Source organism: Methylobacterium sp. ME121 (genome assembly GCF_000974725.1).
GTDB classification, from domain to species: domain Bacteria; phylum Pseudomonadota; class Alphaproteobacteria; order Rhizobiales; family Beijerinckiaceae; genus Methylobacterium; species Methylobacterium radiotolerans.
Window position 1 is genome coordinate 1 of sequence record NZ_BBUX01000046.1, and the last position, 46,049, is coordinate 46,049.

Genomic DNA, 46,049 nt, shown 5'->3' on the forward strand with positions numbered 1-46,049 from the left:
GGGTGACGCCGAGGAGGCCACGCTCACCCATCTCGCGGAACAGGCCGGGGTCGGACTTTTCGGTCGCGTAGGCCTCGACGATGCCGGGCAGCAGGCGCTCGCGGGCGAAGTCCTGGGCGGCGTCGCGGATGGCGCGCTCGTCCTCGGTCAGCTGATCGTCAAGCAGGAAGGGATCGTCCCACACGAAACGCGCGGAGGGCGGGGCGTCGGGGGCGGCGGAGCCCGGCGGGCGCATCGGGGCGTTCATGGGCAAGTCTCCCTGGATCGTTCGTTTCACGCTGCGCCGAGAAGGCCGCCCGCGTCGCTCACCCGACGCAGGTGATAGGGCGTATCGCCGAGCAGGTATTCGATCGTAGCGAGGCGGCGGAACAGGTGGGCGCCGAGATACTCGAGCGTCATGCCGATGCCCCCGTGCAGTTGCACGGCTTCCTGTCCGATATAGCGGGCCGCGCGGTTGACCTGCACCTTCGCGGCCGAGACCGCAGGCGCGCGCTCGGCCGCGTCGTCGGACCCCGCCATCATGGTGGCGTAGAGGGCCATGGAGCGGGCCTGTTCCAGCGACATCAGCATGTCGACGGCCCGATGCTGCAACACCTGGAAGCCACCGATTGCGGTGCCGAATTGCTTGCGGGTCTTCAGATAATCGACGGTCAGCGCGTGCAGCGCCTCCATCACGCCGACCGCCTCAGCGCACAGGGCCGCGATGCCCTCGTCCAGAACCCGCTCGATCACGGGGAGCCCCGCATTGGCCTCCCCGAGCAGTGCATTGGCGGGAAGGATTACATCGTCCAGCACGAGATCGGCCGCCCGGCCGCCATCCTGCGTCGGGTAGGGCTTGATCGTGAGGCCAGGGGCGTCGGCGGGCACGAGGAACAGGCTGATGCCCGCCTCGTCCCGCTGGCCGCCCGCCGTGCGCGCGCTGACCACGAGGGTCTGCGCCGCGTCGGCATTGAGCACCACGGCCTTGGCCCCGTCGAGCCGGAAGCCGTCGCCCTCCCGGCGGGCCGTGGTCGCCACGTCCGCGCGGTCGTAGCGGGCCTGACGCTCGCCATGGGCGAAGGCGAGGCGATGGCTTCCCTCGACGAGGCCGGGGACTAGGGCTTCCCGCTGCGCGGCGGTGCCTGCGAGCCGCAGGGCGCCGCCGCCGAGCACGACGCTCGCGAGATAGGGCTCGGGGGCGAGGTGTCGGCCGAGTGCCTCGACGGCGATCATGGTCTCGACCGGCCCGCCGCCGAAGCCGCCATCCTCCTCCGAGAAGGGCAGGCCGAGCAGGCCGAGTTCAGCGAGTTGCGACCACGCACCCCCATCGAAGCCCAGCGGCTTGCGGCGGGCGGCCTCGACTTGCTCGAGGCTGCCGTAACGGTCCGCGGCCCAGCGGGCCACGCTGTCCTTCAGCAGGCTCTGTTCGTCGGTGAAGTCGAAATCCATCGCGAAAACTCCTTCAGAGCCCCAGGATCGCCTTGGCGATCACGTTGCGCTGGATCTCGTTCGAGCCGCCGTAGATCGAGACCTTGCGGGTGTTGAGGTAGGTCGGCGCGGCGAAGGCTTCCCAGCCGAGGGCATCGACGTCGTTCGCCACGGGCGCGGGCAAGCTCAAGGGACCCGCGAGTTCGACCAGCAGCTCGGTCGCCATCTGCTGCAGTTCCGAGCCCTTGATCTTCAGGATCGAGGAGGCCGGGTCGGGCTTCGAGGCGTCGCGGCGTCCCTGGGCCGAGACCACCCGCATCTGGGTGATTTCCAGCGCCTTCAACTCCACTTCCAGGCTCGCCACCCGGCTGCGGAAATCGGGCTCGTCCCACATCGTCCCGGCGCCGGCGGGCGTCTCCTTCGCCAGCCGCTTCACCCGGGCGACACGCTCCTTGGTGAGGCCGATGCGGGCGATGCCGGTGCGCTCGTTGGCGAGCAGGAACTTGGCGTAGTCCCAGCCCTTGTTCTCCTCGCCGACGAGGTTCTCGACCGGCACGCGCACGGAGTCGAAGAACACCTCATTGACCTCGTGCCGCCCGTCGATCGTGATGATCGGGCGCACGGAGATGCCGGGGGTCTTCATGTCGATGAGCAGGAAGGAGATACCGGCCTGCTTCTTCGCCGCCGGATCGGTGCGCACGAGGCAGAAAATCCAGTCGGCATACTGGCCGAGCGTGGTCCAGGTCTTCTGGCCATCGACGATGTAATGGTCGCCGTCGCGCACCGCCTTGGTCTTGAGCGAGGCGAGGTCGGAGCCCGCGCCGGGCTCGGAGAAGCCCTGGCACCACCAATCGTCGAGGTTGGCGATGCGCGGCAGGAAGCGCTTCTTCTGCTCTTCGTTGCCGAAGGCGGCGATGACGGGGCCCACCATGAAGCAGTTGAATTGGAGCGGCAGCGGCACCGCCGCCTGCATCAGTTCCTCCATGAAGATGTAGCGGCGGATCGGATCCCAATCCTGCCCGCCCCACTCCTTCGGCCAATGGGGCACGGCCCAGCCCTTGGCGTTCAGGATCCGCTGCGAGGTGACGTAATCCTCCCGCGCGAGGGAGCGCCCCTCGGAGATCTTGCGGCGGATCTCGGCGGGAATCTCGGTGCGGAAGAAGGTGCGGACCTCCTGGCGGAAATCAGCCTCTTCCTGTGTGAAGCGCAGATCCATGGGTCTTACTCCCCCTCGATCTCGAACAGGCCGGCGCAGCCCTGGCCGCCGGCCACGCACATGGTGACGACCGCGTAGCGCACACGGCGGCGGCGGCCCTCCAGAAGGGCATGGCCCACCAGCCGGGCGCCCGACATGCCGAACGGATGGCCGACGCTGATCGCGCCACCGTTGACGTTGACCTTGTCCGGGTCGATCCCGAGCTTGTCGCGGCAGTAGATCGACTGCGAGGCGAAGGCCTCGTTCAACTCCCAAAGGCCGATATCGTCCACGGAGAGCCCGTTGCGCTCGAGGAGACGCGGCACCGCGAAGACCGGGCCGATGCCCATCTCCTCCGGCCCGCACCCGGCGGCTGCGAAGCCGCGCACGATCCCCAGCGGCTTGAGGTTCCGGCGCGCGGCCTCCTCGGCGGACATCAGCACGGAGGCCGACGCGCCGTCGGAGAGCTGGCTGGCATTGCCCGCTGTGACGAAGGCGGCCTCGCCGCGCACGGGCTTGAGCTTGGCGAGGCCGTCCAAGGTGGTCTCGGGCCGGTTGCCCTCGTCCTTGGCAAGGCGGGTCTCAACCTGCCTCGTCTCGCCGGTCGCCTTGTCGGTCACGGCCATGGTGGCGGTGATCGGCACGATCTCGTCATCGAACAGCCCGGCGGCTTGAGCGGCGGCGGTGCGCTGCTGGCTCATCAGGGCGAATTCGTCCTGCGCCTCGCGCGAGATGCCGTACCGCTCCGCCACGATGTCGGCGGTCTCGATCATCGGCATGTAGATCTCGGGCAGGTTCCGCTCGAGCCACGCGTTGCGGGTGAGTTCGCGCCGCACCTGCGGCTGGACGAGGCTGATCGATTCGACGCCGCCCGCCACCGCCACCGGCACGCCATCGAGGCGGATGCGCTTGGCGGCATCCGCGATGGCCTGGAGGCCCGAGGCGCAGAAGCGCGAGACCGTGGCCCCCGCCGACTGGACCGGGATGCCCGCGACGAGGCTCGCATGCCGGGCGACGTTGCCGCCGGTCGCCGCTTCCGGGTAGCCGCAGCCCATCACGACCTCTTCGACGGCCTCGGGCTCGACACCCGCCTTGCCGAGGGCGTGGCGGATGGCGTGGGCGGCGAGGTCGGCCCCACCGGTCAGGTTCAGCGCCCCGCGATGCGCCTTGCCGATGGGCGTGCGAGCGGTGGCGACGATCACGGCGTCAGTCATCGGGATCTCGTGAGCGAAGTTGCGGTGCGGGCGGAAGCGGGATTCACCGGCCACCCCAATCGGAAAAGCGCTTGCCCTCCTGGGCAAGCCGGGCGAGCAGCGGCGCGGGGCGCAAGGTCTCGTCGCCGCTCTCTTCAGCGAAGCGGTCGAGATCGGCCGCCACCGCAGCGAGGCCGAGGCTGTCGGCCCAATGCATCGGCCCACCGCGCCACGCGGGCCAGTTGTAGCCGTTGAGCCAGATCGTATCGATGTCGCCGGGGCGGGCCGCGATGCCCTCCTCGAGGATGCGCGCGCCCTCGTTGGCCATCGGCAGCATCAGCCGGGCGACGATCTCATCCGGCGAGAAGCTGCGGCGAGTGGTGCCGTGCTCGGCAGAGGTTCGCTCGATCAGCGCCTCGACCTCGGGGTCGCGCGAGCCCGTCCGGGCACCCTCGGGGTAGAGGTAGAAGCCCTTACCCGTCTTCTGGCCGAGGCGACCCGCCTCGCAGAGCGCATCGGCGACCGGGGCCTTGCCGCCGGTGGCCTTCCGGGTGCGCCAGCCGATATCCAGCCCGGCGAGGTCGCTCATGGCGAAAGGCCCCATGCGGAAGCCGAACTCCGTCACCGCCGCATCGACCTCGTGTGGCAGGGCGCCCGCGAGCAGCAGGCGCTCGCCCGCCGCGCTGCGCCGGGCCAGCATGCGGTTGCCGACGAAGCCGAAGCAGACGCCGACCGTCACCGGCAGCTTGCCGAGCCGCCGGGCGAGGTCGTTGCCCGTGGCCAGGGCATCCGGCGCCGTGCGCGCCGCCCGCACCACCTCCACGAGGCGCATGACGTTGGCCGGGCTGAAGAAATGCAGGCCGAGCACGTCGCCCGGCCGGTCCGTGGCGTCGGCGATCCGGTCGATGTCGAGATAGGACGTGTTGGTGGCGAGAATCGCGCCGGGCTTGGCGATCCGCGACAGGGCGGAGAAGATCGTCTCCTTGATGCCCATCTCCTCGAAGGCCGCCTCGACCACGATGTCGGCCTGTGCCGCGTTGTCCAGGCCGACCGCGCCCGTGATACGGCTCAGCCGCTCTTCCATCGCCGCCTCGCTGAGCGAGCCGCGCTTGACGGACGAGGCGTAGGTGGCGCGCATCCGCGCCAAGCCGCGGTCCAGGGCCTCCTGTTCGGTCTCGATCACGATGACGGGAATGCCCGCATTGGCGAAGCAGAGGGCGATGCCGCCGCCCATCGTGCCCGCGCCGATCACGGCCGCCGACGCGATCTCCCGCCGTGGGGTCTCCTTGGACAGGCCCGGCACCCGCGCGGTCTCGCGCTCCGCGAAGAAGGCGTAGCGCAGGGCCTTCGAGCGCGGATCGTCCACGAGCGCGAGGAAGCGGGTGCGCTCCGTCTTCACGGCCTCCTCGAAAGGCAGGTCGAATCCGGCCCGGACCACGTCGGCCAGCGCCGCCACGTTCGGCTGGCCGGGCGCTTTCTTCACTGCTTCATTGGCCTTGGTCTCGAAGCCTGCGCGTGTCGCCGGGTCCAGCCGCTCGCCTCGGTCGCGGACCCGCACCGGCGCGCCGCCTTCGGCAAGCTTGAGCGCATGCGTGCGCGCCGCCTCCACGAGGTCGCCTGTCTCGAGGGCATCCGCGAGGCCCATCGCGACGGCCTTCTTGGCATCGACAGGCTCACCGCTCAGCATCATGGCGAAAGCGGACTCGGGGCCGACGAGGCGCGGCAGGCGCTGCGTGCCACCCGCGCCGGGGATCAGCCCGAGCTTCACTTCCGGCAGGCCGAGCTTGGCCTTTGGTCCGACCACCCGCGCGTGACAGGCGAGGGCGAGTTCGAGGCCGCCGCCGAGGGCCGCCCCATGGATTGCGGCGACGACCGGCTTGCCCGCACCGTCGAGGCGGTCGAGCACGTCCGGCAGCAGCGGCGCGCGTGGGGGCGTGCCGAATTCGGAGATGTCGGCTCCACCGACGAACACCTTGCCCTCCGCCGCCAGCACCACGGCGCGCACTGAGGCATTCGCCAGCGCCGCCTCCAGCGCGCTATCGATGGCCGCGCGCAGGCCATGGCCCAGCGCGTTCACTGGCGGGTTCGACAGCGTGAGCACGGCGACGCCGCCCAGGGTCTCCTGACGAACCACGGTCCCTCCCATCGTTCTGCATTGCAGAATATCGGTTTGCATTTGTGGCCGCATGTCGGGTCGGGGTGCGACGTTTGTCAAGTCTGGCGGCGAAAATCGTGGCGTTTGAAACAGACTTGTTCCGTCATGCAGAACATTGAACCGCTTTCGATTGACAAATTCGGAGCGGGCGTGCGAAGGCGCATCCGCCGAGGCCGCCATGCGGTCTCGCTGTGGACGAGGGTCGTCAGAACCCACGCACGGGATGAAACACGCGCGCTACCGTCATGACGGGCCGCGCCCAGGGAGGAACCCGCATGCTTCGCAGAGCCGCCGCGGCCGCGTCGATCGCCATCGCCACCATGTTGGGGGCGGGGGCCCGTGCCGACGAGATCCTCGTCGGGGCTCACATGCCGCTGACCGGCTCGCTGGCCCGCTCGGGTCAGGCCTTCGACGAAGGCATGCGGGTGGCGATCCAGATGTTCAACGCCCGCTCCGAGAAGCACAAGATCCGCCTCCAGGTGATCGATGACGAGAGCACGCCTGCCAAGGCGGTGTCGGCGGTCGAGAAGCTCGTCTCGGACGGCGCGGTGGCCCTGGTCGGCGGCTACGGCTCGAACATCATCGGCCCGGCCTCGGACGCCTCGAACCGGCTCAACACCACCTACATCACGGCGGGCGCGGTCAGCGACGAGCTGACGGCGCGGGGCCTGAAGACCTTCTTCCGCATCAACAACAACGCGGGCTACCAGCGGGGCATCGGCACCCTGCTCGAGACCCTGAAGCCGACCTCCGTGTCGATCCTGGCCTCGACCAAGGAGGCCCCGGCGCTGCTCGCCAAGGGCTTGCAGAAGGACCTGACCGCCAAGGGCGTGAAGGTCACGGTCCACGAGTTCGACCCGGCGATCACCGACTTCAAGCCGATCATCAACAAGGTGAAGCTGCAGGACCGCTCGGACATCCTGATGATGTCGGCCTACGAAAACGACTATGTCGGCATCATCCGCGCCGCCAAGGTGCTGAAGCCGCCGGTCAAGCTGGTCGTCGGCGCGTGGTCGCTCGCTACCCCGAAGATGTATGCCGAGTTTCCCGACCTGATGAACAACGTGGTCGGCACGTCCTTCCTGCCCTTCCCGGTCGAGATGAAGGACGAAGAGGGCAAGCGCTTCGCGGAGGTCTACAAGAAGACCTACAACAAGGAGATCGAGTACCTCTCGACCCTGAGCTTCGTGGAGACCACGATCCTCGCGGAAGCCATTGCCCGCGCGGCCGATGCCGGCACACTGAAGTCCGGCGGCCTGCCCGATGCCATGCGCAAGACCGACCGCGAGACGTTGCTCGGCCCCGTCCAGTTCGACGCTACCGGCGACAACCCGCGCTTCTCCGTGGCGATGGGCCAGCACCGTGCGGGCAAGGTCGTGCTGGTCTCCCCGGCGGCCGCCGCGACGGGCGAGATCGTCTTCCCCGGCCTGCCCTGGTGAGGCGGGAATGACCGATCTCATCCTCCAGGCCCTGTTCTCCGGGCTCCTCGTCGGCAGCGTCTACGCCCTCGTGGCGCTCGGCCTCGCCCTCTCCTTCGGGGCGATGCGGATCATCAACCTCGCCCATGGCGAGCTCGTCCTGCTCGCCGCCTATTGCGCCTACGTGGTCGAGGCCCGTGCGGGGCTCGATCCCTACTACGCCATTCCCCTGGCGCTCCTCGTGGTCACGGCGGTCTGCGCCGTTCTGTTCCTGATGATCGACCGCATCCGCGAGCACCGGGAGCTGAACTCGCTGATCCTGACCTTCGGGATCGGCATCATCCTGACGAACGCGATCCTCCTGGCCTTCGCCAGCGACGTGCGCACCACCTCCTCGCCGGTGTTGCAGGACGCGACCTCGGTCGGACCGGTCTATGCCATGAACGGTGAGATCGTCGCCTTCGGCGTCAGCCTCGCGCTGATGGTCGCCCTGTGGTGGTGGCTCAAGAAGAGCTGGTACGGGCGGGCCGTGCGCGCCGTCTCGTCGAACCGGGCGGCGGCCAAGCTCATGGGCATCAGCCCGGTGCGGACCGAGCTGGTCTCGTTCCTCGTCGCGGGCGCGCTCGCGAGCTTCGCGGGCGTGGCGCTCTACACGATGAGCGTGGTGCAACCGGCGGTTGGCCATGCGCTGACCGTGAAGGCGTTCATCGTCACGGTGCTCGCGGGCGTCGGCTCGATCCCCGGCGTGTTCCTGGCCGCGATCCTCCTCGGCGTCACCGAGGCACTCACCGTCACGCTGGCGAGCTCCGCGCTTCAGGAGCTCGCCGGGATGGTGCTGTTCCTCCTCGTCCTCTTCCTGCTGCCGAACGGGCTGTTCGGCGCACGCGCCCGGCGCGGCTGAGGAGAACCCCATGGCCTCCCTCGATTCCGCCCCCGCCGTACCGTTGAAGGCGGCTCCCGCGAAAGCACGCGTGCCCGTCGGCGCCCTGATCGGCCTCGGACTCCTCGTCCTGGCGGCTTTGCCGGTGCTGCTCGGCGCCAGCAACTACATGCTCGGCCTGCTGATCTCGGCGCTGATCCTGTCGGGCGTCGCCCTCGCCTGGGCGCTGCTCGGCAATCTCGGCGGCATGGTCTCCTTCGGCCACGCCGCCTTCTTCGGGGTCGGCGCGTACGCCTCGGCCCTGCTCGCGGGCAAGCTCGGCCTGCCGGTGCTGCTCACCGTGCCCCTCGGCGGGGTCGTGGCCGTCGTGTCCTCGCTCGCCATGCTGCCGGCGTTGCGCCTGTCGGGCGCCTATTTCGCGCTTGCCATCCTCGCCTACGCGCAGATCTTCCGCATCCTCGCGACGGAAGCGTCCTGGCTGACCGGCGGCGGCGCGGGCTACCAGCGTTATCCCGGCCTGCCCACCGTATTCGGGTTCGATCTCGCGAGCCGCACCGGCAGCTACCTTCTGCTCGTGGCCTGCGTGGCGCTCTGCGCGCTGGCCTACCACGCGGTGCGGCGCAGCCATGTCGGGCTGGCGCTCCGCGCCATCGCCGACAGCGAGGACGCGACGCGGGTGGTAGGCGTCAACAGCACCTTCCTGAAGTGCCTGATGCTGATGCTCTCGGCCTTCATCACCGGCGTGTTCGGCGCGCTGAACGCCCACATCATCGGCTTCCTCGAGCCGGATTACGCCTTCTCCGGCATCTGGAGCCTGATGCCGATCATCGCTGCGATCTTCGGCGGCTACCGCACCATCGCCGGGCCGATCGGCGGCGCGGTGATCATCTACCTGTTCGACCAGATCGTCGCGAAGGGGCTGATCGCGGTCGGCCACCAGATCATCCTCGGCTTCGTCCTCGTCGGCATGGTGCTGGCCGCGCCGAACGGGCTGCTCGGTCTTGTCAGGAAGAGGGCCCGCCATGCTTGAGCTCGACGCCGTCACCGTCCGCTTCGGCGGGCTGGTGGCGCTCCGCGACGTCACCTTCTCGGTGAAGCCGGGGGAGATCCTGGGGCTGGTCGGCCCCAACGGGGCGGGCAAGACCACCCTGTTCAACGGCATCTCCGGGCTGACCCGGGTGCGCGGGCGCATCCGCTTCGAAGGCCGCGACGTCACGAAGCTGCCGCTTTACCGCCGGGCCCGGCTCGGGATCGGCCGTACCTTCCAGATCCCGCAGCCGATGCAGCACCTCACCGTGCGGGAGAACCTCGCCGTCGCGCAGGTCTTCGGCGCGGGCAAACACAATCCAGAGCGGATCGAGGAGATCCTCTCCGTCATGGAGTTGCAAGCGCAGGGCGACCGCCCGGCCGAGAGCGCACTGGCCCTGCAGGAACTGAAGCGCCTGGAGATTGCCAAGGCGCTCGCCACCGAGCCGCGCCTCCTCCTGCTCGATGAGGTCCTGGCGGGGCTGGAGAGCCAGGCCAAGCGCCAGTTCGCCGCCAAGCTGAAGGAACTGCATCAGCGCTTCGGGCTGACCATCGTCATCGTCGAGCACGACATCGAGACGATCTCGGGCCTCTGCTCGCGGGCGGTGGTGCTGAACTTTGGTGAGATCATCGCCGACGGCACTCCGGCGCAGGTGTTCCGCGATCCCCGCGTCGTCGAGAGCTACACGGGGACCGCCCATGCTTGAGACCCGGAACCTCAAGGCCGGCTATGGCCATATCACCGTCCTGTGGGACCTCTCCCTGACCTTCCGGGAAGGGGCGCTCACCGCCATCGTCGGCCCGAACGGGGCAGGTAAGACCACGCTGCTGCGTGCCCTGACCGGGCTGATCCCCTACGAGGGCGAAATCCGGCTCGGCGGCGAGCGGCTCGCGGGCAAGACCTGGGATCTCGCGTCCCAGGGCCTCGTGATGGTGCCGGAAGGGCGCCTCGTCTTCCGCGACATGAGCGTGGAGGAGAACCTCTGCCTCGGGGCCTACCCGAAGCGGTGCCGGGGCAACCTGTCCGCCGGGCTCGACCGGGTCTACGCGCTGTTTCCCCGTTTGCGCGAGCGGCGCAACCAGGCGGCGGGCTCGCTCTCGGGCGGCGAGGCGCAGATGGTCGCAATGGGTCGGGGGCTGATGTCTCAGCCCAAGATCCTGCTGATTGACGAGCCGAGCCTCGGCCTCGCCCCGGTCATCGTCAACGAGGTGTTCGACATCATCGCCCGCCTGAAGGAAGCCGGGACGACGATCCTGCTGGTCGAGCAGAACACCCGCGTCGCCCTCTCCGTGGCCGACGATGTGCATCTCCTGCGCGGCGGGCAGGTGCGCCTCAGCGCCCCTGCGGGCGAGGTCGATCTCGACCGCCTGCACGATCTCTACTTCGCGCGGGAGGCGCAGAGCGCATGACCGGGACCCTGCGGATCTCCGACCCCGCCGAGGGCGTCCGTCTCCTCACCATCGACCGGCCGACGCGCCGCAACGCCCTCGACCGGGCGACCTACGGAGTCTTGCGGGAGGCGATCCTCCGGGCCGGGGACGAGGGGACCGTGCGCGCCATCGTCCTCACGGGCGCTGGCGGTTGCTTCACCGCCGGCAACGACCTCGCGGATTTCCGCGAGACCGACGAGACCGGGCAGGACAGCCCCGGCCTCGCTCTCCTGAAGGTGCTCGCCGCCTGCCCGAAGCCGCTGGTGGCGGCGGTGGAGGGGCACGCGGTCGGCATCGGCACGACGCTGCTCCTGCATTGCGACCTCGCCTATGCCGGGGAGGGCGCACGCTTCCGCCTGCCCTTCGTCAATCTCGGGCTCAGCCCCGAGGGAGCCTCGAGCTATCTCCTGCCCCTGGTCGCGGGCACGAAGCGCGCCGCCGAACTCCTGATGCTGGGCGAGGTGTTCGGACCCGGGATCGCGGCGGAGGCGGGCCTCGTCAACGCGGTGGTGGCGACGGGCCAAGCCCTCGACACGGCCCTGGCGCGGGCCACGGCGCTGGCGGCGCTGCCTCCGGTCTCGATCGCCGCCACCAAGCGGGCGTTGCGGGCGGGCCATGCGGAGATCGTCGCGCGGACGCTCGCGAGCGAGGCCGAGACCTTCCACGCGCTCCGCCGCGGCCCCGCGGCCCAGGCCGCCTTCGCGGCCTTCTTCGCACGGAATGCGGGACGATGAGCGACATGGCCGAGCTGACGACCGAGGCCGAGCCCGAGGAGGGCGGTCCGAAGGAGGACCGGCACTTCGTCACGGCGCTCGCCCGGGGTTTGGCCGTGCTCGCCTGTTTCGGCCGCGGACGGCGGATGCTCGCCAACCACGACATCGCCGAAGCCTGCGGTCTGCCGCGCTCCACCGTGTCGCGGCTGACCTATACGCTGACCAAGCTCGGCTACCTGCAATTCGTCGAGGAATCCGGGAAATACGCGCTGGGCGCCCAGACCATCGCGCTGGGCTCCATGGCGCTCGGCGGGCTCGATGTCCGCCACATCGCGCGGCCGGCGCTACGAGCCGTGGCCCAGGCCGCGAACGCCTCGGTCGGCCTCGGCGTGCGCGACCGGCTGAGCATGCGCTACGTCGATTGCCAGCGCGGCCCGGCCGCGATTTCGCTCAACCTCGATATCGGCTCGCGCATTTCGCTGGCCCGCTCCGCCATGGGCCGGGCCTATATCGCCGTCTGCTCGGACCGGGAGCGCGCCGCGCTCTACGAGGAACTGAAGGCCTACGATCCGCTCGCGTGGCCTGCCCTGCGCACCGGGCTGGACCGGGCGGTGGAGGAGCACCGGGAGATCGGCTGCTGCACCTCCTTCGGCGAGTGGCAGACCACCGTATCGGCCATCGCGGTCGGCTTCCATCCGGGCGGTGGGCTTCCGCCGATGTCGATTAATTGCGGCGCCCCCACCGTCATCACCGACGGCCGCTTCCTGATGGAGGTGGCCCGGCCCAAGCTCATCGAGGCCGTGCGCGGTCTCGAGGGCGTGATGGGCACCTGAGACAACGAGGATCCCGATGCTGTTCGATCCCGACGACCTGCCGCTCGCCGGCATCCGCGTGCTGGACCTTTCGCGCGTGCTCGCAGGCCCCTGGTGCGCCCAGGTGCTGGGCGATCTCGGCGCCGACGTGATCAAGGTCGAGCATCCCGAGCGCGGCGACGACACCCGCGATTGGGGGCTGCGGACGGGGCCGAGCAACACCTCGTATTTCGACAGCGTGAACCGCAACAAGCGGTCCATCGGGATCGACCTCACTGATCCGGAAGGGTTGGCGCGGGTCCGGGAACTCGCTCGCCAGAGCGACGTGGTGGTGCAGAACTTCAAGACCGGGGGCGCCGACCGGCTCGGCCTCGGCTACGCGGCGCTCTCCGCCGAGAACCCGCGCCTGATCTACTGCTCGGTCTCAGGTTACGCCTCGGACGGGCCCGAGGCGACGCGGCCGGGCTACGACCTCGTGATCCAGGGCGAAGCGGGGCTGATGGCTCTGAACGGCGAGGTCGGGCAACCGCCCCTCAAGTTAGGCCTCGCGGCGGTCGATCTGTTTACCGGCCAATACGCGGCGCAGGCCGTGCTGGCCGCCCTCTTCCAGCGCGAGCGCACCGGACGTGGGCGCCTCGTCGAGTTGGCCCTATTCGATTGCGGCGTAGCCCTGACGTCCTACTACGGGCTGGAGGCGATGGCGCAGGGCTACGATCCCGTCCGCTACGGCAACGCGCACCCCTCCATCGTCCCCTACGGCGTCTTCCAAGCCGGAGACGGGCCGATCATCCTGACGGTGGGGAACAACGGTCAGTATCGACGCCTCTGCGAGCAGGTGTTGGAGCGTCCCGACCTCTCCACCGATCCCCGCTTTGTCACCAACCTTGACCGCTCGCGGAATCGCGCCGACTTCGTCCCGGTGCTTCAGGCGGAACTGGCCAAGTGGACGCGCGTCGAACTGCTCGTGCGCCTCTCGGCCGTCGGCATTCCCTGCGGCGAGGTGCTGGGGCTCCGTGAAGCGCTGATCTCGGATCGCGCTAGGACGGCGGGCCTAATGATCCCCCCGGGCGACGAGAGGCAGGCTGGCGGCCGCGCCCACGTCTTCGCCCCGCCCTACCGCTTTGACGGCGCCCGTTTGCCCGTTCGCAGACCACCGCCGCCCCTCGATGACGGGCGTGCCGAGATCCTGACCTTACTCTCGACCAATCCGGCATGAAGCACCGCCCATTCCGTAGCTCGTGGGTGATCGCCATCCGGGTTGACGCCGTAGCGCTTGGCCACCGCTCTCACGCGCTCTCGACTGGGCTGTAAGGCGCGACGGACGGCCTGTATCTCTGAGGTGCCCGTCGGCGCGAAGTCAGCGAGGTCATGTCCGCTTTGCAGATGGGAAGAGCCAGCTGCGCACGGCAGCAACGGGCGCATTGCAGAACGGCCGCTTCCGGGCGACGGTCCATCACCGCAGTTGACCCTTAGCGGTCGTTGGCAGGGTCCGCTGTTAGGCGTGTTGGTTTACAGATGACCCAGACGACGTGACACAACGTCCCGACGTCGGAGCGCTGCTGTGCGGCGGGCAAATTGATCGGATAGCGAAGCTGCGACTCTAATCTAATCTGAATCACGGCATGTGCAATTCCTGGCACTTCGCCTTAAAAATAACGGTTTAGACCGATCTATACTTGCAATAATAAACAAAAGTAAAATTATCTGTGATTAACTAAGCGTAGCGGCTTCCAGATAATATTCTATTCGCTTTCAGATTTAACATGATAATCAATTTCTGCTAGTTCACTACTGATCATAAATTTGCAGTCATCAGTAAGTTTTGCGGTTTCATGCGTGAGTCGTTTGAGATATTTCTTCCCGTTTTTCTGTTGGCCGATCCGCCGTAGGATTTTTGATACCTCTCCCGTGCGACACGCAGTTAATGCAAGGTCAGAGGGGGGCCAGGAGGACGACATGAATGCGTCCACCAGTTCGTGACGGGCCGCCTTGCATCGGTCCCAATCGAAGAACGGGATAAACTTGAAGAGGTCAGGGACGTCGTCGTACCTCGCGAGCTCGCGGTGGACCGATGGAAATGCCGCGACGATCATCGGGGAGATCGGTCGATCACGGGACCTGAGCAGGACCGGCAAGAGATGTCCCGAGGCCGAAAGGAGCGCCCTGGGCGCGACCTTTTCTGCGTCGAGCATGAGTGCGGCACAGGCTTCCACCGCGGCAGCGTCAAGGTCGAGGCTCGGGCGTTGGACCAGCGTCCGGGCGATGTCTTCCATGGCCCAGGCCGCCCGGAGGCGGGCCGGCTGCGTCGCTCTCCCCAGGGCGACCATGTTGCGGCTCGCGGTCACGCCGTCCAGGTCCCTGCCCAGGCCCATTCGCGCGAACCATGCGCCGTCCAGGCCGTCTCCCACGGCGCTGAGCAACGACGCGATGAGATCGATCTCGTCGCCGTCGAAGCGATCCCTTAGGAAACGATGCAGGGCATGCCCCGCTAGCTTGAGCCTGGCCTCGCCCCGAAGGTCCTTCAGCACGCGCGGCAGGACCCTGGCGAACGTCTTCACCGTCAGCGCGTCGCCGGACATGGCGCGAAGCAGTAGCTTCGGTGCCTTGCTCTCCATGACGCTGAGGGCATGCGCGCCGACGCGCTTGTCTCGAAGCATGGCGGCGAACTGCCAGTCGTCCGCGCGACCAAGGAGGTCGAGCAGCATCGCCGTCGCCGATTCCCGATCCAGAAGCTTGGCGTCGAGCTCGTAAAGCCAGCGTGCGTCCTCAGCGCCGGGAACAAGCGTCCGGGCGATCATCTCGTCGCGCCGTGGCGTCTGTGGCAGCGTCACCAGCGTCGATTGAACATCCTCTTTGGTGCCTGCGGACAGCGCCCTGTCCAGGACGAGGCCGGAAAGTTGCGCCCCCGCGAAGTCGTTCGCTTGTCCGAGGTGGCGCAACTCTGAGGCGAGCCGAGAAACATCGAGGCGTCGGATCAATGGTTCGGCAGCCGGAAGATGCCAATCATCGATCAACCGCGGGAGAAGGCTCGGACCGACGGCATCTAGGGTCTCGTCGTCCAGCGCAGGGAGGATTTGGCCGAGCCGCTCGACGAGAGGGCGGTCGTCTGCGACGTGTCCGGCCAGCGCATCACCTTGAGCCAAGAGCCTCCCCAGCACGGCCGGGGCGGCCTCGCGCAAGGCGCGCTCCGCACGGTCCGTAAAGTTGCTGCCCAGACCTGCGGCGATGCGGGGCACGAGCTCGGTGAGGACTTTGCGGGGGTCGTCCTGCGACAGGAGCGAGACCGCCCCCTCCGGCGCGCGTTCGGCGAGCCTCTCGACCGCGTCCGCGACGGCCGCACGCCCCGCCGGCATGGACCGTCCCTGCAATTTCCGGGAGATGGCGCCCAGAAAGCCCCAAGCGTCGTCGTCCGCGAAGGTCGTGGACGCGCGGTTCGTTGCCTCCACCAGCGACGGTTCGATAGCCTTAATCGCGAGGGAGTCGCGGACCTTGCCGGAATTGACGATGTCCAGCAGGCCGAGGGCGGCCGTCGGCGTGTAATGGATCTTGGTGACCAGTTCGTCCCACAGCAACGCGATCCGCAGGGCCGCCGCGTCGTCCTGGCCGGCGTCGTTCCCGCCCACCAACCCGCTCTCGGGGATGGTCAGGAGGCGCGGGTGGGGCTGGTCGAAGACCCGGGCTACGATCGCGCCCGTCCAACGGTGCCGGCCGTCCTGCACTAAGCGGCCATCCACCCGGCGCCCGTTCCAGTCGGCGAACCTCGACCGTGCGTCCTTCGGGGCGAAGACGAGGTCGAAGTCGCGGCCTCCAACCTTGCGCGGGGACCGCGCGAATGTCGACACGGCGAACCGTCGCCTCAGGGAGGGCCAGAGCGCAGTGAGCAGGCGCGTCGCGACGAGCTCGGGTTCCAGCGCGTCCAGCATGACGACGGGCCGTGCGTCCTCCAGGAACAGCGCTTCCAAGAGCTCGCTGCCGTTGAACGGCGGCGCCGGCGGCAGCGGCTTAATTTCCGTGTCCCAAACGACGACTTGTGTGGCGTCCCGGGCGTCGGGAAGCCTGTCCAGCCGCAACTGGTCGAAATAGGCGGACAGACCTTCGGCCCGGACCCATTCGTCCATAGGAATTACGAGGCTCAAGGTTCGGACACATCCCGCCCGCGCGACCGTCAGGTCCTGCCAGGTCCGCGCAAGCACGAAGCGCTTGCCCCCCGGCAGCGGATACGCCGTCAGGTATGGATCGAACCGCTCCCGCGGCCGCAAGGGTCCCGCGACGTCGGACAGTTGGTTGACCACCGACTGTTCCGCCTTCGGAAGGGGCATGGACGTCGCGAGGAGCTGGTGCCCCTGCTGATACCCATGGACTTGGCGCTCGACGGCTGACACGATCAGACGCCGACGGCCCACGCGATGGGCCACGTCAGGTCGAGATCCCGACGCCAGGTCCCTCCGTCGTCCTCGGCCGCCACCCACCCACGGCCGTCGAGGCCGTTCTCCTGGACGTCGTCGCGGCAGGACTCGTCCGCCTTGAGGTCGCCGCCCACCACGCTGAGGCCGAAGACTCGGATGTCTAGGCCCTCAATGTCGTCGAGCCGTCCCGCGAACAGGGGGTACTCGCGCCCGAGCCATGCCTTCGGCCCAAGCTTGAATGTCTCGGGGTCCACCAAGTCCCACGCGCTCACCACGACCGAGACGCGCGGGCGCTGCCCGCCATGACGCGGGGCGAGCGTCGCCTCAAGGAAGCGCACCAGCTCGCACAGCATGACCTGGGTGGGCAGTCCGCGGTCGTCGTCGTTGCCGAGCTTGCCGAGCATCCTCTTCGACGTGACCCAATCCAGCGGGCGGACGGCCAACTCCGACTGCACCCGGACGAACAGCAGGGCACCGCTGGCCGACCGCATCTCCTCCATGAGCTCGGCCGACACCTCGCCCTGTGCGGCAGCACTGAGCCAGAGCTCCCCCGAGATGTCCGGGATGACGATGTTCGTCTCCTCTCCGCCCTTCACGGTCGCGACGGCGACCTCGAAGTCGCGCCGGTCGTCCGCGTGTTCCGAGCGCGGCGCGAAGCTGCCGGAGTTCAGGTGGTCGGTGACGTCAAGGACGAAGCGGATGTCCTCGGGCTGTCGGGCGGCGTGGAGGCGTCCGCCTCCGGCGTCCAGGGCCGGCCAGACGCGCCCGACGTAGTTGGTCTTCCCGGAGTCGGGCCCCCCGAGCAGGACGATCGAGTTGCTCATCGCCGCCCCCTGTACCCGATGTAGGAGCGCACGCCCACGACCGGCTCGGAGGTCGGCCAGACGTCGACAGGCGGCAGGTCGCTGGCCGTGGTGGCCGCAATCAGCCGATCCAGCCCGAAGCCCGGCCTCGCCCTTTCGTCGTCTTCGGAGAACGGAGCGACCGGCACGATCGTCGCCGTCATGTGGCGCTTCGCGAGCTCCGCCTCCAGTCGGGTGATCACCGAGGGGGATGGTTCGCCGGCGTCGCGATGCGTGACGACGAGCACCAGTCTCGGTATCGGTCCGTCGAACAGCGCACCGAGCCGACCCGCGAGTTGGCCGACCCGCGAGATGATCCCCTGTCGACGCTCCTTGTTCTCCAGGGCGCGTCCGTCCAGCACTACCCAGATCGCCTCCGCTGCCTTCATGAACTCGAAGCGGTCGGTGCGGGAGGTGGCGACGAGGTCCGTCGTCCATTCGCCCGGGAGGTCCGGCAACGCGAGATCGACACGCCGGCCGTCGGAATCGCGGACCAGTCGCAGGTGGAGGAAACCGGGCCGCCTATCGTCCGCCATCTCGGTATGGACGGTCATCTGCTCGGGCGGGTTGCCCTCGTCCCAGTCGCGCGCTCCCCGTGCGATCTCTTCAAAGGCCATGAGGCTCTTGCTGTCGGTAAAACTCCAACCGGCGAGCTGGGCGTTCGCGACGAGGAGGTACAGGCTTACCAGGCACGCGGTCTTGCCCGATTCCGGGTCGCCCAGAATCCCGACCACCGTCACATAGCGCGAGCCCATGATCGCGGACACCGCGTCCGGCCCGAGCGTCCGGCTCGACGGGAACGACGCCGTCCCCTCCGGCCGTTCGAGCACGGGAGCCCCGATGTTCGACAGGCTTTCCGATGCGGACGGGTCGGTGGCTACGCCCGCTTCGACGGCTCCAGGTGCTGGACGTCGGCCGAGGCGATGCTCACAGGTCGCCGGATCCTTCTCCAGCGCGCAGGCACCGGTCTCCCCGACCGTGCAGCCCTCGAAAGTGCACGCATCGCTCACAGCTTAACGAGCCCACGGCACATGTGACAAAGGCCGGCCTCAAGCAGGGCCTGCGCCGCCCACTCAGACGCCTTCCGCTTCCGCTCCGCCCCCGCTACCTCGGTTTGCCCGGTGGCGAGGGCGTTGAGCAGCGGGAACACTGAAGGATGGTGAGCGGCAGGGCCGGCGTCAAACGACGCGACGAGCTTGGTCCGGTCATCGCCAATGATCTTCGTCAAGTCCTTGAGGTCGAGCTCCGGGTCCTTGTCGACGGAGCGGAGCACCAGCTCGTAGTGCAGGTCAGCCGGCAGCCGGCGGAGATGCACCGCTGCCTCGATCGCCAGCGCGACGAGGCGCAAGGGTTCGTCCATCGCGCTCGCCGCGCGATTGAGGAGCCGGCTTCGGTTCAATTGCACCCACCAGAGGAAGTCGATCTCCTCTCGGTCGAGCGCGGCGTTGCGCCGGAGAGCCTCGATCGTCGCGGCGGCCGCCTTCTTGAAGTTCGTGGTGGGCTTGGCGCCTTCCGCGATTGTCACGTTGAGTTCGCCTAAGTCAGGGACGTTAATGCGTTCCCGAGCTTTCTCGGCGGACGCCTGGCTGCGTTCCCGCGCCTCAGTGAGTACCTCGCGGCGCAGCTTCTCACGCTTCTCTTCCGCGAGCTGCGGCTGGAACGAAAGGGCCGCCCAAAGGGCGTTCGAGAAGACGTCAGCGGTGGTCCAGCCGTGAATGCCCGGGGTGCCGCGAAGGATCGAAAGGACCGCCATGCCCGCGCAGATGCCTACGTCGAGCGGCTTCTCCTCGTACAGGTACGCGGAAGCGTGCTTTTGTAGCGTCCCCTGCACCTCTGTGCCGAGATCCTGGTGTGGCCTGCCGTCCCCACCCAGCGCGTCCGCAACCATCCCGGCCTTGGCCAGGATTGCGCCCGAGTCGTTGACCTTGATCCAGGCAGCGGACAGCTCGCCGATGGTTGCCCGACGTGCGTCGACGTCCTCGTTCGACGGCGTGAGCGTCGAGATCCTCATGTGCACCGGAAGGTTGTCCATCACGCGTCCTTCTTCTCTCGTTCACCTATGAGCCTGTCGATCATCGCGACCGTTTCGGGAAGCTTGCCCTGGCGGACGAGCCAGTCGAACAGCCTGCGTTCCAGGCCCTGGGTCATCCGCTCGTCCGATTCCCTCGGCAGGGCTTCGAGGTCGACGAGTATGCGTAGCCGCTCGCTCTCGTAGAGATCGCGGAAGAACCGCAACAGGGCGAGTTCGTAGCCTTCGGCGTCCGGCGGCATCGGCACTGTCTCCCCCGAGCCGGTCTCCGCCTGTTTGGTGGGTACCAGCTCGACAACCGGCTCGCCCTCGACGCCGTCGCCGTCGGGTTGCGCGGGAGCCGCCGGGACCGGGCCTTGCTTCCTGAAGTTCGGAGAGCCTAGCGTGAAGCGCGGGTCGCTGCCCCCGAGCCGCTTGTTGTCGGCCTCGAAACACGTCCGTTCGGGGCTCCAGGCACGGGGATGCATCGTGACGACTAGGCTGTCCGTGCCCTCGTCCCAATCGAACTCGATGACGTTGTAGGTGTGAGTGTAGGTCTCGTCCGACCGGAAGGGGACCGCGGCACCGGACGCGAGCATCATGACGTCGCAGCCGTCCTCAACGCTGTCGATGCCCACCTTCGGGTCGTGTTCGTGACCGGTGATGAAGACGCGCGCGCGGCTGCGCACGTAGCGCCGGAAGTCCTCGGCGTCCTTGTACCAATGCAGCGGATGGTGCGCGAGGACCACATTCTCCTCGCCGTCGTTCCGCGGGATCGAGAACTGGCGTTGGCCGATAACCAGCTCCGGGGGGTCGTCGCGCTCCTTGCCATGGCAGAGAAGCGACGAGTTCAGCCGCACGATCCTGATCCAGCGGTCCGGCCCCACCTCGAAGCGAAGGTCCGTCGCGTACTTCGCCTCCTCGTCGAGTCCGCAATCGTATCCGATGCTAAACCGGCTGTAGTTCTCGAAGCGGGCGAAAAGCGTTGCGCGGTCGTTCGCGTTAGACATGACCTCCTCGTATTCCGCCGCGCCTCCCGCTCTGATGAAGTCCAGGAGCTGACGCCCGCCTCTGGAGAGCTTGTCGCGGTCGACGTCGTGGTTCCCCGGGATCATCCGGACTCGATGGCTCGGGCAACCAATCGCTCCGGCAAGGCTATCGAGCCACTTGCCTGCCTGGGCATATTCCTCTGCCTTGCCGGCGTATGCGATGTCGCCCGTGACGAGGATGCCGTGTGCGGACCGTGACGGCAGGGCCGTCACGACCGCCGCCGCGTCGGCGACGAGCTCCCTCTTCACGTCGTCGTGGATGTGGACGATGTGGTCGCGCTCCTGTCCAAAGTGGATGTCGGAGACGTGGACGAAGACTACCGGCATCAATCCCTCGATCCGCACTCGGCCTGGTTGCAACGGCCTTAGCGCACCGAGTGAGTAATTTCACTCGCGAGCGGGTATAACTAGACCGTCATAGCGTGAGCGAAGACCGCGTCGAGCGCCGATGTCGGCTCGCCGGCACGCTCTTCTGACCTCGTGCCTGTACCGCTTGCCTGCTCACGCCCGCTGTCGGGTAGGCACCTGGCGTCCGCTCCTGGCGCAAAGGAGAAGATCTACTTTGTCTAAACCTGCCAACTGAGGGCTGGTTAAGCGGTTTACTCCTACGTCTCGGCTTTGAAGCGCTGTGCCATGCGCTTGCGCACCGGCTAGGAACTCGACGATCAGACGAAGGTCTCGCGCCTCATTTTGGCCATCGCGTTCCTGACGATTCGCCGCGAAGCTGAGTAATCTAGCGTCCGGACCCATAACGGTGGCGCGGACGGCTCGGGTGTGATTCACGGCTCCGGCGGGAGGGGCCGATGGACCATTTCTGGCTGACGGACGAGCAGTTCGCGAAGATCGCACCGCTTCTTCCAAACGACACACGGGGCAAGGAGCGCGTGGACGACAGGCGCGTGATCAGCGGCATCGTCCACGTGCTGAAATCTGGAGGGCGCTGGACGGACGCGCCACGCGATCTCTACGGGCCGAAGAAGACCCTCTACAATCGCTTCGTGCGCTGGGCGGCCAAGGGGGTCTGGGTCGAGCTGTTCGAGACGCTGGCCCGAGCTGGCGGGCCGCCCTCTCAGGTGCTGATCGACTCCACCGCCGTGAAGGCCCACCGCTGCGCCGCAGGGGGCAAGGGGGGGAGCAGAGCCAAGCCATCGGTCGCTCGCGGGGCGGGCGCACGACCAAGATCCACGCCCTCACCGACCGCTTCTGCCGTCCGCTCGCGTTCCTGCTGACCGGTGGACAGGCCGCCGACTGCAAGGCAGGCGCGCTGCTGCTCGAACGCTTGCCCGCCTGCCGCATCGTGCTGGCGGACAAGGGCTACGACAGCGACGCCATTCGGCGGCAGATCGAGGCGGCTGGGGCCGCACCCAACATCCCGCCCAAGATCAACCGCCGCTGGAAGCCGTGCTTCTCCCCCGTGCTCTATCGCGGGCGCAACGCCATCGAGCGCATGTTCGGCCGCCTCAAGGACTTCCGCCGCATCGCCACCCGCTACGACCGTTTGGCGACCAACTATCTCGCCGCCGTCTGCCTCGCCGCCACCGTCAGCTACTGGTTATGAGTCCGGACGGTAGGACGTTGATCGATAACCGGTGCGGCGGTCACGGCGTTCTAGCGATCATGGATTATTATGACGCGTCCTCGATGCCGGTCGTGAAGCCCGCCTGACCCCGTGTAACGCAAATCCTGAAATATGCCGGATGCTATAACCGGGTGCTAAAGCGCGTCCAGATAGCAGTAATCCGGGAAGTATAGCCTAGGGTATGCGCAGGGCGCACAGGTGGCGCACACCGTACGCACACGGGCGCACGTCAGCCCGCGGGGCACATGCCGGGCCGGGGAACGCGCCGGAACAGGACGCCGAAGCGCGCCATGTCGCCGTTCGAAAGGACCTCCAGGTCGAGCGGGTACGCCCCCCCGTGGTCGGTCACGGAGTTCGTGAAGCAGGTCGCCCTGAGCTTGCCCTGGACGAGCCGCGCGTCGTGGCAATCCATGCCGTCGATGCCGATGTCGCGCGGGCCAGGGCCGACGAAGATCGGCCCGTAGCCCTCCCCTCCGACCGGGCAGAACATTCCGGGTGCGGGGAGCGGGCCAGAGGAGGCGATGGCGGCGGCGAGGGCGAGGATACGCATGATAGTCACTCCACTTGAGGGGCTAGGCACCAGGCGGTGCCGTCCGGTTCGAGCCAGACGGCGGCCGCGCTGCTGATGGGGGTGCCATCTGCGAGCCGGAATCCCGGCTGGCTGAGGCGGTAGCAGAAGCGGACGGCGCCGCCCGGCCGGGGAACGCCGACGAGGGGGAGGCCCCGAGCCACCGCGTGGACGTCCCGGGCGCCGGTCCGCAGGCAGCGCAGGCGGGCCGCCTCGGAGGCCCGGAGCGTCACGCCGACCAGGGCGACGGACTGGGCGTGCCCGACGACTCGGCCGGCGACGCGGATGCTCCAGAGCCGACGGGTCAGGTTGCGGTAGGCCTCAACGCCGCTTGCGATCGGCGTGGGCATCGCACAGCGTCCGGATCCACCCACCGGTCCGGATGGACCCAGGCGCGCCGCAGACCTCGCAGACCGCCCCGGACACCCATTCCGCGGTCGCGATCGTCTCCAGCATGCTCTGGGGCGTGCTACCCCGGACGTACCAGCGCAGGGTCCCGAACTTCTCCTTGACCTGGCATGTCCGGTGGCCTTCCGGAACGCCGCCCTCCAAGATCGACTCTGCCGCGGCGGCGAGCAGCCAGTGCCATCCCGAGCCCGTTTCCAGGGTCTCGGTGAACACCGCGGGGTAGTCCGCGTGCAGCTGAAGGTAGCTCTCGGCCGGGACCTCGCGCGGCTGCTGGCTGCCCTGCCAGCGCAGGGCCATCATGCGGCTGACGAGCTCGGCGACATGGGCCCTGTCCGGGGCCCCTGCGTGGCCAGTGCGGGGCCGCGACAGCCGGGGGATGTCCCACCGGACGCGGGGGCCGGCCCCGGTCGTGTCGATCGCGGCGACGGTGATTCCGGCGGCGCCTTCGCCCAGGGCCTGCGTAAGGTATCCCATCGCCTCGGCGTGGATCGCGGTGTTCATGACGGTCTCCATCGCTGAGGGGGTCACTGCCGGGGGCCGGCTTCGCGGGCATCGAGGACGGCCTCGACGAGGCGGCGCAGGGCGCGCAGGCTGCCGCCATTGGCCCAGTTCGCTTCGAGGGCCTCCCATTCCCACCACTCGAACGGCGGCACCCATTGCTCGTCGAGGCCGCGGTCGAGGCGGACATCCGTGAGGATCGAGGCCGCCAGCGGGCGCAGGTGCTCAGGCTCCGGGTCTGGCATCCGCAGGATGAGGCAGCGATCGAGAAGCGGGCGCGGGACAGTATCTAACGTATTCGCCGTGAGGATCCATTGGATGTGTGAGATATTCACGTCAGCCTGTAGGTAGATGTCCTTGTATCGGGCGGCGGTCTCTACGCCGATTTGATTGATCAGGGCATCGGCCGCGTTGCCGTTCTGTCGAGACGTAGCCATCTTGTCGACTTCGTCCATTACAATGAGAGGGTTCGCGATCCCGGTCCGGATCAGCTCGCGCACGGGGGCGCTGAACCCTCCGCTCGACCAGCCCCGCGCCACCCCCGAGACGGTCATGGCGTCCATGGATCCGCCCATCGAGTAGAGCGACGGATCGAGGCGCAGGACCTGGCCGTAGCGGCGGGCGAGGCGCGTCTTCCCGGACCCGGGCTCCCCGACGAGGAGCACGGGCGGATTCTTGACGGCATCCTGGCCAGCCAGGGGCCGGAGCAGCCGGTCGATGATTGCGTGCCCGTGGGGACAGTCCGCCACGAGCTCGGCCCTGGCAGCCGCCAGGTCCTCCGGCGGCATGGCCAAGATGAGCTCCCGGTTAATGATCGACACGGCTTGCTTGATGGGATCGTTCTCGTTCTTGCCGACCTTCTGGACATGGCTGACATCGCCGACCAGGATCACCTTCCGAGGGTTGCGCGCGTCCCCATCGCCCGCGTACGTCTGCCCATCCTCGGGCGCCTTGGGCTCGGGCTCGGCGTTCCGGGCGACCTCGGCGCGGTCCTCCTGGACCAGCTGCGCGAGCACCGACAGGTCGTCGACCGGAGCTTCCGGCGGGGCCGGGGGCTCGTCGAGCACGTCCTGGACGAGGCCGAGGACGTGGACGAATCCACGGACGAGAGGGCCGCTCGACTCGATCTGCACGTGGCGGGATTCGGGAAGGTAGACGCCCGTGTCCACGTCGTCCTCGTCGAACCGGTCGAGCGCCGCGGCGGTGGCCAGGTAGTCGATCGCGGACCGGGCGAGCCCCCATGTGATGACGTCGACGTAGCCGCTGATGGGTCTGTGGCCGAAATGCTCGACGCACAGCATCGCGCAGCGGCGGTTCGCCTCCGCGCTGCCGATCGCCGCGAGCCAGATCGCGCACCGGTCGTGCAGGTCCTCCAGCAGGCGCATCGTCTCCGACAGCACTCTGGGGCCGCTCTTGTCGCTGTCCCACATGGACATCACGGCGCCGATCTCGTCCTGGAGCCACCGGATCGCCCCGGTCGTAGGCTTGCCCAGCACGCCCTGGATCCCCAGCGCGACCTTCGGCGGCATCTTGTGGGGGCTGTCGTCCTCGTTGAGCGGCCCGAGGACGGCTCGGGCGTCGGCGTAGACGTCGCCGCCGACCATTTCGGCCCCGGACAGGACCTCCAGCGTCGAGGGGATCGTTCCCTCGGACGGCCAGCGCCCCTTCTCGAACAGCTCGCGGTGCTTGCGCACGGCTTCTCGCGCGCGGGGATGGGACTCGGACATGGGGGATGCTCACTGAAACGGGGACGCGCGGTCGCCGAGCGGAAAGCTCAGGCGGCGGAGGGGGCGCGTTTCGGTTTCAGGAGCGTGCTCATGGGGAGGATTCTGCCCGAGGAGGAATCCGCCCGCAACGGGCGGCTGTAGTCTTGGTTGAGAAATCCCTGGGCGATGGGTGGCTGTTACTTTTGGGTGATCAGACCCGGGGTTCGTCACCCAAAAGTAACAGGCGTCCCAATACAAAGGAGGACCCGGTTTCCCGAGGCTTCCCTTGGTATAGCCGCCTGTTCGGCGGGACTGGTGTAGGCCTTGCCGCCGCATACGCGGTGGAGGGCGTGTAATCCTCGCGACGATGCGAGGCCGGACGTTTCCCGCATGGGCCGGGATAATCCGGGTGTCATCCCCTCCGGAGAGAGGAACGGGTCTCAGGGTCGCCCCGAGCAAGAGGGGGGCAGCCAGGTTAATCCTCGACGGGCGAGGGGTTGTGCACGACCCGAACATGGACCGCCCTGGCGGGCTTGGCGAGCAGGCCAGCGTCCGGGCGTGTCGGAACAGCATGTTCTGTGGCCGTTCTGCCTCTGTGCGAATCCGCGGGGAGTGGGAACCTGTGTGCGGCCCGCGGCGACGAGCCGGGATCACTCAGGTCCCGGACGGTCAGAGGGGCACGTCACTCCTTCTCTAGCCGTGTGGGAGGGGCATCAGCACCGGGGGATGCCGGTGAGGGTTTTGACGGTCCCCGCAGTGTCGTCCGGCAGCGACCGCCGCATTGAAGGCCATGACCGGGGCGCTCCGGTCATGGCCGACCATTCGAGGCAAGCCCCATGAAAATCGAGCAGGTCGCTGAGCTAGCGCACAAGGTCGCCGCTCTGTCCCAGGCCGAGCGGGATTTCTTCGACGGGATGCTTGCCGACGAGCTGGCGGCCGCTGCCGACGCGGAGCGGGTCGCCAAGCTGCGGGGGATGCCCGACGTCGACGCCGTCCAGTCCGCCATCGCCTGGGCGTCGGAGACCGTCGATCTCGACGCCATCCCGGGGCGGATGCTCCAGGGGCTGAAGGACGCCGGATTCGAGAGGCGCGAGCGATGACCATCGAGCCCACTGAGTTCGACCTGGTCGCCCTGGCGCGCCGGGGCCTGCAGGCGCTGCTCGACCAAGCGTTCTCGGAGATCCAGTACGCCCGCAAGTACGCGACTGTCGACGTCGCCACGCGGGCGCCAACGCCCGAGTCGGCCGAGGCGATGAAGGCGGCCTTCGAGGCGCACCGGGTCGCCAAGGAGCGGCTGGATCGCTTCGAGCTGCTGCACCCGGATCCGAAGTGGCTGTGGGAGGCCGCGATCGTCTACCGCGACGACCGTCCCGACGTTGTGCTGACCCGGCCCGGCGGGGTCACGCAGGACGAGGCGATCGCCGTCTATCAGGCGAACGCCGGCGTGATCGATCGGTCCGAGGGCGTGGTCGGCACGTTCCGGGTCCGGGCGCCCAAGACATGAGCCGCCCAGCCGCCACGGCGCCGGCCGCGATCCGCGAGGCTGTCTCCCGCTACCTGCCGGGCGAGCCCGTCGAGCCGGCGTTCGCCCGCATGTTGGCCGCCTACGCGCGCTGCGAGCGGGGCTGCCTCGATCGGATCGAGGGCAACCCCGAGTGCCGGGATCTCTGCAGGCGGGCGGCCCGGGCGATGAGGAGGCAGGGATGACGATCCTCGAAGCGATGAAGGCCATGCGGAATGGCGCGACCACGCGGTGCCCGGAGTGCTGCACGGGGACGCTCTACCAGATCGTCGCCGGCAGCCTCATCGAGATCGTGCCGGGGTCGGACGCCTGGCACCGCGCCGGAGACATCATCGACGACCCGACGCTCGGGCAGGCCTGGGTCGAGAGCGACAGCTGGGAGATCGTGCAGTGACCCGCCCCGCCCCCTCGGCCGCCCTACTCGCGCGGCTCGCCAAGCGCTTCACTGGATCCCCCGGGCACGCCGCCTGGGTCGCTCGGCAGGCTGGCCCGGATCGCGGCCTCGACGGCGGCCGCGGCGACGTCGGCCCCCCGGCCGTGATGGACGAGCTCGCGGACCAGAGCGCGCCCGGTCAGCGGGTCGGCTACGATGACCGTGGACCGCTCCGTCCCGACGAGCACGCTCACGCTGAGCTCGACGCGGGTGCCGCTGCCGGGGCCGTCCTCGAAGGGGTAGCAGTCCTCGATGCCGATCAGGACGCCCGGCTTTCGGGGCTCCAGGCCGGCGAGGACGCGGATCGACTCGGGGGGGTACTCGTCGTCGGGCATGCCGGTCTCCGTGGCGAGGGCCTCCGCCCTGGCGCGGGCCCACAGATTCGGGTCGGTGAGGTGGTGCCCCCGCTCGCGCAGGAGGCGGATCAGCGTGTGCTCGCGGTTAGGCATTCAGGGCTCTTCCCCGCGGGCGGCCCGGGCCAGGGCATCTCCGCCGAGGAGGTAGCCAGCGAGCCAGCGATATACGTCCGCCTCCGTCTCAGCCTCGGAGCAGAGCGCTATCGCGAAATCGCCGCCCTGGCCGGTCCGTCTGAGGATCCGCACGGCGAGCGCGGCGGCCGCGTCGAGGCGGTCCGCCTGTTGCTCGAACTCCGCCTCGGCGGCGAGGGCGGCCCCGGCGTATCGCAGCGCCGCGACGCAGCGGTCCCGGCTGACCTCCGGGTACTCGTCGAGGAATCCGTCCAGGGAGACGTGCCACTTACTCCCCAGCAGGCCGAACAGCAGCTGCGCCTCCTCGCGCGTCAGCAGTCCAGCCTCAGCGACGAGGACGGCCCCCCGCTCCAGGGCGGCGATGCAGTCGTCCCGGTCCAGCGTGGGGAAGCTCTCGTCCACGATGGTGTCCAGGTCGTCCGCGACCAGGTTCACGAACAGGGTCTCGACGTTGACGCGGGTGCCCCGGAAGCAGGCGGCGCCTCCCATAACGCCGGGGCGGCGCACGATGACCGCATCGCGCGGGGAGGCGCGCTCGACAGTCGAGGACCGCCCCCGGAGCGCGTCCAGGCGCTTGGCGGCGGATCGCAAATCGTCTGTCCAATCGTCTGGCATGCCCCGGATTCTGAGTCCGTTCCGCCGCCCAGACAAGCACGCATGAATACGGGGGTCCCGGCCGTGTGGTCGGCCTACAACTGAGGGAGTGGACCATGCCGCACTGGAACCGCCGCGAGCGTCCGGACTACCGGCACCTGAAGGACGCCACGCCCGAGTCCGCCCTGGTGACCGCCATCCGGTCCCCGACGTACGGGGAGGCCCGCGACTACCGGCTGCTCGCCGGGTTCCAGGCCCGCCTGACGGCCATGTGGGGCGACCGGGAGGTCCTGGCGATCGACGAGCTCGTGCCCGCCCACGAAGAGGTGCGGGCCCGGGATGCGGGGTTCTTCGGCCACGGCCGCGACTGGCGGGGGGCGTTCCTCCACGATGCCATCGGAAACCTGGTGGGGTGGGGCCTGCGCCTGGCGATCCTGGTCGAGGAGGGCACGCCCGAGGCCCAGGCCTTCAGGATGGCCCGCCGGGATCCCCTTTTCGAGCGCATGGGCAACGGCCAGTACCGCCGGCTCGACGCCGAGGGCATCCGCGAGAAGAGCGCCCGGGGCGCCGGGCGGCGCGAGGCAGCCCGGATCCGGCACGCCGAGCGGGTCGCGCACCTCATCGCCTCCCACGTCGGCCGCCTATGCGAGAAGGGGGCCGCGATCCCGGACGTCTGGTTCACCCGGTTCCCCGACGAGTTCGGTCGCCTCAAGGGCTTGGCCGAGCTCGTCTCCGACTCCCGGGGCACGTTCGTCGAGGCCCACCGCGGGATGCACCTCGCTGACCAGAAGGCCTGGCTGAAGGCGGTCGAGGACTACAACCAGCGGCACCCGATGAAAGCGCCCCCGCGGGATCCGGCCCCGGTGCCGGCCGAGGATCTCGACGCGCTCGACGGGCTCTGAAACGTTTTTAAGGCAAAGTCCGGAATTGCCTTAAAAAGGTTCCTAGGCAACATGCGCCGAAAGAGCCCCTACCTCACTTCGGCCGCTTGCAATCCCTGAGAACGAGAGGAACGGTATTAACAGAGTTCGCAGCGGAGATTTGGAAGGAGAACTGCTGAACGTCGCCTACCCAGTTCATCAGGGCGATCATCTCTGGCGTCGCGCCTACCTTCCCTTTTGCCCTACGGTCTATCGCCGGGTTGGCTATGTCATCGAGCTTCAGGCCTTCGCCGGCGAAGGACTGCTTGGTCAGGTCCGGGATCGAGAAGATCAAAAATCCAAGCTTCGGGTTCTTGAAGTAGCTGACTAGACCGTTGAGGGTCCGCCCTGCGCCGTCGATGAACCTCGCGGGAAAATTGCTGGCCTGCCGCAAAGACTGCGGAATGACATCGTCCACGTCCATTATGGTAAGGAACTTCGATCCTTCGTCGCACATGAGCGAACCGGCATAGCGCCGCTCTCGCTTGTTGAATTCGAACCGGATGACGGTCCGGCCGTCCACGTCTTCGACGTTAAACGTGGTCTCGCCGCTCTGCCCGCTGATGACCCGCATGCGTTTGGCCAGGGCGACCGGCAGCCGGTAGACCCCGTTCTCGAAGGGGGCTGACGCGGCCGCCCGCAGTACGGCTTGGTCGATCCCCATTCGCTGGATGTACGCGGAGATGATGCTGCTGATGACCTGAGCGTCGTCACCCGAGATGGCCTTCCCGTCCACCCCGAAGCGGTGGAGGCCGAAAAAGTCGCGATCGCCGTAATCGCGCGTGACCCCTCCCAGGAACGCGTATGCGCAGGCAGAGGCGCAGGTCGCGCTATCATACGAGAAGATGTTCGTGATGCCCTCCAGCGGAATGGATCGCCCGACCATCGTGTTCATGCCAGCCTTGCGGATCATCTCACCGAGCCGCAGGCCCGCCATAAGGTTCCCCCCTAGCGAATGGAGGTGGAGATCCTTGGAGTAGCTGGCTTCGTCGCTCTTGAGGAACCGCTCAAACTCGGCCGGCGTGTCCTCTGTGATCGTCCCTGTCGCTTGGACATGGATCATCATCATGCTGACCTGCACGGCCTCGAACCGCATCGGCTTCGTCTCATCCAGTGGCAGCTTGGTGCGCTCGGACAGCTTGGTGCAGGTCTCGTTCAAGCCCTTGAGCTGACCCGCCGGGCATCCTTCCTCGGCGAGCGCCGATCCCGGTGCCAGCACCAACAGGATGAGGAGGAGGTAGCGGGTTAGAGCCGACATGGGACTGTCCACGGTGAGTTCCATTTGGGATCGACCCCACCGCCCTGTCCGAATCGCCGCGCCGGTGGGACACTCGCCCCGAGCGCCGGCAGCTGACTCGGTGATAGCGCCGCGCTGAAAACGCGGAGAGGGACGTTCAACTCGTTCCCGGGGCACCACCACCGCCCGAAACGTATCGCATGTGAGGCGCTAAGCGCCTTACGGTCTAACCTGCGATACGTTTGCGTCCAGGCTTTCAACCGGCGCCGGCAAGGACAGGGTGCCCGATCCTGTGGATTCGCGCGGCGGCCGTGGTACGCGGTGCCCAGGAATCTGTGGTACTTTTGCGGTACTTCGTGGATCGTAGATGCCGCCGGGCCGTTGTAATCGCTGCGCTTTTCGCGGCGATGCATAGGTGGCGGAGACGGAGGGATTCGAACCCTCGATACCCATTTCTGGGTATGCTCATTTAGCAAACGAGTGCCTTCAGCCGCTCGGCCACGTCTCCGGCGCTCTGGCTCTAGAAGGTCGGATCCGGCGGGTCAACCCGATCCTGGCGGGCAGCGGCCACGCGGCGGCGCTCGACGTGCTTGGCGACGCGCAGATGCCGCGAGATCGCGTAGTTCATCGCCGTCAGGAAGCCGTAGGTGCCGCGCACGAAATGGCGGCGGCCGAGATAGGCCTTCAGGAAATTGCCCGGCAGCTCGACGAACACCCGCCAGGTCGGAATCACCACGCCCCGCGCTTCCAAGTCGTCCGCCTGCTGGTCGGAGTAACGGTTCAGCTTGTCGAGCTGGTCGCCGAGCGAGCGCACCGAGAAATGGTGGATCACGCCCCTGAGCCGCCCTGGACTCACACCCGGTTCCAGCGCCACCCGGTCGTGGACCGGCGAGGCGGCGTAGCGGCCCCGGTCCTTCCGGTAGAGCCGGACCGGCGTCAGCGTGTAGGCGAGCGGGTGCGGCCGGCCCTCGCCGGGGAAGATCTCCGCGATGCCGATCCGCCACGCCGGCCGGCGCGGCTCGCCTGCGGCCCAGAGGCCCCGGATCTCCCGGACCAGTTCCGGCGGGACCACCTCGTCGGCGTCGAGGTTCAGGAGCCAGACGTGCCGGCACTGCTCCTCGGCGAAGCGCTTCTGCGGGCCGTAGCCCGGCCAGGGATTGTGCAGCACCCGCGCGCCCAGCGACGCCGCCAGCGCCTGCGTGCCGTCCGTGGAGCCCGAATCGACCACCACGAGGTCGTCGGTCAGGCCGCGCACCGCCCGGATCGTCGCGCCGATCCGGTCGACCTCGTTGTGGGCGATGATGAAGACCGACAGCGGCAGCGGCCCGTCGGGTCCCGGGGCCGGCGCGGAGGCGGCGCCCGCCGGAGCGCGGCTCACGCCAGCCAGTCCGGCACCCGGTCGAGGGCGATCAGCGCGTCGACGTCGAGGCGCGGACGGACCACCGCCGCCCGGTCGCCCCGCACCAGAACCTCCGGCACCAGCGGCCGGGTGTTGTAGGTGCAGGACTGCACCGCCCCGTAGGCGCCGGCGCTCATCACGGCGATCAGGTCGCCGGGCCTCACCTCCGGCATCTCGCGGTTGAGCGCGAGATAGTCGCCGCTCTCGCAGACCGGGCCGACCACGTCGGCGACGAGGCGCGGCGTCTCGGGGCCCGGCTCGATGACCGGTCGCAGGCCGTGATAGGCCTCGTACAGGGTCGGGCGGATCAGGTCGTTCATCGCCGCGTCGACGATCACGAAGGTCCGCCCCTCGCTGTGCTTCACGTAGAGCACCCGCGTCAGCAGGATCCCGGCATTGCCGACGATCATCCGGCCGATCTCGAAGACCGGCCGCAGGCCGAGGGGAGCGAAATGCGGCCGCAGGGTCGCGGCCAGCGCCGCCGGGTCCGGCGGCGGCGCGTTGTCGTCGCGGTAGGGGATCCCGAGCCCGCCGCCGAAGTCGATGTGGCGCAGGGGATGGCCGGCCGCCAGCAGCTCCCGGGCGAGGCCGGCCAGCAGCCGGGCCGCGTCGGCGAAGGGCGCCAGATCGGTGATCTGGCTGCCGATATGCATGTCGACGCCGTGCACCGCGATCCCCGGCAGGGCGGCCGCGGCGGCGTAGACCGCCGGAGCCCGGGTGATCGGGACGCCGAACTTGTTCTCGTACTTGCCGGTGGAGATCTTGGCGTGCGTGCCGGCATCCACGTCGGGGTTCACCCGGACCGAGACGGGCGCACGGAGGCCGAGACCCACGGCCACCTCGGACAGGACCGCGAGCTCCGGCTCGCTCTCGACGTTGAAGCAGAAGATGCCGGCCGTCAGCGCGGCCTCCATCTCGGCGCGGCTCTTGCCCACTCCCGAGAACACGATCTTCCCGGGATCCACGCCGGCGGCCAGCGCCCGCTGCAGCTCGCCGCCGGAGACGATATCCATCCCGGCGCCCCGGGCCGCGAGGGTCCGCAGGACGGCCTGGTTCGAGTTCGCCTTCATGGCGAAGCAGACCAGCGCGTCGTCGGCCGCGAACGCCTCCGCGAACACGCGGTAGTGCCGCTCCAGCGTGGCGGTGCTGTAGCAGTAGAACGGTGTGCCGACCTCCGCGGCGAGGCCGGTCAGGTCGACCTCCTCGGCGTGCAGGCGGCCGTCGCGATAGTGGAAGTGGTGCATCTCGGCCGTGTCTCGTCGCCGTGTCTCGTCCGCGCCGGAGCGCGGGCTGTTTCCCGTGAAACACCCCGCCGCGGGCCGCGGCGGGCGCGCCGCCGACCGGGTCCGACCAGGCCACCGGGCGCGCGGCACCGCGACGAGGTGCCGGCCTCCGCCCTCTACAGCAGCGGATCCAGAATGAAAGGCTCCTTGGGCACGCGGTAGCCGCGGCGCGCCCCGCGGCTGGTCTCCACCGGCGCATCGGTGCCGCCCGGCGGCACCGCCGCCGCGGAGAGCTCGTCGCCGGCGCGCACCGAGGCCGGATCCGGCTCGGGGGCGCCGCCGCCGAGCCCGACCGAGACCGGCAGCGTCCGCCGTCCGGTCGGCGCGTCCGCACTCGGCTGTGCGCCGGCCGCTGCTGCCGCGGGGGCCGCCGTCTGCGGCGGCTCCAGCGCGCCCCGTCGCCCGCAGGCGGAAGCCGCCAGGGCCACGAGGCCGGACACGGCCAGAAGTTTCAGGGCGGGTTTCGACAACATCGCGCGAGGGTCCGGCGGGCTCGGCACCGGCACGCGAGGGCCGGCGGGAGCGCTACCTTAGCCGTTGCCGCGTCCCGGCGCGAGCGCCCGCCCGCCACAGCCCGGTCGCGGCGTGCGGCCGGGCGCCGGTTCCCGGGCCGCGACGGTCGGGAGGCGTCAGCCCCGCCGCTCCTTGCCGCCCTGCGAGCCCTGCCGGTTCTTGGCGGGGGCGTTCTGCTGCTGCTCGGCCTCGTAGGCGTCGATCGCCCGGCGGCAGTTCTCGCTGAGCTTCTTCCAGTTCTTCTGGAAGCAGGCATCGGTGGCCGGATCGTCGGGGGCCAGGTTGCCGCAGTAGGTCAGGTAGTCGCCGGTGCAGTATTTCTTCAGGGTCTCATTGCCGCGCTTCGTCTGCTGCGCCGCTGCCGGCAGCGTCAGGGCAAGGGCCGCCGCGACGGCGAGGGCGATCGGCTTCAGGCGCATGGGTATCCGTACCATCTGTCGAAGTTGTGAATGCAGGACGCGTCGGCGATGCGATGATGCCTTTGCGTGGTCGAAACAAGGCAGTCATCGCAGGTTTTCGGTTGCGTTCCGGTAGCCAAACCCCCGTTCCGGGGGCGGATCCGCTCAGACCCGCTCGGGTTGCGGCATCGCCGACGCGGTCCGGGGCATCCGGCCCGGGGCCGTGAGGGCGTCGGCGACCTCGACGATTCGCCGCCGGAGATCGGCGTTCTCGCGCTCGATGCCGGCCTGCCGGTCCGGCGGCGGGCTTCCGGCCCGGTCGCTCTGCCGGTCGGCCAGGGTCAGGGCCAGGGCCTCCTCGGCCGCCTTCAGGCTCGCGCGCAGGTCGTCGCGCTCGGCCGCCAGCGCGGCGGCGTCGGGCGCCGGGGCCGGGCCCTGCCGGAGTGCCAGGAGGCTGTCGAGCAGGTCGGCATGGGCGTCCTCGAGGGCCTGGAGGGTGGCGAGGCTCGCGCTCCCGTCGTCGCGGGCGAGCGCCAGCTCGGTCTCGAGTTCCCGGGTCTTGGCCTGGGCCTGGGCGATCTCGGCGTCGCGGGCGGCGACGTCGCGCGCGAGGGCGGCGACCCGCATCGTCCCGGCCCCGATCGCCGCCATGTCGGCCTGCCGCCGCGCCTCGACGGTCTCGACCCGGCGCTCCAGGCGGCGCTGCTGCACGGCGAACTGCGCGCGCAGGAAGTCGCGCTCCGCGGCGATCTCGGCCGGGGACAGGGGCAGGCGCGCCTCGGCCCGGCGCCGCTCCAGGCGCGCGGCGCGCGTGTTGAGGGCCGGCAGCAGCAGCAGGCCGCACAGGCTCGCCGCCAGGAAGCCCAGCGCGAAGATCATCACCGTTTCGATCACGAGGGTGCAGCCCGCGCATCCGGCCGGAAAACCCGACCCGCCTTCACTCTAGCCCAGGTTGGCCGCGAGGGTGAAATCCCGCGGCGCCGGTCAATCAGAACGCGTTCCGATCCCGTGCCCGATCAGGCCGGATCAGAAAGGGTTCCAAGTGGGCTCACGGGTGAACTTCAGATAGCCGACATTGATCCCGAGGCGGGCGCCGACGCCGCTGCGGATCGGCACGACGATGACCCGGTCGTTGACCACCGCGGTCATCCCGAAGCCGCCCACCAGGTAGGCCGAGCCGTCGACGCCGGCGAAGCGGCGGTACAGGTCGCGCACGTTGGGCAGGTTGTAGACCAGCATCATGGTGCGGGCGCCGTCGCCGCCGACATCGAAGCCGACGGACGGGCCCTGCCAGTAGATGCGCCGCTGGCCGGCGTTGCGGGTGTAGAGGGTGCCCTCGCCGTAGCGGACGCCCGCCACCACGGCGCCGCCGCCCTCCTGGCCGAGGATGTAGCCGTTGGGCTCGCCCCAGCGCCGGCCCGCCTCCTCGACGGTGAGCGCGAGGCCGCGCGACACCGTGCCGAAGAACCGGTGGCCGGATTCCACGATCTCGCCGGGGCGGAAGGTCTCGGGCGTGTCGAGATCCTCGCCGGCCGCCCGGGCCGCTCCCGCCGTGCCGAGCCCAGCGAGGGACGCGCCGAGGGGCGCACCCAGCGCCAGGCCGAGGCCCGCGCGCAGGAGGGTGCGGCGATCGGTGCCGCGATCGGTGCCGCGATCGTCTCGTGCCGTCATCGTTGCCTCCTCGCCCGGTTCGATTAACCGTTCGTGCGACGGACCTGTGCCGCTCTGTCCCGCCGGGCCGGCAGAGGCCGCGCCGGGCGGATGAGTCGGACCAGCTTCTGAGGGAATCCGCAAGATGTGGTTAACGCGTCCTGACCCCGCAGCCCGCGCGCTCCCCGCGTTCGGACGGTCGGGCGCGATCATCCCGAAGGCGGCGCTCACGCTCGCGCGGGCGGCCGGGCTGTCCGCCGCGCTGGCGGCCCTGCCGGGGCTCGCCCCCGGCCGCGCCGCGGCGGAGGAGGGCCTGCCGGCCCGGACCCGGATCGAGCTGCTGACGCTCAACGGCTTCGATCCGGTCAGCTACTTCCTGGAGGGCGGGCCGCAGGCCGGTCTGGCCCGGTTCGAGCTGTCCTGGGGCGGCCAGGTCTGGCGCTTCTCCAGCGGCGCCAACCGCGCGGCCTTCCGGGACGATCCGCCCGCCTACGCCCCGCGCCTCGGGGGCTACGACGCCGCCGGGATCCTGGAGGGCCGGCTGGTGGACGCCGATCCCCTGGTCTTCGCGGTGATCGGCGAGCGCCTGTACCTGTTCCGGGATGCCGGGCGCCGCGCCCGGTTCCTGGCGGAGCCCGACCTGGCCCGCCAGGCGGAGGCGGCCTGGCCGGCCGTGAGCCGTCTGCAGGATGTCCCGCCCGACGCCCCGCCTACGGACGCGCCGCGCTGAGCGGCGCCGCCGGCCGGCCGGCCGCGCGGGCCGGCAGGGCGAGCCGCGGGGCCAGGGTCGGGTCCCCGAGGGCCGCGAAGGGACCGTTGCGGTGATCGGGCCCGTGCTGGCCGTAGCGGATCGGGCCGCCGCCCGGCACCACCACCCGGCCCCCCGCCGCCGCGACGATGTGGTCGCCCGCGGCCGTATCCCATTCCATGGTCGGGCCGCAGCGGACGTAGATGTCCGCCTCGCCGGCGGCGATCAGCGCGAACTTCAGGGCGGACCCGACCTGGCGCGTCTCCGCGACCGGCAGCGCGGCGAGGCAGGTGGCGGTCTCGGGATCGCCGTGCCGCCGGCTGCCCAGGGCGACGAGGCCCGCCACCGGCACCGGCCGCGCGCGGACCGGCCGCCCGGCCCCCGGCCGGCCCGCGACCACGGGACCCTCCAGGGTCGCGGGGCCGGCCCACCAGACCCGGCCGAGGCCGGGGGCCGCGAGCGCGGCCGCCACCGGGCGGGCGCCGGACACGAGCGCGATGTTGACCGAGTAGTCCGGCGTCCCGGCGAGGAAGTCGCGGGTGCCGTCCAGGGGGTCGACGAGGAAGAAGAGGTCAGCCGGGCGGGTCGCGTCGCCCTGGGCGCGCTCCTCGGCCACGACCGCGATTCCCGGGAAGCGCCCGGCGAGGGCCTCGACGATCAGGTCCTCGGCCTCGACGTCGGCGGCGCTGGAGGGGGAGCCGTCCGGCTTCAGGGCGTGAGGGCAGGGGCCCCGGTGGTAGCGGCGCAGGATCTCCCCCGCCGCGCAGGCGATCTCGGCGAGCGCCGCGGCGATCCGCTCACGCTCCGGCCCCGAGATCGTCGCCGCGCCCGTCATGGTGCCTCCCAAGACCGCCCTGAATGCCCGACCGGCGGGGGATTGTCGACGGCCTCCGGCCGGAGCGCCACCTCATGGGCGCTCCGGGGGCTCCCGCGCGGCGGCCGGCATCCGCGACGGCAGCCGCACCGTCCGCCGGATCCGCGCCAGCAGGGCCTGGCTCCGGCGGCGGTGGCGGCGCAGCTCCGCCGCGAGGCCGCGCGCGTCGGGGAGGCCCACGGCCTTAGCGATCTGCCGGGACGCGGTCTCGGACGGCGCGGCGGCGGGATCGGCCATCACGAGCCGCTGCCACTGGTAGACGGCGTCGAGGAACCCGTAGGTCTCGGCGAGGGCCTCGCCCGCCGCCGCGGGCAGGAGGCCGCGCGCCGCCGCCGCCCGGAACAGCGCCTCCGCGCCGAGGCCGATGCAGCCGGGCCAGTCATGGGCCTGGCTCAGCACGAGGGCCTGGGCGAGGAAGTCGAGGTCGAACAGCGCGCCGGGGGCGAGCTTCAGGTCGTAGGGGCCGGCATGGCCCCGCTCCCGCGCGACCAGGGCCCGCATCGCGCCCGCCTCGGCGCAGACGGCGGCGGTCTCGCGCGGCTGCCGGAGGATCCCGGCGATCGCGGCCGTGACGTCGGCCGCCAGGGTGGCGTCGCCGGCGACGACCCGGGCGCGGGCGAGCGCCATGTGCTCCCAGAGCTCCGCCTCGCCGCCGTGATAGGCCGCGAAGCCGCTGAGCTGCACGGCCGGCGGGCTGTGGCTGCCGTAGGGCCGCAGCCGCAGGTCGACGGCGTAGAGCCGGCCGCGCCGCGTGGCCGTGGTGAGCGCCGCGAACACGCGCTGCGCCAGCCGGTTGTAGGCGACCACGGCGTCGAGGGGGCGCCGTCCGTCGCTGGTGCGGTTCTCCGGGTCGAAATCGTACAGGAACACGAGGTCGAGGTCGGATTCGGCGCTGAGCTGCCGGGATCCGAGGCGGCCCAGCGCCAGGACGCAGCAGCGCCCCGCCGGCACCGCGCCGTGGTCCAGGGCGAACCGGCGCTCCTCCGCCTCCAGGCTCAGCGCCACCGTGGCCTCGGCGATCGCCGCGTAGGCTTCCCCGGCCTGGCGCGGGGTGAGGATGCCCGACAGCAGGCGGGCGCCCGTGACGAAGGCCATCTGCCGGGTGGCGTCCCGGCAGCGGTCGAGGCTCTCCTCGTGGCTCGCGGGCTGGCCCAGGAGCGCCCGGTACTGCGCGCGGACCTCCCCGGGATCCGTGGTCGGCGTCACGAAATCGGCGTCGAGCACGGTGTCGAGGACGTGCGGGCTCAGGCCGACCGTGTCGGCGAGGCGCGGCGCCGTCCCCAGGATGTCGGCGAACAGCAGGCGCAGGCGCTCGTGCGAGCGCAGGATGGCGAGGAGTTCGGCCACCGCGGGCATGCGCGCGAAGGCCCGGTCGAGGGCGAGGAGCGCCGCGTCGGGGTCGGCGGTCCCGCCGAGCGCGCGCAGCAGCGCCGGGAGCATCTCGGCGAGGATCTCCCGGGCCCGGCCGGTCCGCAGGGCCGGGCGGCGGCCGAGATGCCAGCCCTGCACGGTCTCCCAGGCCAGGCGCGGGTCCCGGAACCCGAAGGCGCCGAGCCGCGCCAGGGTCTCGGGATCCGGCTCGCTCTCGCCGAAGACCAGGGCGGCCCCGTCCGCGCCGGCCTCCGGCTCCGCCTCGAACAGCAGGGCGTAGTGCGCCTGGACCCGCCCGGCATGGTGGAGCAGGGCCGCCTCGAAGGCCGGCAGGTCGGGGAAGCCCGCGAACAGGGCGAGCGCGGTCAGCGCCTCGGTCCCGGTGGGCAGGCGCTGGGTCTGCTCGTCCCGGATCATCTGGATCCGGTGCTCGAGGGTGCGCAGGAAGGCGTAGGCCGCGGCGAGCTCGTCCCGGGCCCGCCCGTCGATCCAGCCCTCGGCGACGAGCTCGCCGAGCATCGCGACGGTCCGGCGGCCCCGCAGGGCGGGCTTGCGGCCGCCGAAGACGAGCTGCTGCGTCTGGACGAAGAACTCGATCTCCCGGATGCCGCCGCGGCCGATCTTGATGTCGTGGCCGCCGACCGCGACGGTCTCGTGGCCGCGGACCATGTGGATCTGCCGCTTCAGGGCGTGGATCTCGGCGATGGCCGGGAAGTCGAAGTGCCGGCGCCAGATGAACGGCGCGAGCTCCGCCAGGAAGGCCTCGCCGGCCGGGATGTCGCCGGCGATCGGCCGGGCCTTGATGAAGGCCGCGCGCTCCCAGTTCTGGCCGAGCGTCTGGTAGTAGTCGAAGGCGAAGCCGGTGGAGAGCGCCACCGCGGTCGAGCCCGGATCCGGCCGCAGCCGGTAGTCGATGCGGTGGACGTAGCCGTCGGCGGTCCGGTCGGCCAGGAGCTTCACCAGCCCCTGCGCCAGCTTCACCAGGAAGGGCTTCGGGTCGCCGCCGGTCGCCGCGGCGGCGGGCTCCGCCTCGTAGAAGACGACGAGGTCGATGTCGCTCGAGTAGTTCAGCTCGCAGCCGCCGAGCTTGCCCAGGCCCAGGACGATCAGGCCCGACCCGTCCTGCGGCGCCTCAGGATCCCTGGGCCGGTACCGCCCGGCCGCCATCCCCTGCCGGAGGAGCGCCTCCACCGCCGCGCTCACCGAGGCGTCGGCGAAGGCCGACAGGGCGCCGGTCACCGCGTCGAGGTCCCAGCAGCCGCCGAGATCCGCCAGGGCGACCAGGAGGGCGTGCGCCTCCCGGTTGGCGCGCAGCCGCCGGCCGACCTCGGCGAGGTCGGGATTCGCCCCGCAGGCGGCGCCGACCCCGCGCTGCCGCGCGATGATGTCCCGGCTCGCCGCGTCCGGCGACTGCTCCAGCAGGGCGACGAGGCGCTCGGGCGACCGGGTGGCCGCCCGCCAGAGGAAGGGGGAGTGGTCCGCGAGGCCCAGGAGCAGGTCCCGGCAGGCCGGCGTCAGGAAGCCGGCCGGCAGCGCCGGCGCGAGCTCGGCGAGCCGGGCCTGCGCGGCGTCCGGGTCGGCGAGCCCGAGCCGGGGGCGCAGGCCCGCGCGCAGCGTCGTGGCCGATCCGCTCGCCGATCCGTTCCGGGGATCGGTCTCGTCTCTCATGCCGCATCCTCCCTGGCGCGACGGGGCCGGCATCGTAGCTGACCGGGCCGCCCGTGTCCGGCCCCGCGCGCGGCGCCGGGCGGGCGCCGGGCGTTCACGATGCGGCCAGGGATGCGGGCAAGGATGTGGCCAGGGATGGGTCCGCCGCCGCGGCCGTTCCAGAGCCGCGGCGGCGGCTTCGCGGCCGCGCGGGCCCGGAATCGGGGCGCGGCCCGGCCTTCCGTCCGATCCGGTAACGCTTTTCAAAGCCGACCGTGGCGTCTATCCGTGCGGACCGGTCGTCGCCCCCGGTCCGGCCCGCGGGCCGCGCGGGATCCCTTCGGGCGACTCGATCGCCGCAGGGGCGGCCGAGGACCGGGCGGCCGAGAACCGGGCGGCCGGGAACCGGCAGCCCCACTCGGGGCCCCGGCCCGCAGACGTCCGCACCTCAGATCCGCCCGCCCGGAGCGCACCATGTCCTCCCCGACCTCGCCGACCCTGAATCTCGACGGCCTCGACCTCGCCGCCCTGCTCTGCTCCCGCGTCTGCCACGACGTGATCAGCCCCGTCGGCGCGATCGTGAACGGGCTGGAGGTCCTGGAGGACGATCAGGACGAATCGATGCGCACCTTCGCGCTGGAGCTGATCGGCAAGAGCGCCCGGCAGGCCTCGGCGCGGCTGAAATTCGCCCGGATCGCCTTCGGGGCGGCCGGGTCCGCCGGCGCCTCGATCGACCTCGCCGACGCCGAGAGCGTGGCCAAGGGCATGTTCGCCGACGACAAGACCAAGCTGACCTGGAGCGCCCCGCAGGCGCTGTTCCCGAAGAACAAGGTCAAGCTCCTGCTCAATCTCGTGATGATCGCCACCTCGGCGATTCCCCGGGGCGGCGTGATCGACGTCGTCGTCTCCGGCGACGGCGAGGCGCCCACGCTGGTGCTCAAGGCCAAGGGCTCCCACGCCCGCATCCCGCCCCACGTCGAGGAGCTGATGGCCGGCCGGCCCGAGAGCGGCACCGTCGACGCCCACGGCATCCTGCCGTTCTACGCCGGCCTCGTGGCGCGGGCCGCCGCCATGGACGTGCGCTTCGCCATCGAGGGCGATGAAGTGACTATCACCGCCACGCCCGCAGTGATCGACGCGTCCGAAGACCCCGATGGAGAGGCTTCGGACACGGCGCTGGCGTGAAACTCTGAAAAAGGCGCCGCGCGGGGCCGGGATGGAAACGCTTCCCTAACCCCGCGCGAGTAAGTAGGTTGCGCGAGACCTTCTCCGCGTAACGAGTAGCGCCTATGGACGACCTGCTTCGCGAGTTTTTGACCGAGAGCGGGGAGCATCTCGACACGGTCGATGCAGAATTGGTTCGATTCGAGCAGGATCCGAACAACGAGACTATTCTGCGGAATATTTTCAGACTCGTCCACACGATCAAGGGAACCTGCGGGTTTCTCGGCCTCCCGCGGCTCGAAGCCCTGGCGCACGCCGCCGAGACCTTGATGGGTCGATTCCGCGACGGGCTGCCCGCCACGTCCGATTCCGTGACCCTGATCCTGCTGACGCTGGACCGGCTGAAGGCCATCCTGGCCGATCTGGAGGCCACCGGCACCGAGCCCGCGGGCTCGGACGACGACCTCATCTCGGCCCTCGAGCGCATGGCCGAGGGCTCGCCCGAGCCGGCGGCCGCCGCCCCGCCGCCGCCGCCCGAGCCGGTCCTGCCCGATCCGGTGGTCCGCGAGCTGAAGCCCGGTGAGGTCTCCCTGGACGATCTGGAGGCCGCCTTCCTGGCCGCCCCCGGTCCGGACGAATCGGATTTCCTCCCGCCGCCGCCGGCCGCCCCGGCTCCGGTGCCCGCGCCTGCGGCCGCCGTCGCCCCCGCTCCGGCGCCCGCCGCCAGCGCGGCGCCCAAGGCCGAGAAGAGGCCCGAACCGGCCCGGGCCGAGCCCGTCGAGGCCGAGAAGGCCGAGCCGGCGCGCGCCGAGAAGGCCGAGGCCGTCGAGGGCGAGGCGACCGCCGCCGCCAAGAACCAGACGATCCGGGTGAACGTCGACACGCTCGAGCACCTGATGACGATGGTCTCGGAGCTGGTGCTGACCCGCAACCAGCTCCTCGAGATCGCCCGCCGGCACGAGGATTCGAGCTACAAGGTCCCGCTGCAGCGCCTGTCGCACGTCACCGCCGAGCTGCAGGAAGGCGTCATGAAGACGCGCATGCAGCCGATCGGCAACGCGTGGCAGAAGCTGCCGCGCGTGGTGCGCGACCTCTCGGCCGAGCTCGGCAAGCAGATCGACCTCGTGATGGTCGGCAACGAGACCGAGCTCGACCGGCAGGTCCTCGAGGTCATCAAGGACCCGCTGACCCACATGGTCCGCAACTCGGCGGATCACGGCCTCGAATCGACCGCCGAGCGCGTGGCGGCGGGCAAGCCCGCCCGCGGCACGATCCGGCTCGCCGCCTACCACGAGGGCGGCACGATCACGATCGAGATCGCCGACGACGGCAAGGGCCTGAACCTCGCGGCCATCCGCAAGAAGGCGGTGGAGCGCGGCCTCGCCTCCCAGGCCGATGTCGAGCGGATGACCGACGCCCAGGTCGCCAAGTTCATCTTCCACGCCGGCTTCTCGACGGCGGCGGCGGTGACCTCGGTCTCGGGCCGCGGCGTCGGTATGGACGTGGTCAAGACCAACATCGAGACCATCGGCGGCCTGATCGACATCGCCACCACGGCGGGCCGCGGCACCACCTTCACCATCAAGATCCCGCTGACCCTGGCCATCGTGGCCGCCCTGATCGTGCGGGCCGGCGAGCACCGCTTCGCCCTGCCGCAGGTGGCGGTTCTGGAGCTGGTCCGGGTCGATGCCGGGGCGCAGCGGGTCGAGCACATCAACGGCGCGCCGGTGCTGCGCCTGCGCGAGCGACTCCTGCCGATCGTCTCGCTCACCGGCCTGCTCGGGCAGTCGAGCCCGGGCGGCGAGGCGGAGCAGGCCGGCTTCGTGGTGGTCGCCCAGGTCGGGCGCGAGCGCTTCGGCATCCTCGTCGACGAGGTCTTCCACACGGAGGAGATCGTCGTGAAGCCAATGTCGGTGAAGCTGCGGCACATCCCGATGTTTGCCGGCAACACGATCCTCGGCGACGGTGCCGTGGTGCTGATCGTCGATCCGAACGGCGTGGCCCGCCAGGTGGCGCAGGGCGTCCAGGGCAGCGGCGGCCACATCGACGCCGACGCCGACGAGGCGGTCGAGATGGCCGACACCAAGACCACGCTCCTGGTGTTCAAGGGCGGCCAGGGCAGCTTCAAGGCGGTGCCGCTGTCGCTGGTCACCCGCCTCGAGGAGATCGAGTGCGCCAAGGTCGAGTGGCTGGGCGGCCGCGCGCTGATCCAGTACCGCGGGCGCCTGATGCCCCTGGTCCCGGCCGACGCGGCGATCACCATCAAGTCGGAGGGCACGCAGGCCCTGGTGGTGTTCTCCGACGGCGAGCGCGCCATGGGCCTCGTGGTCGACGAGATCGTCGACATCGTCGAGGAGCGCCTCGACATCGAGATCGCCGCGGACCGGTCGGACCTGATCGGCTCGGCGGTGCTGCGGGGCCGGGCGACCGACATCATCAACATCGCCCACTTCCTGCCGCTGGCCTACGACGACTGGGCGCGCGGCCTGAAGCGGCCCGAGCAGATCTCCACGATCCTGCTGGTCGACGACTCGGCCTTCTTCCGCGACATGCTGAGCCCGGTGCTGAAGGCCGCGGGCTACCAGGTGGTCACGGCGTCGAGCGCCGAGACGGCCCTGTCGACCCTCCAGTCCGATCCGCAGATCGAGGTGGTGGTCACCGACCTGGAGATGCCGGGCCGCAGCGGCTTCGACCTCGTCGCCGCCATGCGGCGGGCCGAGCCGCGCCTCGCCGGGCTCCCGGTGATCGGGCTCACCGGCGCGATCGGCGCCGACGCGGTGGAGAAGGCGCGGGCGCTCGCGATCAGCGACCTCGTGGCGAAGTTCGACCGCAGCGGCCTGATCTCGGCGCTGGCCGAGATCGGCGCCGCCACGGTGTCGAAAGCCGCCTGAGCCTCCGCGCCGACCGCCCCAGGGCGATCGACCCGCGCCGATCGACCCAGGCCGATCGCCCCATGCCGATCGCGACGATCGCGACGAACGAATCCGGAGAGTTCCGATGCAGGCTGCCAACGCCAACACCAGCGGCGCCACCACCAACGGGGTCGAGACCGGCGCCACCGACGACTTCGTCACGGTCTATGTCGGCGAGACGCTGTTCGGCCTGGCGATCGAGCGGGTCCACGACGTCTTCGTCCCGTCGGGCGTCACGCCGGTGCCCCTGGCGCCGGCCGAGATCGTCGGCCTCCTGAACCTGCGCGGCCGGGTCGTGACGGCCATGAGCCTGCGCCGGCGCCTGGGCCTGCCCGACGCGGAGGCCGAGGCGGACGGCACCAAGGCCAGCCCCAAGATGGCGATCGGCCTGGAGCAGGCCGGCGAGACCTTCGCGCTGGTGGTCGACGGCGTCGGCGAGGTGCTCAAGCTCGGCGCCGACAGCCGCGAGGCGGTGCCGATCAACCTGGATCCGCGCTTCCGCGACCTCGCCACCTGCGTCCACCGCCTCGACGGGCGGCTCCTGGTGATCCTCGACGTGGACGCGCTCCTCGGCTTCACGCCCGCCGGCGCCAAGGCGGCTTGAGGGAGAGGTCGATGAAGGCGCCCCACGAGACCACCTGCCTGGTGGTGGACGATTCCGCGGTGATCCGGAAGGTCGCCCGGCGGATCATCGAGGATCTCGGCATGAACGTCAGCGAGGCCGAGGACGGCAGCGCCGCCCTCGAAGCCTGCGCGGCCAGCATGCCCGACGCCATCCTGCTCGACTGGAACATGCCGAACATGGACGGCTACGCGTTCCTCCAGGCCCTGCGCCAGAGCGAGGGCGGGGGCGCGCCGAAGGTCCTGTTCTGCACGACCGAGAACGACGTCGGGGCGATCGCCCGCGCCCTCCGGGCGGGGGCCGACGAGTACATCATGAAGCCCTTCGACCGCGACATCCTGACGGCCAAGCTCGAACAGGTCGGTCTCGTCGCCGACGCGGCCTGATCGCCCGCTCCCTGACCCGCGGCCCGAGCCCCGCGACCCTGCACCCGAGGCAATCATCATGGCCCTGAGTCCCGCGGTCGCCCCGCTGCGCACGCCGCCAACCCAGAGCACGACCTCATCGGCCACGGCGATCCGTGTCCTGGTGGCCGACGATTCGGCCGTGGTGCGCGGCCTCGTCGCCCGCTGGATCGGCGAGGCCGGATTTGAGCTCGTCGGCACGGCCTCGAACGGCCGGATCGCCCTCGAGCTGATGGCCAAGCACGACCCGGACGTGGTCCTGCTCGACATCGAGATGCCGGAACTCGACGGCACGACCGCGCTGCCGCGCATGCTCGCCATGAGCCCGAGCGTGCAGGTCGTGATGATGTCGACGCTGACGACGCGCAACGCCGACATCTCGCTGAAATGCCTCGCCCTCGGCGCGGTGGACTACATCGCCAAGCCGGAGAGCAGCCGCGGCGTCACCACCTCGGACACGTTCCGGGTCGAGCTGATCGAGCGCGTCCGCGTGTTCGGCTCCGCCCGCGCGCGGAACCGGCGCCCGGCCGCCGCGCCCGCCGGCCACGCCCCGGGGCACCACGCCGCGCCCGCACC

45 protein-coding genes and 2 tRNA genes are annotated in these 46,049 nt (G+C 70.0%); 21 read left to right on the top strand and 26 right to left on the bottom strand.

Annotated elements, in window-relative coordinates:
* From ME121_RS22615 to ME121_RS22635, 5 genes are all read right to left on the bottom strand, one after another.
* On the bottom strand, nucleotides 1-247 hold a 247-nt coding region (locus ME121_RS22615), incomplete at its 3' end, for an acyl-CoA dehydrogenase family protein (protein WP_491892861.1).
* Nucleotides 248-273: 26 nt separating this feature from the next.
* On the bottom strand, nucleotides 274-1,428 hold the full coding sequence (locus ME121_RS22620) for an acyl-CoA dehydrogenase family protein (RefSeq protein ID WP_043074386.1): 1,155 nt from the start codon (nucleotides 1,426-1,428) through the stop codon (nucleotides 274-276).
* 13 nt (nucleotides 1,429-1,441) lie between these two features.
* On the bottom strand, nucleotides 1,442-2,623 hold the full coding sequence (locus ME121_RS22625) for an acyl-CoA dehydrogenase family protein (protein ID WP_043074385.1): 1,182 nt from the start codon (nucleotides 2,621-2,623) through the stop codon (nucleotides 1,442-1,444).
* A gap of 5 nt (nucleotides 2,624-2,628) precedes the next feature.
* Nucleotides 2,629-3,816 (bottom strand): acetyl-CoA C-acyltransferase, encoded by a 1,188-nt coding sequence (locus tag ME121_RS22630; RefSeq protein WP_043074425.1) that lies wholly within the window; start codon nucleotides 3,814-3,816, stop codon nucleotides 2,629-2,631.
* A 43-nt stretch (nucleotides 3,817-3,859) separates the two neighbouring features.
* Nucleotides 3,860-5,941 carry a 3-hydroxyacyl-CoA dehydrogenase NAD-binding domain-containing protein gene (locus ME121_RS22635; protein ID WP_059409616.1) on the bottom strand — a complete coding sequence of 694 codons (2,082 nt, stop codon included), beginning with the start codon at nucleotides 5,939-5,941 and terminating at the stop codon, nucleotides 3,860-3,862.
* A 284-nt stretch (nucleotides 5,942-6,225) separates the two neighbouring features.
* Here ME121_RS22635 and ME121_RS22640 point away from each other — a divergent pair, with 284 nt between their 5' ends.
* From ME121_RS22640 to ME121_RS22675, 8 genes are read left to right on the top strand one after another with little or no spacing between them, the layout of a single operon-like run.
* Entirely contained in the window at nucleotides 6,226-7,389 is a 1,164-nt protein-coding gene (locus ME121_RS22640; RefSeq protein ID WP_043074384.1) for an ABC transporter substrate-binding protein, read from the top strand.
* A 7-nt stretch (nucleotides 7,390-7,396) separates the two neighbouring features.
* A complete protein-coding gene (locus ME121_RS22645) occupies nucleotides 7,397-8,269 on the top strand; it encodes a branched-chain amino acid ABC transporter permease (protein ID WP_043074383.1) in 873 nt (290 codons plus the stop codon).
* Between the two features lie 10 nt (nucleotides 8,270-8,279).
* Nucleotides 8,280-9,278, top strand: a complete 999-nt coding sequence (locus ME121_RS22650; RefSeq protein ID WP_089231103.1) for a branched-chain amino acid ABC transporter permease — start codon at nucleotides 8,280-8,282, stop codon at nucleotides 9,276-9,278.
* On the top strand, nucleotides 9,271-9,981 hold the full coding sequence (locus ME121_RS22655; protein WP_043074382.1) for an ABC transporter ATP-binding protein: 711 nt from the start codon (nucleotides 9,271-9,273) through the stop codon (nucleotides 9,979-9,981). Before ME121_RS22650 ends, ME121_RS22655 begins: the two co-directional genes overlap by 8 nt.
* Entirely contained in the window at nucleotides 9,974-10,684 is a 711-nt protein-coding gene (locus ME121_RS22660; RefSeq protein WP_043074381.1) for an ABC transporter ATP-binding protein, read from the top strand. Before ME121_RS22655 ends, ME121_RS22660 begins: the two co-directional genes overlap by 8 nt.
* Nucleotides 10,681-11,439: an enoyl-CoA hydratase-related protein gene (locus ME121_RS22665; RefSeq protein ID WP_043074380.1), complete on the top strand. Its 759-nt coding sequence runs from the start codon at nucleotides 10,681-10,683 to the stop codon at nucleotides 11,437-11,439. The genes ME121_RS22660 and ME121_RS22665 overlap by 4 nt, the downstream gene beginning before the upstream one ends.
* A 5-nt stretch (nucleotides 11,440-11,444) precedes the next feature.
* Complete coding sequence (locus ME121_RS22670) at nucleotides 11,445-12,251, top strand: IclR family transcriptional regulator (protein ID WP_245337775.1); 807 nt, start codon at nucleotides 11,445-11,447, stop codon at nucleotides 12,249-12,251.
* Nucleotides 12,252-12,267: 16 nt separating this feature from the next.
* Nucleotides 12,268-13,446 carry a CaiB/BaiF CoA transferase family protein gene (locus ME121_RS22675; protein ID WP_043074378.1) on the top strand — a complete coding sequence of 393 codons (1,179 nt, stop codon included), beginning with the start codon at nucleotides 12,268-12,270 and terminating at the stop codon, nucleotides 13,444-13,446.
* A 526-nt stretch (nucleotides 13,447-13,972) separates the two neighbouring features.
* Here ME121_RS22675 and ME121_RS22680 read toward each other — a convergent pair.
* The 5 genes from ME121_RS22680 to ME121_RS22700 are packed head-to-tail and all read right to left on the bottom strand — an operon-like array spanning nucleotide 13,973 to nucleotide 20,862.
* Nucleotides 13,973-16,645 carry a GAP1-N1 domain-containing protein gene (locus ME121_RS22680; RefSeq protein WP_052516912.1) on the bottom strand — a complete coding sequence of 891 codons (2,673 nt, stop codon included), beginning with the start codon at nucleotides 16,643-16,645 and terminating at the stop codon, nucleotides 13,973-13,975.
* A complete protein-coding gene (locus tag ME121_RS22685) occupies nucleotides 16,615-17,460 on the bottom strand; it encodes a TRAFAC clade GTPase domain-containing protein (protein ID WP_043074377.1) in 846 nt (281 codons plus the stop codon). The genes ME121_RS22680 and ME121_RS22685 overlap by 31 nt, the downstream gene beginning before the upstream one ends.
* Complete coding sequence (locus ME121_RS22690; RefSeq protein ID WP_043074376.1) at nucleotides 17,457-18,488, bottom strand: TRAFAC clade GTPase domain-containing protein; 1,032 nt, start codon at nucleotides 18,486-18,488, stop codon at nucleotides 17,457-17,459. The genes ME121_RS22685 and ME121_RS22690 overlap by 4 nt, the downstream gene beginning before the upstream one ends.
* Nucleotides 18,485-19,510, bottom strand: coding sequence for a GTPase-associated system all-helical protein GASH (locus ME121_RS22695; protein ID WP_043074375.1), 1,026 nt, complete (start codon nucleotides 19,508-19,510; stop codon nucleotides 18,485-18,487). Before ME121_RS22695 ends, ME121_RS22690 begins: the two co-directional genes overlap by 4 nt.
* Nucleotides 19,510-20,862 carry a metallophosphoesterase gene (locus tag ME121_RS22700; protein ID WP_043074374.1) on the bottom strand — a complete coding sequence of 451 codons (1,353 nt, stop codon included), beginning with the start codon at nucleotides 20,860-20,862 and terminating at the stop codon, nucleotides 19,510-19,512. The genes ME121_RS22695 and ME121_RS22700 overlap by 1 nt, the downstream gene beginning before the upstream one ends.
* 476 nt (nucleotides 20,863-21,338) lie before the next feature.
* On the opposite strand from ME121_RS22700, the gene ME121_RS34065 reads away from it, so the two are divergent.
* A protein-coding gene (locus tag ME121_RS34065; RefSeq protein WP_089231105.1) for an IS5-like element ISMra5 family transposase occupies nucleotides 21,339-22,093 on the top strand; the annotation gives its coding sequence in 2 pieces (ribosomal slippage) (nucleotides 21,339-21,660 and nucleotides 21,660-22,093; 756 coding nt in all).
* A gap of 250 nt (nucleotides 22,094-22,343) precedes the next feature.
* Here the strand turns inward: ME121_RS34065 and ME121_RS22710 are convergent.
* The 4 genes from ME121_RS22710 to ME121_RS22725 are packed head-to-tail and all read right to left on the bottom strand — an operon-like array spanning nucleotide 22,344 to nucleotide 25,315.
* A complete protein-coding gene (locus tag ME121_RS22710) occupies nucleotides 22,344-22,664 on the bottom strand; it encodes a hypothetical protein (protein WP_143739239.1) in 321 nt (106 codons plus the stop codon).
* 5 nt (nucleotides 22,665-22,669) lie between these two features.
* Nucleotides 22,670-23,032, bottom strand: a complete 363-nt coding sequence (locus ME121_RS22715; protein ID WP_059409618.1) for a hypothetical protein — start codon at nucleotides 23,030-23,032, stop codon at nucleotides 22,670-22,672.
* Nucleotides 23,004-23,591, bottom strand: a complete 588-nt coding sequence (locus tag ME121_RS22720; RefSeq protein ID WP_245337776.1) for a hypothetical protein — start codon at nucleotides 23,589-23,591, stop codon at nucleotides 23,004-23,006. The genes ME121_RS22715 and ME121_RS22720 overlap by 29 nt, the downstream gene beginning before the upstream one ends.
* A gap of 23 nt (nucleotides 23,592-23,614) precedes the next feature.
* Nucleotides 23,615-25,315: an AAA family ATPase gene (locus tag ME121_RS22725; protein ID WP_059409620.1), complete on the bottom strand. Its 1,701-nt coding sequence runs from the start codon at nucleotides 25,313-25,315 to the stop codon at nucleotides 23,615-23,617.
* A gap of 815 nt (nucleotides 25,316-26,130) precedes the next feature.
* Between ME121_RS22725 and ME121_RS22730 the strand changes: the two genes are divergently transcribed.
* Genes ME121_RS22730 through ME121_RS22745 form a run of 4 tightly spaced genes read left to right on the top strand, consistent with a single transcriptional unit; the run spans nucleotide 26,131 to nucleotide 27,210 of the window.
* Nucleotides 26,131-26,394, top strand: a complete 264-nt coding sequence (locus tag ME121_RS22730; protein ID WP_043074371.1) for a hypothetical protein — start codon at nucleotides 26,131-26,133, stop codon at nucleotides 26,392-26,394.
* A complete protein-coding gene (locus tag ME121_RS22735) occupies nucleotides 26,391-26,798 on the top strand; it encodes a hypothetical protein (protein ID WP_043074370.1) in 408 nt (135 codons plus the stop codon). The genes ME121_RS22730 and ME121_RS22735 overlap by 4 nt, the downstream gene beginning before the upstream one ends.
* Entirely contained in the window at nucleotides 26,795-27,001 is a 207-nt protein-coding gene (locus ME121_RS22740; protein ID WP_043074369.1) for a hypothetical protein, read from the top strand. Before ME121_RS22735 ends, ME121_RS22740 begins: the two co-directional genes overlap by 4 nt.
* The gene (locus ME121_RS22745; RefSeq protein WP_043074368.1) at nucleotides 26,998-27,210 is read left to right on the top strand and encodes a hypothetical protein; all 213 of its coding nucleotides are present in this window, start codon (nucleotides 26,998-27,000) and stop codon (nucleotides 27,208-27,210) included. Before ME121_RS22740 ends, ME121_RS22745 begins: the two co-directional genes overlap by 4 nt.
* A gap of 23 nt (nucleotides 27,211-27,233) precedes the next feature.
* Here the strand turns inward: ME121_RS22745 and ME121_RS22750 are convergent, their stop codons facing one another.
* Together ME121_RS22750 and ME121_RS22755 are read right to left on the bottom strand one after the other, a co-directional pair.
* Nucleotides 27,234-27,698 carry a hypothetical protein gene (locus tag ME121_RS22750; RefSeq protein WP_043074367.1) on the bottom strand — a complete coding sequence of 155 codons (465 nt, stop codon included), beginning with the start codon at nucleotides 27,696-27,698 and terminating at the stop codon, nucleotides 27,234-27,236.
* A complete protein-coding gene (locus tag ME121_RS22755; protein WP_179239947.1) occupies nucleotides 27,699-28,244 on the bottom strand; it encodes a DUF433 domain-containing protein in 546 nt (181 codons plus the stop codon).
* 203 nt (nucleotides 28,245-28,447) lie between these two features.
* Between ME121_RS22755 and ME121_RS22760 the strand changes: the two genes are divergently transcribed.
* Nucleotides 28,448-29,233, top strand: coding sequence for a hypothetical protein (locus tag ME121_RS22760; RefSeq protein WP_059409621.1), 786 nt, complete (start codon nucleotides 28,448-28,450; stop codon nucleotides 29,231-29,233).
* Nucleotides 29,234-29,306: 73 nt separating this feature from the next.
* Here ME121_RS22760 and ME121_RS22765 read toward each other — a convergent pair whose 3' ends face one another.
* The gene (locus ME121_RS22765) at nucleotides 29,307-30,533 is read right to left on the bottom strand and encodes a COG3904 family protein (RefSeq protein WP_043074364.1); all 1,227 of its coding nucleotides are present in this window, start codon (nucleotides 30,531-30,533) and stop codon (nucleotides 29,307-29,309) included.
* Nucleotides 30,534-30,591: 58 nt separating this feature from the next.
* Between ME121_RS22765 and ME121_RS22770 the strand changes: the two genes are divergently transcribed.
* Nucleotides 30,592-30,667, top strand: a tRNA-Phe gene (locus ME121_RS22770).
* A 237-nt stretch (nucleotides 30,668-30,904) separates the two neighbouring features.
* Here the strand turns inward: ME121_RS22770 and ME121_RS22775 are convergent.
* The 7 genes from ME121_RS22775 to ME121_RS22805 form a co-directional block, all read right to left on the bottom strand.
* Nucleotides 30,905-30,996: transfer RNA gene (locus tag ME121_RS22775), tRNA-Ser, on the bottom strand.
* Nucleotides 30,997-31,008: 12 nt separating this feature from the next.
* Nucleotides 31,009-31,866, bottom strand: a complete 858-nt coding sequence (locus ME121_RS22780) for a glycosyltransferase family 2 protein (RefSeq protein WP_175654151.1) — start codon at nucleotides 31,864-31,866, stop codon at nucleotides 31,009-31,011.
* Nucleotides 31,863-33,131, bottom strand: a complete 1,269-nt coding sequence (lysA, locus tag ME121_RS22785; RefSeq protein WP_024829005.1) for a diaminopimelate decarboxylase — start codon at nucleotides 33,129-33,131, stop codon at nucleotides 31,863-31,865. The genes ME121_RS22780 and lysA overlap by 4 nt, the downstream gene beginning before the upstream one ends.
* Nucleotides 33,132-33,286: 155 nt before the next feature.
* Nucleotides 33,287-33,643 (bottom strand): hypothetical protein, encoded by a 357-nt coding sequence (locus ME121_RS22790; protein ID WP_012320971.1) that lies wholly within the window; start codon nucleotides 33,641-33,643, stop codon nucleotides 33,287-33,289.
* A gap of 156 nt (nucleotides 33,644-33,799) precedes the next feature.
* Nucleotides 33,800-34,102, bottom strand: coding sequence for a hypothetical protein (locus ME121_RS22795; RefSeq protein ID WP_012320970.1), 303 nt, complete (start codon nucleotides 34,100-34,102; stop codon nucleotides 33,800-33,802).
* A 144-nt stretch (nucleotides 34,103-34,246) separates the two neighbouring features.
* The gene (locus ME121_RS22800) at nucleotides 34,247-34,960 is read right to left on the bottom strand and encodes a hypothetical protein (RefSeq protein ID WP_043343910.1); all 714 of its coding nucleotides are present in this window, start codon (nucleotides 34,958-34,960) and stop codon (nucleotides 34,247-34,249) included.
* A 147-nt stretch (nucleotides 34,961-35,107) separates the two neighbouring features.
* Nucleotides 35,108-35,752 (bottom strand): DUF1134 domain-containing protein, encoded by a 645-nt coding sequence (locus ME121_RS22805; protein WP_012320968.1) that lies wholly within the window; start codon nucleotides 35,750-35,752, stop codon nucleotides 35,108-35,110.
* Nucleotides 35,753-35,876: 124 nt separating this feature from the next.
* Between ME121_RS22805 and ME121_RS22810 the strand changes: the two genes are divergently transcribed.
* The gene (locus tag ME121_RS22810) at nucleotides 35,877-36,461 is read left to right on the top strand and encodes a YHS domain-containing (seleno)protein (RefSeq protein WP_012320967.1); all 585 of its coding nucleotides are present in this window, start codon (nucleotides 35,877-35,879) and stop codon (nucleotides 36,459-36,461) included.
* On the opposite strand, the gene ME121_RS22815 is transcribed toward ME121_RS22810, so the two are convergent.
* Both ME121_RS22815 and ME121_RS22820 read right to left on the bottom strand, forming a co-directional pair.
* Nucleotides 36,442-37,314 carry a 3'(2'),5'-bisphosphate nucleotidase CysQ family protein gene (locus tag ME121_RS22815; RefSeq protein ID WP_012320966.1) on the bottom strand — a complete coding sequence of 291 codons (873 nt, stop codon included), beginning with the start codon at nucleotides 37,312-37,314 and terminating at the stop codon, nucleotides 36,442-36,444. The two genes, ME121_RS22810 and ME121_RS22815, sit on opposite strands and share 20 nt — an antisense overlap.
* Nucleotides 37,315-37,386: 72 nt before the next feature.
* On the bottom strand, nucleotides 37,387-40,392 hold the full coding sequence (locus ME121_RS22820) for a bifunctional [glutamine synthetase] adenylyltransferase/[glutamine synthetase]-adenylyl-L-tyrosine phosphorylase (protein ID WP_059409622.1): 3,006 nt from the start codon (nucleotides 40,390-40,392) through the stop codon (nucleotides 37,387-37,389).
* Nucleotides 40,393-40,845: 453 nt separating this feature from the next.
* On the opposite strand from ME121_RS22820, the gene chpT reads away from it, so the two are divergent.
* From chpT to ME121_RS22845, 5 genes are all read left to right on the top strand, one after another.
* On the top strand, nucleotides 40,846-41,556 hold the full coding sequence (gene chpT / locus ME121_RS22825; protein ID WP_012320964.1) for a histidine phosphotransferase ChpT: 711 nt from the start codon (nucleotides 40,846-40,848) through the stop codon (nucleotides 41,554-41,556).
* Between the two features lie 104 nt (nucleotides 41,557-41,660).
* Nucleotides 41,661-44,426 carry a hybrid sensor histidine kinase/response regulator gene (locus ME121_RS22830; RefSeq protein ID WP_012320963.1) on the top strand — a complete coding sequence of 922 codons (2,766 nt, stop codon included), beginning with the start codon at nucleotides 41,661-41,663 and terminating at the stop codon, nucleotides 44,424-44,426.
* Between the two features lie 106 nt (nucleotides 44,427-44,532).
* Nucleotides 44,533-45,051: a chemotaxis protein CheW gene (locus ME121_RS22835; protein ID WP_012320962.1), complete on the top strand. Its 519-nt coding sequence runs from the start codon at nucleotides 44,533-44,535 to the stop codon at nucleotides 45,049-45,051.
* 11 nt (nucleotides 45,052-45,062) lie between these two features.
* Complete coding sequence (locus tag ME121_RS22840; RefSeq protein ID WP_012320961.1) at nucleotides 45,063-45,455, top strand: response regulator; 393 nt, start codon at nucleotides 45,063-45,065, stop codon at nucleotides 45,453-45,455.
* A 58-nt stretch (nucleotides 45,456-45,513) separates the two neighbouring features.
* Nucleotides 45,514-46,049 (top strand): response regulator (locus ME121_RS22845; RefSeq protein ID WP_491892862.1); only part of this gene is annotated, 536 nt, incomplete at its 3' end.

Bases quoted from the DNA above. Each gene is read 5' to 3' on its own strand.
- ME121_RS22695 (WP_043074375.1), bottom strand. From the start codon at position 19,510: ATGGACAACCTTCCGGTGCACATGAGGATCTCGACGCTCACGCCGTCG.
- ME121_RS22650 (WP_089231103.1), top strand. From the start codon at position 8,280: ATGGCCTCCCTCGATTCCGCCCCCGCCGTACCGTTGAAGGCGGCTCCC.
- lysA (WP_024829005.1), bottom strand. From the start codon at position 33,131: ATGCACCACTTCCACTATCGCGACGGCCGCCTGCACGCCGAGGAGGTC.
- ME121_RS22720 (WP_245337776.1), bottom strand. From the start codon at position 23,591: ATGAACACCGCGATCCACGCCGAGGCGATGGGATACCTTACGCAGGCC.
- ME121_RS22810 (WP_012320967.1), top strand. From the start codon at position 35,877: ATGTGGTTAACGCGTCCTGACCCCGCAGCCCGCGCGCTCCCCGCGTTC.
- ME121_RS22640 (WP_043074384.1), top strand. From the start codon at position 6,226: ATGCTTCGCAGAGCCGCCGCGGCCGCGTCGATCGCCATCGCCACCATG.
- ME121_RS22625 (WP_043074385.1), bottom strand. From the start codon at position 2,623: ATGGATCTGCGCTTCACACAGGAAGAGGCTGATTTCCGCCAGGAGGTC.
- ME121_RS22835 (WP_012320962.1), top strand. From the start codon at position 44,533: ATGCAGGCTGCCAACGCCAACACCAGCGGCGCCACCACCAACGGGGTC.
- ME121_RS22630 (WP_043074425.1), bottom strand. From the start codon at position 3,816: ATGACTGACGCCGTGATCGTCGCCACCGCTCGCACGCCCATCGGCAAG.
- ME121_RS22830 (WP_012320963.1), top strand. From the start codon at position 41,661: ATGGACGACCTGCTTCGCGAGTTTTTGACCGAGAGCGGGGAGCATCTC.
- ME121_RS22660 (WP_043074381.1), top strand. From the start codon at position 9,974: ATGCTTGAGACCCGGAACCTCAAGGCCGGCTATGGCCATATCACCGTC.
- ME121_RS22620 (WP_043074386.1), bottom strand. From the start codon at position 1,428: ATGGATTTCGACTTCACCGACGAACAGAGCCTGCTGAAGGACAGCGTG.
- ME121_RS22760 (WP_059409621.1), top strand. From the start codon at position 28,448: ATGCCGCACTGGAACCGCCGCGAGCGTCCGGACTACCGGCACCTGAAG.
- ME121_RS22815 (WP_012320966.1), bottom strand. From the start codon at position 37,314: ATGACGGGCGCGGCGACGATCTCGGGGCCGGAGCGTGAGCGGATCGCC.
- ME121_RS22725 (WP_059409620.1), bottom strand. From the start codon at position 25,315: ATGTCCGAGTCCCATCCCCGCGCGCGAGAAGCCGTGCGCAAGCACCGC.
- ME121_RS22655 (WP_043074382.1), top strand. From the start codon at position 9,271: ATGCTTGAGCTCGACGCCGTCACCGTCCGCTTCGGCGGGCTGGTGGCG.
- ME121_RS22840 (WP_012320961.1), top strand. From the start codon at position 45,063: ATGAAGGCGCCCCACGAGACCACCTGCCTGGTGGTGGACGATTCCGCG.
- ME121_RS22750 (WP_043074367.1), bottom strand. From the start codon at position 27,698: ATGCCTAACCGCGAGCACACGCTGATCCGCCTCCTGCGCGAGCGGGGG.
- ME121_RS22805 (WP_012320968.1), bottom strand. From the start codon at position 35,752: ATGACGGCACGAGACGATCGCGGCACCGATCGCGGCACCGATCGCCGC.
- chpT (WP_012320964.1), top strand. From the start codon at position 40,846: ATGTCCTCCCCGACCTCGCCGACCCTGAATCTCGACGGCCTCGACCTC.
- ME121_RS22800 (WP_043343910.1), bottom strand. From the start codon at position 34,960: ATGATCTTCGCGCTGGGCTTCCTGGCGGCGAGCCTGTGCGGCCTGCTG.
- ME121_RS22635 (WP_059409616.1), bottom strand. From the start codon at position 5,941: ATGGGAGGGACCGTGGTTCGTCAGGAGACCCTGGGCGGCGTCGCCGTG.
- ME121_RS22710 (WP_143739239.1), bottom strand. From the start codon at position 22,664: ATGCGTATCCTCGCCCTCGCCGCCGCCATCGCCTCCTCTGGCCCGCTC.
- ME121_RS22675 (WP_043074378.1), top strand. From the start codon at position 12,268: ATGCTGTTCGATCCCGACGACCTGCCGCTCGCCGGCATCCGCGTGCTG.
- ME121_RS22730 (WP_043074371.1), top strand. From the start codon at position 26,131: ATGAAAATCGAGCAGGTCGCTGAGCTAGCGCACAAGGTCGCCGCTCTG.
- ME121_RS22735 (WP_043074370.1), top strand. From the start codon at position 26,391: ATGACCATCGAGCCCACTGAGTTCGACCTGGTCGCCCTGGCGCGCCGG.
- ME121_RS22765 (WP_043074364.1), bottom strand. From the start codon at position 30,533: ATGGAACTCACCGTGGACAGTCCCATGTCGGCTCTAACCCGCTACCTC.
- ME121_RS22670 (WP_245337775.1), top strand. From the start codon at position 11,445: ATGGCCGAGCTGACGACCGAGGCCGAGCCCGAGGAGGGCGGTCCGAAG.
- ME121_RS22820 (WP_059409622.1), bottom strand. From the start codon at position 40,392: ATGAGAGACGAGACCGATCCCCGGAACGGATCGGCGAGCGGATCGGCC.
- ME121_RS22745 (WP_043074368.1), top strand. From the start codon at position 26,998: ATGACGATCCTCGAAGCGATGAAGGCCATGCGGAATGGCGCGACCACG.
- ME121_RS22740 (WP_043074369.1), top strand. From the start codon at position 26,795: ATGAGCCGCCCAGCCGCCACGGCGCCGGCCGCGATCCGCGAGGCTGTC.
- ME121_RS22700 (WP_043074374.1), bottom strand. From the start codon at position 20,862: ATGCCGGTAGTCTTCGTCCACGTCTCCGACATCCACTTTGGACAGGAG.
- ME121_RS22685 (WP_043074377.1), bottom strand. From the start codon at position 17,460: ATGAGCAACTCGATCGTCCTGCTCGGGGGGCCCGACTCCGGGAAGACC.
- ME121_RS22645 (WP_043074383.1), top strand. From the start codon at position 7,397: ATGACCGATCTCATCCTCCAGGCCCTGTTCTCCGGGCTCCTCGTCGGC.
- ME121_RS22790 (WP_012320971.1), bottom strand. From the start codon at position 33,643: ATGTTGTCGAAACCCGCCCTGAAACTTCTGGCCGTGTCCGGCCTCGTG.
- ME121_RS22665 (WP_043074380.1), top strand. From the start codon at position 10,681: ATGACCGGGACCCTGCGGATCTCCGACCCCGCCGAGGGCGTCCGTCTC.
- ME121_RS22795 (WP_012320970.1), bottom strand. From the start codon at position 34,102: ATGCGCCTGAAGCCGATCGCCCTCGCCGTCGCGGCGGCCCTTGCCCTG.
- ME121_RS22715 (WP_059409618.1), bottom strand. From the start codon at position 23,032: ATGCCCACGCCGATCGCAAGCGGCGTTGAGGCCTACCGCAACCTGACC.